General features: G+C 63.5%; 53 protein-coding genes and 1 pseudogene (1 of these 54 running past the window's edge). 29 read left to right on the forward strand and 25 right to left on the reverse strand.

Annotated elements, in window-relative coordinates; all coding sequences use genetic code 11:
• The first annotated feature begins 16 nt into the window (after positions 1 to 16).
• Positions 17 to 685, forward strand: a complete 669-nt coding sequence (locus BN1132_RS14050; RefSeq protein ID WP_084202944.1) for a chromophore lyase CpcT/CpeT — start codon at positions 17 to 19, stop codon at positions 683 to 685.
• Between the two features lie 47 nt (positions 686 to 732).
• Here the strand turns inward: BN1132_RS14050 and BN1132_RS20020 are convergent, their stop codons facing one another.
• From BN1132_RS20020 to BN1132_RS14080, 8 genes are all read right to left on the reverse strand, one after another.
• Complete coding sequence (locus tag BN1132_RS20020; protein ID WP_157005439.1) at positions 733 to 897, reverse strand: hypothetical protein; 165 nt, start codon at positions 895 to 897, stop codon at positions 733 to 735.
• 17 nt (positions 898 to 914) lie between these two features.
• Positions 915 to 1337, reverse strand: a complete 423-nt coding sequence (locus BN1132_RS14055) for a hypothetical protein (protein ID WP_042078344.1) — start codon at positions 1335 to 1337, stop codon at positions 915 to 917.
• A 328-nt stretch (positions 1338 to 1665) separates the two neighbouring features.
• The gene (locus tag BN1132_RS14060) at positions 1666 to 2307 is read right to left on the reverse strand and encodes a LysE family translocator (protein WP_042078345.1); all 642 of its coding nucleotides are present in this window, start codon (positions 2305 to 2307) and stop codon (positions 1666 to 1668) included.
• Between the two features lie 84 nt (positions 2308 to 2391).
• The gene (locus tag BN1132_RS14065) at positions 2392 to 3195 is read right to left on the reverse strand and encodes an AraC family transcriptional regulator (RefSeq protein WP_042078347.1); all 804 of its coding nucleotides are present in this window, start codon (positions 3193 to 3195) and stop codon (positions 2392 to 2394) included.
• 40 nt (positions 3196 to 3235) lie between these two features.
• On the reverse strand, positions 3236 to 4129 hold the full coding sequence (gene rarD, locus BN1132_RS14070) for an EamA family transporter RarD (protein WP_042078349.1): 894 nt from the start codon (positions 4127 to 4129) through the stop codon (positions 3236 to 3238).
• Between the two features lie 122 nt (positions 4130 to 4251).
• Positions 4252 to 4425 (reverse strand): hypothetical protein, encoded by a 174-nt coding sequence (locus BN1132_RS20125; protein ID WP_167335716.1) that lies wholly within the window; start codon positions 4423 to 4425, stop codon positions 4252 to 4254.
• Between the two features lie 124 nt (positions 4426 to 4549).
• Positions 4550 to 6046, reverse strand: coding sequence for an aldehyde dehydrogenase (locus BN1132_RS14075; protein ID WP_042078351.1), 1497 nt, complete (start codon positions 6044 to 6046; stop codon positions 4550 to 4552).
• Between the two features lie 184 nt (positions 6047 to 6230).
• Positions 6231 to 6773 (reverse strand): cupin domain-containing protein, encoded by a 543-nt coding sequence (locus BN1132_RS14080; RefSeq protein WP_010672493.1) that lies wholly within the window; start codon positions 6771 to 6773, stop codon positions 6231 to 6233.
• Positions 6774 to 6944: 171 nt separating this feature from the next.
• On the opposite strand from BN1132_RS14080, the gene aptA reads away from it, so the two are divergent.
• The 6 genes from aptA (at position 6945) to BN1132_RS14110 (ending at position 13440) form a co-directional block, all read left to right on the forward strand.
• On the forward strand, positions 6945 to 8273 hold the full coding sequence (gene aptA, locus BN1132_RS14085) for an omega-aminotransferase AptA (RefSeq protein ID WP_042078352.1): 1329 nt from the start codon (positions 6945 to 6947) through the stop codon (positions 8271 to 8273).
• 94 nt (positions 8274 to 8367) lie between these two features.
• On the forward strand, positions 8368 to 9864 hold the full coding sequence (locus BN1132_RS14090) for a CoA-acylating methylmalonate-semialdehyde dehydrogenase (protein WP_042078355.1): 1497 nt from the start codon (positions 8368 to 8370) through the stop codon (positions 9862 to 9864).
• A gap of 83 nt (positions 9865 to 9947) precedes the next feature.
• Positions 9948 to 10676, forward strand: a complete 729-nt coding sequence (locus tag BN1132_RS14095; RefSeq protein ID WP_042078356.1) for a glutamine amidotransferase-related protein — start codon at positions 9948 to 9950, stop codon at positions 10674 to 10676.
• A 153-nt stretch (positions 10677 to 10829) separates the two neighbouring features.
• Positions 10830 to 11801 carry a LysR substrate-binding domain-containing protein gene (locus BN1132_RS14100; protein WP_042078357.1) on the forward strand — a complete coding sequence of 324 codons (972 nt, stop codon included), beginning with the start codon at positions 10830 to 10832 and terminating at the stop codon, positions 11799 to 11801.
• A gap of 59 nt (positions 11802 to 11860) precedes the next feature.
• Complete coding sequence (locus BN1132_RS14105) at positions 11861 to 12700, forward strand: PfkB family carbohydrate kinase (RefSeq protein ID WP_042078359.1); 840 nt, start codon at positions 11861 to 11863, stop codon at positions 12698 to 12700.
• A gap of 287 nt (positions 12701 to 12987) precedes the next feature.
• Positions 12988 to 13440, forward strand: a complete 453-nt coding sequence (locus tag BN1132_RS14110) for an Rrf2 family transcriptional regulator (RefSeq protein ID WP_042078360.1) — start codon at positions 12988 to 12990, stop codon at positions 13438 to 13440.
• 64 nt (positions 13441 to 13504) lie between these two features.
• Here BN1132_RS14110 and BN1132_RS14115 read toward each other — a convergent pair whose 3' ends face one another.
• Positions 13505 to 14017: a ferredoxin-type protein NapF gene (locus BN1132_RS14115; protein WP_042078361.1), complete on the reverse strand. Its 513-nt coding sequence runs from the start codon at positions 14015 to 14017 to the stop codon at positions 13505 to 13507.
• Between the two features lie 137 nt (positions 14018 to 14154).
• Here BN1132_RS14115 and BN1132_RS14120 point away from each other — a divergent pair, with 137 nt between their 5' ends.
• Entirely contained in the window at positions 14155 to 14370 is a 216-nt protein-coding gene (locus BN1132_RS14120) for a hypothetical protein (protein WP_042078362.1), read from the forward strand.
• Between the two features lie 34 nt (positions 14371 to 14404).
• Positions 14405 to 15736, forward strand: coding sequence for a DNA recombination protein RmuC (rmuC, locus tag BN1132_RS14125; RefSeq protein ID WP_042078363.1), 1332 nt, complete (start codon positions 14405 to 14407; stop codon positions 15734 to 15736).
• A gap of 78 nt (positions 15737 to 15814) precedes the next feature.
• Here the strand turns inward: rmuC and BN1132_RS14130 are convergent, their stop codons facing one another.
• The 5 genes from BN1132_RS14130 to def form a co-directional block, all read right to left on the reverse strand.
• The gene (locus tag BN1132_RS14130) at positions 15815 to 17257 is read right to left on the reverse strand and encodes a TrkH family potassium uptake protein (RefSeq protein ID WP_042078364.1); all 1443 of its coding nucleotides are present in this window, start codon (positions 17255 to 17257) and stop codon (positions 15815 to 15817) included.
• Positions 17258 to 17350: 93 nt separating this feature from the next.
• The gene (gene trkA / locus BN1132_RS14135; RefSeq protein ID WP_042078365.1) at positions 17351 to 18727 is read right to left on the reverse strand and encodes a Trk system potassium transporter TrkA; all 1377 of its coding nucleotides are present in this window, start codon (positions 18725 to 18727) and stop codon (positions 17351 to 17353) included.
• A gap of 76 nt (positions 18728 to 18803) precedes the next feature.
• Positions 18804 to 20096: a 16S rRNA (cytosine(967)-C(5))-methyltransferase RsmB gene (gene rsmB / locus BN1132_RS14140; RefSeq protein WP_042078367.1), complete on the reverse strand. Its 1293-nt coding sequence runs from the start codon at positions 20094 to 20096 to the stop codon at positions 18804 to 18806.
• A gap of 60 nt (positions 20097 to 20156) precedes the next feature.
• Positions 20157 to 21101, reverse strand: a complete 945-nt coding sequence (fmt, locus tag BN1132_RS14145) for a methionyl-tRNA formyltransferase (RefSeq protein ID WP_042078369.1) — start codon at positions 21099 to 21101, stop codon at positions 20157 to 20159.
• A 12-nt stretch (positions 21102 to 21113) separates the two neighbouring features.
• Positions 21114 to 21626 carry a peptide deformylase gene (gene def, locus BN1132_RS14150; protein WP_042078370.1) on the reverse strand — a complete coding sequence of 171 codons (513 nt, stop codon included), beginning with the start codon at positions 21624 to 21626 and terminating at the stop codon, positions 21114 to 21116.
• Positions 21627 to 21734: 108 nt separating this feature from the next.
• Here def and BN1132_RS14155 point away from each other — a divergent pair, with 108 nt between their 5' ends.
• The 7 genes from BN1132_RS14155 to aroE all read left to right on the forward strand — a co-directional run bounded on the left by BN1132_RS14155 (position 21735) and on the right by aroE (position 27775).
• On the forward strand, positions 21735 to 22823 hold the full coding sequence (locus BN1132_RS14155) for a LysM peptidoglycan-binding domain-containing protein (RefSeq protein WP_042078372.1): 1089 nt from the start codon (positions 21735 to 21737) through the stop codon (positions 22821 to 22823).
• Between the two features lies 1 nt (position 22824).
• Positions 22825 to 23940 carry a DNA-processing protein DprA gene (gene dprA / locus BN1132_RS14160; protein WP_042078374.1) on the forward strand — a complete coding sequence of 372 codons (1116 nt, stop codon included), beginning with the start codon at positions 22825 to 22827 and terminating at the stop codon, positions 23938 to 23940.
• On the forward strand, positions 23933 to 24406 hold the full coding sequence (locus BN1132_RS14165) for a DUF494 family protein (protein ID WP_042078376.1): 474 nt from the start codon (positions 23933 to 23935) through the stop codon (positions 24404 to 24406). Before dprA ends, BN1132_RS14165 begins: the two co-directional genes overlap by 8 nt.
• Positions 24407 to 24461: 55 nt before the next feature.
• Complete coding sequence (locus BN1132_RS14170) at positions 24462 to 25019, forward strand: DNA topoisomerase family protein (RefSeq protein ID WP_042078377.1); 558 nt, start codon at positions 24462 to 24464, stop codon at positions 25017 to 25019.
• 264 nt (positions 25020 to 25283) lie between these two features.
• Positions 25284 to 25844, forward strand: coding sequence for an L-threonylcarbamoyladenylate synthase type 1 TsaC (locus tag BN1132_RS14175; protein ID WP_042078378.1), 561 nt, complete (start codon positions 25284 to 25286; stop codon positions 25842 to 25844).
• Between the two features lie 97 nt (positions 25845 to 25941).
• The gene (gene hemF / locus BN1132_RS14180) at positions 25942 to 26850 is read left to right on the forward strand and encodes an oxygen-dependent coproporphyrinogen oxidase (RefSeq protein ID WP_042078379.1); all 909 of its coding nucleotides are present in this window, start codon (positions 25942 to 25944) and stop codon (positions 26848 to 26850) included.
• 103 nt (positions 26851 to 26953) lie between these two features.
• A complete protein-coding gene (gene aroE, locus BN1132_RS14185) occupies positions 26954 to 27775 on the forward strand; it encodes a shikimate dehydrogenase (RefSeq protein WP_042078380.1) in 822 nt (273 codons plus the stop codon).
• A gap of 986 nt (positions 27776 to 28761) precedes the next feature.
• Here the strand turns inward: aroE and yihA are convergent.
• Positions 28762 to 29418: a ribosome biogenesis GTP-binding protein YihA/YsxC gene (gene yihA, locus BN1132_RS14190; protein WP_042078381.1), complete on the reverse strand. Its 657-nt coding sequence runs from the start codon at positions 29416 to 29418 to the stop codon at positions 28762 to 28764.
• Between the two features lie 143 nt (positions 29419 to 29561).
• Here yihA and BN1132_RS14195 point away from each other — a divergent pair, with 143 nt between their 5' ends.
• From BN1132_RS14195 to hemN, 4 genes are all read left to right on the forward strand, one after another.
• Positions 29562 to 30179, forward strand: coding sequence for a c-type cytochrome (locus BN1132_RS14195; RefSeq protein ID WP_042078382.1), 618 nt, complete (start codon positions 29562 to 29564; stop codon positions 30177 to 30179).
• 799 nt (positions 30180 to 30978) lie between these two features.
• Entirely contained in the window at positions 30979 to 31554 is a 576-nt protein-coding gene (yihI, locus tag BN1132_RS14200; protein ID WP_042078384.1) for a Der GTPase-activating protein YihI, read from the forward strand.
• 11 nt (positions 31555 to 31565) lie between these two features.
• Positions 31566 to 32006, forward strand: coding sequence for a DUF2489 domain-containing protein (locus tag BN1132_RS14205; RefSeq protein ID WP_042078385.1), 441 nt, complete (start codon positions 31566 to 31568; stop codon positions 32004 to 32006).
• A 28-nt stretch (positions 32007 to 32034) separates the two neighbouring features.
• Positions 32035 to 33408, forward strand: a complete 1374-nt coding sequence (gene hemN / locus BN1132_RS14210; protein WP_042078387.1) for an oxygen-independent coproporphyrinogen III oxidase — start codon at positions 32035 to 32037, stop codon at positions 33406 to 33408.
• A gap of 68 nt (positions 33409 to 33476) precedes the next feature.
• On the opposite strand, the gene add is transcribed toward hemN, so the two are convergent.
• The 5 genes from add to glnA form a co-directional block, all read right to left on the reverse strand.
• Positions 33477 to 34478: an adenosine deaminase gene (gene add / locus BN1132_RS14215; protein ID WP_042078388.1), complete on the reverse strand. Its 1002-nt coding sequence runs from the start codon at positions 34476 to 34478 to the stop codon at positions 33477 to 33479.
• A gap of 141 nt (positions 34479 to 34619) precedes the next feature.
• Positions 34620 to 36038, reverse strand: a complete 1419-nt coding sequence (glnG, locus tag BN1132_RS14220) for a nitrogen regulation protein NR(I) (RefSeq protein WP_042078390.1) — start codon at positions 36036 to 36038, stop codon at positions 34620 to 34622.
• 9 nt (positions 36039 to 36047) lie between these two features.
• The gene (gene glnL / locus BN1132_RS14225) at positions 36048 to 37103 is read right to left on the reverse strand and encodes a nitrogen regulation protein NR(II) (RefSeq protein WP_042078391.1); all 1056 of its coding nucleotides are present in this window, start codon (positions 37101 to 37103) and stop codon (positions 36048 to 36050) included.
• Positions 37104 to 37188: 85 nt separating this feature from the next.
• Positions 37189 to 37758 (reverse strand): DUF4124 domain-containing protein, encoded by a 570-nt coding sequence (locus tag BN1132_RS14230; RefSeq protein WP_042078392.1) that lies wholly within the window; start codon positions 37756 to 37758, stop codon positions 37189 to 37191.
• Positions 37759 to 37949: 191 nt separating this feature from the next.
• Positions 37950 to 39359, reverse strand: coding sequence for a glutamate--ammonia ligase (glnA, locus tag BN1132_RS14235; RefSeq protein ID WP_042078393.1), 1410 nt, complete (start codon positions 39357 to 39359; stop codon positions 37950 to 37952).
• Between the two features lie 350 nt (positions 39360 to 39709).
• On the opposite strand from glnA, the gene typA reads away from it, so the two are divergent.
• From typA to dtd, 3 genes are all read left to right on the forward strand, one after another.
• Positions 39710 to 41521, forward strand: coding sequence for a translational GTPase TypA (gene typA, locus BN1132_RS14240; RefSeq protein WP_042078394.1), 1812 nt, complete (start codon positions 39710 to 39712; stop codon positions 41519 to 41521).
• Positions 41522 to 41692: 171 nt separating this feature from the next.
• Positions 41693 to 42565, forward strand: coding sequence for a virulence factor BrkB family protein (locus BN1132_RS14245; RefSeq protein ID WP_042078396.1), 873 nt, complete (start codon positions 41693 to 41695; stop codon positions 42563 to 42565).
• Positions 42566 to 42640: 75 nt separating this feature from the next.
• Positions 42641 to 43078 (forward strand): D-aminoacyl-tRNA deacylase, encoded by a 438-nt coding sequence (gene dtd, locus BN1132_RS14250; protein ID WP_042078397.1) that lies wholly within the window; start codon positions 42641 to 42643, stop codon positions 43076 to 43078.
• A gap of 29 nt (positions 43079 to 43107) precedes the next feature.
• On the opposite strand, the gene BN1132_RS14255 is transcribed toward dtd, so the two are convergent.
• Entirely contained in the window at positions 43108 to 43764 is a 657-nt protein-coding gene (locus BN1132_RS14255; protein ID WP_042078436.1) for a spermidine synthase, read from the reverse strand.
• A 51-nt stretch (positions 43765 to 43815) separates the two neighbouring features.
• Between BN1132_RS14255 and BN1132_RS20460 the strand changes: the two are divergent.
• Both BN1132_RS20460 and BN1132_RS14265 read left to right on the forward strand, forming a co-directional pair.
• Positions 43816 to 43920, forward strand: a pseudogene (locus tag BN1132_RS20460) (GNAT family N-acetyltransferase); the annotation flags it as partial.
• Between the two features lie 261 nt (positions 43921 to 44181).
• On the forward strand, positions 44182 to 45090 hold the full coding sequence (locus tag BN1132_RS14265) for a bifunctional GNAT family N-acetyltransferase/hotdog fold thioesterase (protein WP_042078399.1): 909 nt from the start codon (positions 44182 to 44184) through the stop codon (positions 45088 to 45090).
• 46 nt (positions 45091 to 45136) lie between these two features.
• Here BN1132_RS14265 and BN1132_RS14270 read toward each other — a convergent pair whose 3' ends face one another.
• The 4 genes from BN1132_RS14270 to BN1132_RS14285 form a co-directional block, all read right to left on the reverse strand.
• Entirely contained in the window at positions 45137 to 47209 is a 2073-nt protein-coding gene (locus BN1132_RS14270; RefSeq protein ID WP_042078400.1) for an AsmA family protein, read from the reverse strand.
• Positions 47210 to 47379: 170 nt separating this feature from the next.
• Positions 47380 to 49449: an ATP-dependent DNA helicase RecG gene (recG, locus tag BN1132_RS14275; protein WP_042078401.1), complete on the reverse strand. Its 2070-nt coding sequence runs from the start codon at positions 49447 to 49449 to the stop codon at positions 47380 to 47382.
• A 156-nt stretch (positions 49450 to 49605) separates the two neighbouring features.
• Entirely contained in the window at positions 49606 to 50955 is a 1350-nt protein-coding gene (gene pssA, locus BN1132_RS14280; protein WP_042078402.1) for a CDP-diacylglycerol--serine O-phosphatidyltransferase, read from the reverse strand.
• Positions 50956 to 51107: 152 nt separating this feature from the next.
• The gene (locus tag BN1132_RS14285) at positions 51108 to 52469 is read right to left on the reverse strand and encodes a GntP family permease (RefSeq protein ID WP_244462948.1); all 1362 of its coding nucleotides are present in this window, start codon (positions 52467 to 52469) and stop codon (positions 51108 to 51110) included.
• A gap of 165 nt (positions 52470 to 52634) precedes the next feature.
• Between BN1132_RS14285 and BN1132_RS14290 the strand changes: the two genes are divergently transcribed.
• The 4 genes from BN1132_RS14290 to BN1132_RS14305 all read left to right on the forward strand — a co-directional run.
• Positions 52635 to 53144 (forward strand): gluconokinase, encoded by a 510-nt coding sequence (locus BN1132_RS14290; RefSeq protein ID WP_042078405.1) that lies wholly within the window; start codon positions 52635 to 52637, stop codon positions 53142 to 53144.
• A gap of 60 nt (positions 53145 to 53204) precedes the next feature.
• The gene (gene edd, locus BN1132_RS14295; RefSeq protein WP_042078406.1) at positions 53205 to 55001 is read left to right on the forward strand and encodes a phosphogluconate dehydratase; all 1797 of its coding nucleotides are present in this window, start codon (positions 53205 to 53207) and stop codon (positions 54999 to 55001) included.
• A 9-nt stretch (positions 55002 to 55010) separates the two neighbouring features.
• Entirely contained in the window at positions 55011 to 55652 is a 642-nt protein-coding gene (locus BN1132_RS14300) for a bifunctional 4-hydroxy-2-oxoglutarate aldolase/2-dehydro-3-deoxy-phosphogluconate aldolase (protein ID WP_042078407.1), read from the forward strand.
• A gap of 138 nt (positions 55653 to 55790) precedes the next feature.
• On the forward strand, positions 55791 to 56057 hold the beginning of the coding sequence (locus BN1132_RS14305) for a helix-turn-helix domain-containing protein (protein WP_084202952.1). Its footprint extends 426 nt past the window's final position; the window shows 267 of its 693 coding nt (coding positions 1-267); the start codon lies at positions 55791 to 55793; its stop codon lies beyond the right edge, outside the window.

Raw genomic sequence — 56057 nt, forward strand, 5'->3', positions numbered from 1 at the left:
GACTCGGAAGGATTCGATGACGAAGCTGATGGTGGTCCTGCTTGGCCTGTTTTATGGCTGCCTGGGCTGGGCGGCCCCCGCCCCCCTCTTGGCCACCCCGGCCAGTCCCCCCACCACACAGGTCAGGATGGAGCCGCTGCTCTCCTGGTTTGCCGGCGAATTTTCCAGTCAGGAACAGGCCAGTCATGACGCGAGGTTCACCAGCGCCGAGCTGCGACTGGTGGAGATCTGGCCCGGTTATCAGGGCTTTCGCTGGGTCTATGCCGAGCAGTTCCTGACCGAGCGGGCGGAGCGTCCGTTCCGCCAGCGCATCTACCGTTTCTCCCCGATGCCCGATGGCCGCATCCTGATGGCGGAACTGACCATGCCGAGGGCCACGGATTTCGCCGGTGCCTGGCGTCAGCCCGAGCTGCTCGACTCCCTCACCCCGCAACAGCTCTCCCTGCGCGAGGGGTGCGAGATCTGGCTGACCCGCCAGCCAGGGGGAGACTACAGGGGGCACACCCAGGTCGGTCACTGTGCCACCGACTTTGGCGGCGCCACCACCCTGGTGCAGTACCTCTGGATCGGGCCGGACAGCGTCAGGCTGCTGGACCGGGCCTATGACAACGGCGCCCGCCAGCGCTGGGGCAGCCCGGGGGAGGGTTATGTCTATCTGCGCAAGGGGGCGCAGCGCGGGGAGTGACGGGGCCGACTGGCCCCTTTTTCTTGTCCATCCGACCCAGGCCCGGCCTAGTCGATCATGGTGCCGATACCGGCGCCGATCAGCATGCCAGAGGTGGTATTGCCGCTGAGACTGCCAACACCGGCGCCAATCATGCCGCCAGCGACGGTGGAGCAACCCGCCAGCCCAGAGAGAGCGAGGGCGAGTAGTATGGGGGCAAGGGCTCTCTTCATCAGTTCCTCCGATGGGCTCAGCGGCCCTGTTGCAGCCTGGGTTTGGCCACTTGATCCCACATCACCACGATGACAGGGGTATCGAGCCTGTCCGGGTTGGCGCCATACCAGCGATCGATACGGGCGGCCACCTCCCCGAGAGAGACATCGGCGAGCCCGACACGGGCCCGGCGCGAGAAGGTCTGCTGATCCGCAGGCACGTGGCGATCATCCCAGTCGACGGCCACCGAGAGCAGGTTGGCCATGCCGAACAGGAAGGCCTGCCGCATCTGGGGCGTGGCCCGCTGCCAGTCGTTGCCGTTGGCAAATTGCTGGGCAGTGACCGCGGTGGCGGGTGAGGGGGGCGCCGTCTTGGCCTGGGCCGGGAGCGGCGCCACGACCGCGATCTGAATGGCGGTCAGGATGGCGAGCGAGGCCATCAGGGGGTGAGCAAGCTTCATGGGGACTCTCTCCGGTCAGCGCCCTGGCCGTCGTCACGGGTCGAGAATGGTGCCGCCAGGCGCACTACCAGTATGGGCTCATCCCCGGTGGGTCGCCTCCCGGTGTCACGATGAGGCTGTCGATGGGCAGCGTGCCCTCAACCCCGTCAGAGCCTGAACTGCGGCCGCAGGCGGATACCTATCCGGCTACCGCAAAGGGCCATCAACCTCCAGACCCGGCCTTGCAGGGCCACCACGGTGGAGTGGCGCAGGGCAACGAGGATCACCAGTACGGTGAAGTGGGGAGGGTTGCCGCCGCCGAAATTGCCGGTGCGCCGTGTTTTATGCCTCAGGCATGGACGCTCGCCCCGGCGGCCAGTTCGACAAGAATGGAGAGGCTGACAGCACCGAACAGCAGGCCGGTGACCAGGTTGAGGGGGCGCTGGATGCGGCCGAGCAGGCGCTGGGCCCGGGCGGTGGAGAGGCTCCAGGCCAGGGCGCCGAACCAGAGGAGGGAGAGCAGGAACAGCTCCAGGATCAGCAGGCCCCGGGTCAGGCCGTCTACCTGGGGCGTCACCATGGCCGCCAGCAGTCCCATGAAGAACAGCAGCGCCTTGGGGTTGAGCAGATTGGTGGCCAGCCCCCGTCTCACCCCCTTGCGCCAGCCCTGTCGCTCGTTGCCTGCCTGCAGCGCCAGATCTCCCGCCCCCTGCCAGGCCGCCTTCAGCGCCCCCCAGCCGAGCCACACCAGATAGAGGGCCCCCACCAGTTTCACCGCGAGGAACAGCCAGGGCTGGCTTGCGATCAGCAGGCTGATGCCGGTCAGGCTCAGGGTGGCGTGGAGCAGGATGGCGAGCGCGATGCCGAGCGCCGCCCCGAGGGCGGTGGGGCGATGCAGGCTGGTGCGCAGGATGAGTGCGAAATCCGGGCCCGGGCTCGCCAGGGCGACGAGATGGACGAGCCCCAGGGTCAGAAACAGGCTGGTAAACATAAAGACCTCGGATAGCGGTATGGAGGTGACAGCATGGGGCAGGACGGGGGTCGCCGGATTGTAAAAGATTGCAGGCGTGACTCCTCAGGTCGGCTGCATCTGCTGGCGATACTCCGCCGGGGTGAGCCCGAAGGCCTGGCGAAAACCGTGGTGGAAGTGGCTCTGATCGAAGAAGCCGACCGTCAGCGCCACCTCGCTCACCGGCAGGCCGCCACCGAGCAGGCGCTTGCCCTGTTCCAGACGCAGTCGCTTGAGCCAGGCGTAGGGGGTCATGCCGGTCTTCTTCTTGAACTGGCGCAGGAAGGCGAAGCGATCTAGCCCGAACAGGGCGGCGAGATCCTCCAGGCTGTGGCGCTCGTCCAGCCGGGCCAGCAGATGGTCGCGCAGGTATCTGAGCTGGGGATCCGCCAGGGCGTGGCGCTCGGGGGCTAGCCGGAACAGTTCGCCGAGCAGGGCTAGCAGCTGGCTCTCCGCCAGCAGACCGTCCGGCTTTGGTTGATCCAGATACATGTGCAGCCGGGCAAAGCCCTGATAGAGGTCGGGGCGACTCTGCAACCCCTTGTCGAAGAAGGGCTCCGGGTGCTCCGGCAGCCAGCGGGCCAGCTGCTCCGGCGCGATGGCGAAGACCCGCACCTCGTACCCTTCCGGCAGCAGGCTGAGGCCGTCGTGCATCTCGTCCGGGTTGACGGTGGAGAGCTCGCCGCGCACCAGGTGGTGGCTGTTGCCCTTGTGGATGAACTTCTGGCCGCCCCGCTGCACCAGACCGATGTGGTAGTCCAGGTGCACGTGGCGGCCGTAGCTGAACTCCCTGTGGTGGGAGTGGGAGAGTTCGACCCCCGGCAGCAGCCGGGATTGCCAGTAGTGGATGCGGGATTGGGGTGCGCTCATGGCCTATTGATACCCCAAAACCCGATCCCTGGCTTGTAGATTATTGCGCCGGCTTCTGCCTGCCGTTGCGCAGCCCGTCCAGGCTGAACAGCACCAGGGCGCTCCAGATGCAGCCGAAGGTGATCATCTTGTCCAGCGCCAGCGCCTCCCCGTACAGGGTCACCGCCAGGATGAACATCAGGCTGGGGCCTATGTACTGGAAGAAGCCCAGGGTGGAGAGCTTGAGCCGGGTGGCCGCCGCAGTGAAGCAGAGCAGGGGCGCCGTGGTGACGGCACCGGCGGCGACGAGCAGCAGGTTCAGGTGCCAGTCGTTTTGCGTGAGGTGGCTGGTGGGGCTGTCGGCGATGCCCCACAGATAGAAGGCGGCCGGCGGCAGCATGATCAGGGTCTCGATGAGCAGGCCGGTCAGCGCGTCCAGGGCCAGCTTCTTGCGAATGAGGCCATAGATGGCGAAGCTCGAGGCCAGCACCAGGGCTATCCAGGGCAGGGAGCCGAAGGCGATGAGCTGGATGGCGACACCGATGACGGCGAGCCCGACCGCCCACCACTGCAACCGGCGCAGCTGCTCGCTCAGGAACAGCATGCCGAGCAGCACGTTGAACAGGGGGTTGATGTAGTAGCCCAGGCTCGCATCCAGCATGTGGCCGTTGTTGATGGCCCAGATGAACAGCAGCCAGTTGCCGCCGACGGTGACCGAGGTGAAGGCCAGGGTGAGCAGCACCCTCGGCTGGCGCAGCACCGCCTGCACCTTGTGCCACTGGCGGCCGAGCAGGACCAGCACCATCAGCAGGGCGCAGGACCAGATCATGCGGTGGGTCAGGATCTCGGCGGCCGGCACGGCGGAGAGCGTCTTGAAGTAGATGGGAGCCAGGCCCCAAAGGGTATAGGCGCCGAGGGCATAGAGGACGCCCTGGCGCTGGATCTGTTGTTGCATGCGGATAACCTTCACTGGAGAGCGGATGTAGGGAAACATCGCAAAAGTGCAGTGTAGCCATCCTTTTGGGGGGAAAGAAGTCAATAAATGGGTCTGAGGGGATTTTGACAGCAGAAACAGGGTCAGCGACCGCCCCCGCGGCGGATCTTGTCCACGTCCATCAACAGCCACAGCATCAGGGCGATGGCGGAGATCCAGGGCCCCCAGGTCACATAGGCTTCACCCTGACCCAGCACGAAGAACAGGAGCGGCAGTCCCACCACCAGAAACAGTACACTTCCCAGAAAAAACAGCATTTTTATCTTTAAATTGAACGGCTTGCTATTTGACGATTATATCGATTAGGGCCCGCGATGAAAGGGTAAAAATGAAAAAGGAGGATTTCTCCCCCTTTGTCGCCGGATCTCGTCATATTCGATGCTAATCGAGCTGGATCCAGGTGCTTTTCAGCTCGGTATACTTCTCCAGGGCATGCAGGGACTTGTCGCGGCCGTTGCCGGACTGCTTGAAGCCGCCGAACGGCATGGTCATGTCGCCCCCGTCCCAGTTGTTGACGAAGACGGTGCCGGCGCGCAGGGCGCGGGAGCCCTTGACCGCCTTGTTGAGATCCGCCGTCCAGATCGCGGCGGCCAGGCCGTAGTCGGTGTCGTTGCCAAGGGCGATGGCCTCGTCCAGGGTGTCGAAGCCGGTCACCGCCAGCACGGGGCCGAAGATCTCCTCGCGGAAGATCCGCATCTGGGGCGTCACCTCGTCAAAGATGGTGGGCTCGATGTAGTAGCCGCCGCTCTCGATCCGGGTGCGCTTGCCCCCCAGCAGCAGCCTGGCCCCCTCCTGCTGGCCTATGGTGATGTAGTTCAGCACCTGCTCCATCTGGATGCTGTCCACCATGGCGCCGATGCGGGTGGCGGGATCGAGGGGGTTGGACGAGATCCATTCGCGGGCGTGGGCCAGCAGCCGCTCCATGAACTGCGGCTTGATGCTGTTCTGCACCAGCAGGCGGGAGGCGGCGGTGCACACTTCCCCCTGGTTGTAGAAGATGGCGCCGACGGCGCTTCTGGCGGCGGCATCCAGATCCGGCGCGTCCGCCAGTATGATGTTGGGGCTCTTGCCGCCGCACTCCATAAAGGCGCGTTTCAGATTGGATTTCCCGGAGCACTGTACCAGGTGCTTGCCGATGCGGGTGGAGCCGGTGAAGGTGATGCAGTCCACGTCCATGTGCATGGCGAGCGCCTCGCCCACCGTATGGCCGAAGCCCGGCAGCACGTTGAAGACGCCGTCCGGGATGCCCGCCTCCTTCGCCAGACCCGCGATGCGCAGGGCGGTGAGGGGGGACTTCTCGGAGGGCTTGAGGATCACCGAGTTGCCGGTGGCGAGCGCCGGACCCAGCTTCCAGCAGGCCATCACCAGGGGGAAGTTCCAGGGGACGATGGCGGCCACGACGCCGAGGGGCTCGCGGGTCACCAGGGCCAGGGCGGACTCCTCCACCGGGGCGACCTGATCGTAGATCTTGTCGATGGCCTCGGCGTTCCAGGCGATGCAGTTGGCCGCGGCGGGGGCGTCATAGCCCATGGCGTCGCCGATGGGCTTGCCCATGTCCAGGGATTCCAGCAGTGCCAGCTCCACCTGGTTGAGCCGCATCAGCTCGGCGAAGCGCTGCATGATGAGCTTGCGCTGCTTGGGGGAGAGGCCGCACCAGCGCTTGTCGTCGAAGGCGGCGCGGGCGGCTTGCACCGCCAGCTCGGCGTCGGCGGCGTCGCAGGAGGCGACCCGAGTCAGCAGCTTGCCGTTGGCCGGGTTGATGCAGTCGAAGGTGGCGCCGTTGACGGCGTCCCGGTAGCTGCCGTCGATAAAGGCTTGCGAGGGCAGGGTCAGATGGGCGGCCTTGTGTTGCCACTGGGCCAGGGTCAGGTCACTCATGTTCACTCCTTGAACCGGCAGAAAGTCAGTCTCCGCGTATCAATATGCTAAACATCCTGCCGGTTGTAAATCCATCTTGTAACAATTCATTAAACACCTTGCTCCTCTGATCACCTCGGCGGCTCCCGGAAACTGGCCGGGGCGCCCAAGTCGGGATTGGCATAATCCCCTGGTCCGCCGAGTGTCAGAAGCTGGCGGGGGTGTTGGCGGAGATCAGCACGCACTCCTGATCCCCCACGTTGCGAAAACGGTGGGGGGTGCGGCTGTCGAAGTAGTAGCCGTCCCCCGGTGCCAGCAGGTGAACCTGCTCGCCCACGGTGACCTCCACCTGACCCCGGATGACGATGCCGCACTCTTCCCCTTCGTGACTCAGCATGTCGTCACCGGTGTCGGCGCCCGGGGGCAGTATCTCCTGCATCATGCCGATGGCGCGGTTGGCGCGGCTGTGACCCACCAGACGGTAACTGATGGGGTGGGTGCCGAGATCCGGCATGTCGTCCGCACGGAAGATCACCTCGGAATCCATCTCCGTCTCGTCGGTGAAGAAGCTGGCCAATGACATGGGGATGCCTTCCAGCACCTTGCGCAGAGAGGCCACCGAGGGGCTCACCTGATTTTTCTCGATCTGGGAGATAAAGCCGTTGGTCACACCGGAGCGTTTTGCCAGCTCGCGCTGGGAGAGAGCCGCCTTGGTGCGAACCGCCTTGAGGCGGTGACCGATATCCATCGATAGACACTCCTTGACTGTTTACTATTATTAAAATTGTGTTAAATATCTTATACCACCCCTGAGGGGTGACACCAAGCCGGGCGATAAAAGCCCTTTTTTATGGATTTAGGTGTTTAATTTAATAGGCATGAGCCGGGTGTTACTAAACGCCTTAAGGATGAGGTGACCATGAAACCTGTCAGCGACATCAATACCCCCGACATGTCCGCATTCTGGATGCCGTTCACCGCCAACCAGCAGTTCAAGGCGGCGCCGCGCATCCTGAAGTCGGCAGAGGGGATGTATTATCACTCAGAGGATGGCCGCAAGATACTGGATGGCACTGCCGGACTCTGGTGTTGCAACGCAGGCCATGGTCGGCGCGAGATCGCCGAGGCGGTCTCCCAGCAGATCTCCCACCTCGATTTTGCCCCCACGTTCCAGATGGGCCACCCCCTGCCGTTCGAGCTGGCCAACCAGCTGGTGGAGATCGCCCCCAAGGGATTCGGTCACGTCTTCTATACCAACTCCGGATCGGAGTCCGTGGACACCGCGCTCAAGATTGCCCTGGCCTGGCAGCGGGCCCGCGGTCAGGGGACCCGTACCCGGCTCATCGGCCGCGAGCGCGGCTACCACGGGGTGGGTTTTGGCGGCATCTCGGTGGGGGGCATTCCCGGCAACCGCAAGTGGTTCGGCTCCCTGCTGACCGGGGTGGATCATCTGCCCCACACCCTCAACATAGGGAAAAATGCGTTCACCAAGGGATTGCCAGCAGAAGACCTCACCCTGGCCGATGAACTGGAGAAGATCGTCTTCCTGCACGACGCCAGCAACATCGCGGCGGTCATCGTCGAGCCCATCGCCGGCAGCACCGGGGTCATCATGCCCCCCAAGGGCTATCTCAAGCGGCTGCGGGAGATCTGTACCAAACACGGCATCCTGCTGATTTTTGACGAGGTGATCACCGGTTTCGGCCGCCTCGGCTCCCCCTTCGCCGCCCAGGAGTTCGACGTCATCCCCGACATGATCACCTGCGCCAAGGGGCTCACCAACGGCGCCATCCCCATGGGGGCCGTGCTGGTGCAAAACCATATCTATGACGACATGATGGCGGCGGGCAAGGGGGCCATCGAGCTGTTCCACGGCTACACCTACTCGGGTCACCCGGTGGCGGCTGCTGCGGGTCTGGCGACCCTGGAGATCTACCGCAGCGAAAACCTGCTGACCCGGGGCGCCGATCTGGCGGGCTACTGGGAGGAGGCTGCCCATTCCCTCAAGGGCTGCAAGCACGTGAAGGATGTGCGCAACTACGGCCTGGTGGCGGGCATCGAGCTGGAATCCATGCCCGATGCGCCGGGCAAGCGGGCCTACGAGGTGTTCGTGCGCTGCTTCGAGAAGGGGGCGCTTATCCGGGTGACCGGCGACATCATCGCCCTGTCGCCCCCCCTCATCATAGAGCGCAGCCAGATCGACGATCTCTTCACCCTGCTGCAGGACGCCCTGCAGGCCCAGGACTGACCCCTTTATCACGCAGGATGGCGCCCGCCCCGGGCGCCATCTCCCTGTGCCGCCCCCGGCGCGGCGAGGGCGGATGACCCATCACGGAGGATTTATGAGTTACAGGATCGACAACTTCATCGACGGCGAGACGACCGAGAGTCGCAGCGAGCGTTTCGGCGCCATCTTCAATCCGGCCACCGGCCAGCAGCAGGGCTCCGTCGTTCTCAGCACCGCCGATGAGTGTGCCGAGGCGATTGCCTGCGCCGAGCGCGCCTTTGCAGACTGGTCCCAGACCCCGCCCCTGGTGCGGGCCCGGGTGCTGTTTCGCTTCAAGGAGCTGATGGAGCAGCACAGGGACGAGCTGGCCCAGCTCATCAGCCGCGAGCACGGCAAGGTCTTCTCCGATGCCCAGGGGGAGCTGACCCGGGGGCTGGAGGTGGTGGAGTTTGCCTGCGGCATTCCCCATCTGCTCAAGGGGGATCACTCCCTCAACGTGGGCCGCGGGGTCGACAGTCACTCCATGATGCAGCCGGTGGGGGTCTGCGCCGGCATCACGCCGTTCAACTTCCCGGCCATGGTGCCGCTCTGGATGTTCCCGGTGGCGCTGGCCTGCGGCAACAGCTTCATCCTCAAGCCGTCCGAGAAGGATCCGTCGCTGGCCCTGCGCATGGCCGAGCTGCTCAAGCAGGCGGGCCTGCCGGACGGGGTGCTGAACGTGGTCAACGGCGACAAGGAGGTGGTGGACGTGCTGCTGACCGACCCCCGGGTCGGCGCCGTGTCGTTTGTCGGCTCCACCCCCATCGCCCAGTACATCTATGCCACCGCCTCGGCCCACGGCAAGCGGGTGCAGGCCCTGGGCGGCGCCAAGAACCACATGGTGGTGATGCCGGATGCGAATCTGGATCAGGCGGTTTCCGCCCTGATGGGGGCCGCCTATGGTGCGGCCGGCGAGCGCTGCATGGCGATCTCGGTGGCCGTGGTGGTGGGGGAGCAGACCGCCGACGCCCTGGTCGCGAAACTCTCGCCCCTGGTGGCGGCCCTGCGGGTCGGCCCTGGCCTGGGCCAGAGTCCGGAGAACGAGATGGGGCCCCTCATCAGCCGGGAGCACCTGGCCAAGGTGCGCGGCTACGTGGATCAGGGGGTGGCCGAGGGGGCCGAGCTGGTGGTGGATGGTCGCGGTGTCAGCCATGGGGAAGGCTACTTTATCGGAGGCAGCCTGTTCGATCGGGTCGGCCCCGAGATGCGCATCTACCGGGAGGAGATCTTCGGCCCGGTGCTCGCCATCGTGCGGGCGCCGGACTACGAGACGGCGCTCAAGCTCATCAACGAACACGAGTACGGCAACGGCACCGCCATCTTCACCGGTGACGGCGATACCGCAAGGGACTTCACCACGCGGGTTCAGGTCGGTATGGTAGGGGTGAACGTACCCATTCCGGTGCCCATGGCGTTTCACAGCTTCGGTGGCTGGAAGCGGTCCATCTTCGGGCCGCTCAACATGCACGGGCCGGACGGGGTGCGTTTCTACACCCGGATGAAGACGGTGACCGCCCGCTGGCCCCAGAGCCTGCGCGCCGGCGCCGAGTTCTCCATGCCGACCATGAAGTGAGCCGCCGGCTCGCTGCCATGGCCTTATTCTCTTGCCCCCGCAGGCCGCCGGTCTGCGGGGGCGCTTCTGTCAAGGAGTAACAGATGCGACTGGGTATTCTCGATTGTGACCGGCTGGACCCCGATTTGGTGGGGGATTTTGGTCCCGTTTACTCCGAGATGTTTATCAAGGGTTTCCGGGCGCTGGCCCCCGAGCTGGAATTTCGGGTCTGGTCCGCCCTCGACGGCGATCTGCCCCCGGATCTGACCGAATGCGATGCCTGGCTCATCACCGGCTCGCGCCACGATGCCTACAGCGACATCCCCTGGATAGTGGCGCTGCGCGACTGGATCCGCCGGGCCCACGACGCCAATGTCAAGCTGGCCGGGGTCTGCTTCGGCCACCAGGTGATCGCCCAGGCCCTGGGAGGGGAGGTGATGAAGTCCACCAAGGGGTGGGGGCTGGGGGTGTCGGTCCATGCCATGCAGACGACGAAACCCTGGATGGCACCCGGGCTGGACACCATCCGGATCCTGGCAAGCCACCAGGATCAGGTGGAGCAGCTGCCGCCGGGGGCGACCCTGCTGGCGGGCAACGACTTCTGCCCGAACTTCATGTTCCTGCAGGGGGATCACATCGTTGCCATCCAGGGCCACCCTGAGTTTTCGGTGGAGTACAACCGGGCCCTGATCGAGCGGCGACGGGATAGATTGCCCGATGCGCACTACCAGAGCAGCCTCGCCTCCCTGGAGGGGGAGGTGGACTCCGCCACCATGATGCAGTGGCTGCTGCAGTTCCTCGGCATACTGCCGGTCGGGGCCGCACAAGGCTGAGCTCCGTTTGTCATATCCACCGCGCTGATGCTAGATTTTGTAGCAAAATGAAGGATCAAGCGGCGATATGCCCAGTTCGGATGATACACTGGCCGCCATCTTTGGCGGCCTTGTCCATGCACGACAGCCGCGCCAGCCTGTGAGGGTGCAACCTTGAAACTACAGCAGTTGAAGTATCTGATCGCGGTGCGGGACCACAATCTCAACGTCTCCGTCGCCTCCGATGCGCTCTATACCAGTCAGCCTGGGGTGAGCAAGCAGATCGGCTTGCTGGAGAGCGAGCTGGGGGTGCGCATCTTCGAGCGCCGCGGCAAGCACCTGCACCGCATCACCCCGGTGGGGGAGGAGATCATCAAGTGTGCCGAGGCCATGCTCAACATCGAGAGCAAGATCAAGGCCATCTCCCGGGAATACTTGGATCCGACCGTGGGGACCCTCAACATCCACACCACCCACACCATAGCGCGCTACCTGCTGCCGAAAAGCGTCACCTACTTCACCAAGAAGTACCCCAAGATCTCGTTCCACCTGCATCCCGTGATGTCGGCCACCAAGGAGCAGATCAGCAAGGGATACTCGGATTTTTCCATCGTGGCCCACGAGATAGGCTTCGACAAGGAGCTGATCGCGCTGCCCGCCTACCTCTGGACCCTCTCCCTGGTGGTGCCCCAGGATCACCCCCTGGCCAAGGTGAAGAAGCCGACCCTGGAGCAGCTCTGCCAGTACCCCATCCTGAGCTACGAGAGCGGCGCCACCGGGCGCCAGGTGCAGGACAGGGTGTTCCAGGCCGCCGGCCTCACCCCCAACTACTACATGACGGTGATGGATGCCGGCGTCATCAAGCGCTACGTGGAGCTGGGCTTCGGCATCGGCATCATCTCGTCGCTGGTGGCCAACGACCACGATGCCCCCGGCCTCGTGGCCATCAACCTGGAGCACCTGTTCGAGCCCTGCCCGGCCCAGATCTGCTTCAGCAAGAGCATCCTCCTGCAGAACTACATGTATGACTTCATCAGCTCCTTCTCCCCCCACCTCACCAAGGAGATGATCCAGAACGTGATGCAGCAGCCGACCCAGGCGCGCATCGACGAGCTGCTGGCCGGGGTGGAGCTGCCCGTCTACTGATCCCGCTTCCGTCTCTGTGCCGGCACCCCGGGTGCCGGCCTCCTCCCGCCGAGGTTCCCATGTCCCGCATCCTGCTGCTCGCCAATCTCAACTGTGATCACGTGCTTTCCCTGGCCGAACCCCTGGTGGCGGGGGCGCGGCTGCAATACGTGGATCAGGGCCGCAGGCTCGGCGGTGGCGCCGCCAACACCGGCATCGGCCTGGTGTGGGCGGGGCACGAGGTTATCATTGCCTCCCGGGTCGGGCTGGACGAGACCGGCGACTGGCTGCTGGAGCAGGCGGCCTCATACGGCCTGGATTGCAGCCATGTGGAACGCTTTGGCGGCGAGACCGGCGAGCTGCTGGTGCTGGTGGACGCCACCGGTGAGCGCACCATACTCCGGCGGCCACGCCGTCCGGATCTGCCCGGGGATCTGCCGACCGAGGGGGTGGACTGCCTCTACGTGAACTACCCCGGCACCGCCATCATCGGCTACATGCGCCAGATGCTCGCCAAGAGCTTCGTGGTGGCCCAGTATCCCAAGGGCGGGCAGGCCCGCCGCCCCTGTCACGTGCTGGTGGCCTCCCGCTCCGATCTCGCCGAGGTGGACGACCCCTGGCAGCATGCCCGCCAGCTTGCGGGGGAGCAGCTGGAATGGCTGGTGCTGACCGAAGGCAAGGCGGGGGCCCTGGCCATCCACGGCGAGGAGCGGGTCAGGGTGGCGGCGCGACCGGTCTCGGTGGTGGACACCACGGGGGCGGGGGATGCCTTCGCCGGCGGCCTCATTCACGGGCTGGCGCGGGGCATGGCGATGGGGGATGCGTTGCAGTGCGCGGTGGACTGGGGTGCCTTCGCGGTGGCCTCCGAGAGCTCCATCCCCTCCCAGGCCCTGAAAAACTGGCTGAAGCATCCCCACTGAGGGGCTGACGACCCCGGCCATCCGGGAGGGACCGGCCATCCCGAACAGGGCGACTTGGCCGCCAGAAATGGCCGAAACCCCGGGGTGAGCCTGCAAGTTTGCGATCAATCAAAGAAAGTGTCGATTTATGTACATCTTCGTCGACACCCGCCCGGGCTGCTCTTAACCTTGTCACTCCACGACTCGGTCAAAGAAGCAACACCTGTGCGGGTGCACGTGCAGTTCCCCCTCTTTGGCCACCGGCTGTCGTCCTGATTTCTGGCTTGTAGTAAGAGGCAAGTGCGACCATGCAACTCACACGATTTACCGACTATGCCCTGCGTACCCTGACCTTTCTGGCCATCCAGCCCGGTGATCGCCTGTCGACCATCACCGAGGTGGCGGACACCTTCGCCATCTCCCGCAACCACGTGGTCAAGATAGTGCATCAGCTCGGCATCAAGGGGTACATAGAGACGGTGCGTGGCAAGCATGGCGGCATCCGCCTCGGCCGTGCCGCCGTCTCCATCAACCTGCGGGACGTGGTGATGGACATGGAGCACGTGCTCTGCCCGGTGGACTGCAAGCGCGAGAACTGCCGCCTCTCCGGCGGTTGCCGCATCCAGGGCATTCTGCGCCGCGCCATGAATGCCTTCCTCGAGGTGCTGGGGGAGTACACCCTGGCGGATGCGGTGCGGGATCCCACCCGCCTGTGCCACCTGCTTGGCATCGAGCAGGAGAATATCCTGACCATGGCCTAGGGCCACGGCGGATCGGGGGCCTTCGGGCCCCCGAGTCTTTTCTGGGGCGGCGGTCCTGCGGGGATCAGTGCTGGGGGATCAGGGTGATGGCGCCGTGCAGGCAGGCGAGGCCGCAGGCGCCACAGCCGTCGCAGGCGGCCATGTTGACGCTCACCCCCTCGCTGCCGACCTTGATCGCCTGCTGGGGGCAGGCGTCCTCGCACAGCAGGCAGTAGAAGCCCTGACGGGCCTGGCAGCTCGCCTCTATCCGGACCCGGGTCTGCACCTGGCGGCCGAGGCGCAGGTCCAGCGCCCCCGTGGGGCAGGCCCTGGCACAGCTGCCACAGTAGCTGCACTGGCCGCAGGCGAGATCCAGCACTGGGGTGCCTGCGACTGGGGTGCCGGCATAGTCGGGCCGATCGGCGGGTTTGAGCAGGCCGTTGGGGCAGGCCTTGAAGCAGTCGCCACAGCGGTTGCAAAGGGTGAGGAACTGGGACTCTTCGATGGCCCAGGGCGGGCGGGCCTCATGGCAAACCACGTCCGGTTTGCGGGGGCCCCCCAATGCGTGTGCCAGCCAGCGACAGAAAAAATGAGTCATGCTCACCCCTATACCTATTAGGGGTTAATTTTATCGAGTTTTCGTTGGGCAAGCCAGAGAATAGCGTGGGGCAGGATCGCAAGCCGGGTTGCCCTTGTGTAAGCTAGGCGGGTCTTTTTGCGGGATTGAATGAACTCATGTGGCTATTTCTGTGGCGTGCTTCTCTGCTCTATGTCTTCCCCCTGCTGATGTGGGCCTACTGCCATCTCAAGGGTATCGAGTTCAGCGAACTCGATACCGGGGTCAACAGCCACAAGTGGGTGGTGCTGGCGGCCTACCTGCTCTACGTGCTGCTCTGGCTGTTGCTCAACCGCTATCTCGAACTCTTCCTGCGCCAGCGGGGGCGCCGATGATGCCCGCACTCGGCCTGCAGCCAGGGTACCGCCGATGAGCTCGCTGCAGACCTGGTGGCCGGCCGTGCTGGCGGCGCTGCTGGCCCTGTTGCTCGGCTGGCTGGCGGGGCGCCGCAGTGGCCGGGAAGAGGTCCTGCTGCTGGAGGAGCGCCATCAGATGCTGCAGGACAGGCTGGACGAATCCCAGGACGAGAAGATGCTGATCCAGCAGAAGCTGGACCAGCAGCAGACCCTGCTGCTCAAGCTCACCGCCCGCCTCAAGGAGGCCGAGGCGACCCTGCGCAGCGAGCGCCTCGCCAGCGCCGAGAAGCTGCAGCTGCAGCAGGAGGCGGAGGCGCGGCTGAGCCAGCAGTTCGAAAATCTGGCCAACCGTATCTTCGAGCAGAATGCCGGCAACTTCCGCGAACTGAACCAGAACAGCATGGATCTCCTGCTGACTCCGCTCAAGGAGCAGCTCGAGGGGTTCCGCCGCCAGGTGGGGGAGACCCACGCCCAGGAGACGGCCCAGCGCCACAACCTCAAGTTCGAGCTGGAGCGCCTCGCCGAGCTCAACGCCCGCATGACGGAAGAAGCCGCGGCCCTGACCCGCGCCCTCAAGGGGGACAGCAAGCAGCAGGGCAACTGGGGCGAGGTGGTGCTGGCTCGCATCCTCTCCGAGTGCGGCCTGCGGGAGGGCCACGAGTACCACACCCAGGTGAATATCGAGGTGGACAAGGGCAGGCGCTACCAGCCCGACGTCATCGTCCACCTGCCCCAGGAGAAGGACATCATCATCGACGCCAAGGTGTCCCTGACCGCCTACGAGCGCTGGTACAACGCGGGCGACGAGCTGGAGAGGGCGGTGGCGCTCAAGGAGCACGTTGCCTCGGTGCGCAACCACATCCGCGAGCTGGGGCGCAAGGATTACCAGCAGCTGCCCGGGGTGCGCACCCTGGACTATGTGCTGATGTTCGTGGCGGTGGAGCCTGCCTTCCTCACCGCCCTGGAGGCCGATCCCTCCCTGGTGCGCTACGGGCTGGATCACAACATCCTGCTGGTGAGCCCCACCAACCTGATGGTGGCGCTGCGCACCATAGAGAACCTGTGGCGCTACGAGCGGCAGAACCAGAACTCGCGCCAGATAGCGGAACGGGCCGGCCGTCTCTATGAGAAGCTGCGGCTGTTCGTGGAGGAGATGCAGCAGATGGGGGGCAGCCTGCACAAGGCGCAGGAGAGCTACGACAAGGCGATGGGCCGGCTGGTCAACGGTCGCGGCAACCTGATCGCCCAGGCGGAGCGCTTCCGCGAGCTGGGGGTGGAGGTCACCAAGCCCCTGCCGGAATCCCTGGTCGATCGGGCGCTACAGCGGGAAGAGTCGGCCGACTGAGGCGGTGTCTTATCCACCTCATGAAATGAGAAGGGCAGCCATTGGCTGCCCTTCTCACGTCTGTTGCGCGTCGCGGGTTCATTGCTTCCAGAACGAGGGGAAGAAGAGCACCGCCACCGTCAGGATCTCGAGCCGCCCCAGCAGCATGCCGAACGACAGTATCCACTTGGCCGAGTCCGGCAGGCTGGCGAAGTTGGTGCTGGGGCCGATGACAGGGCCCATGCCGGGGCCCACGTTGGCCACGGCGGTGATGGAGCCCGAGATAGCGGTCAGGGGATCCAGCCCGATGGCGGCGAGCAGGGCGGCGATGAGCAGTATGATGGCGAAGTAGACCAGCACGAAGGAGATCAGGGAGCGGATGATGGCGTCGTTGACCGGGCGGCCGTTGTACTTCTGGGGGAAGACGCCGGAGGGATGCATCAGCTGGCGCATCTGCTTCTTGAACAGGGCGAAGGCGACCTGCACCCGGAAGATCTTGAGACCGCCGGCGGTGGAACCCGAGCAGGCGCCGAGGGCCAGCAGAATCATGAAGAGGATGCTGGTGAGCGGCCCCCAGGTGCCGAAATCGCCGAGACCATAGCCGGTCGTGGTCAATACGGAGACGATGTTGAAGCTGCTGATCCGCAGCGCATCCATAAAGCCGTAAATATCCCTGGCCCACAGATAGAAGGTGACGACGACGGTCACCCAGACCACGAGCCAGAAGAAGCCCTGAACCTGGGCGTCCTTGAGCAGGCTATTGTCACGGCGGGAGAGGGCCTGCACGTAGAGCAGGAAGGGCAGGCCGCCGAGGAACATGAAGAGGGTGCCTATCCAGTGCGCCTCGTTGGAGAAGTGGGACATGGATTGGTCCGAGGTGGAGTAGCCGCCGGTGCTGAGCGTGGTCATGGCGTGGTTGACCGCCTCGAACAGGGTCATGCCGCTCACCCAGTAGGCGAGGAAGCAGAGCATGGAGAGCACCAGATAGACCACCACTATGTTGTTGGCCACCGTCTTGGCCCGCGGCGCGCTCTTGTCGGACCAGTCCGAACTCTCGGTCTGGAACAGCTTCATGCCGCCGACGTTGAGGTAGGGCAGTACCGCCACCGCCATCACGATGAAGCCCACCCCGCCCAGCCACTGCAGGATGGATCGCCACAGCAGTATGCTGTGGGCCATGCCGTCCAGCCCCGACAGCACGGTGGAGCCCGTGGTGGTGACCCCGGACATGGTCTCGAAGTAGGCGTCGGCAAAGTCGATGTGGGTGATGAAGACGAAGGGCAGCGCCCCGAAGACGCAGGCCACCACCCAGACCGAGGTGGTGAGCAGGAACATCTCCCGCACCCCGAGGTGAAACTCGGCCTTGCGCCCATGGTGCAGGCAGAGCAGGGCGGCGCCGTGGGTGATGAGCACGGATTTGAGAAACTCGACGAAGCCTTCCGAGCCGGTCAGCAGGGCCAGCAGGGTAGGCAGCCACATGAAGAGGGCCAGCTTGGAGAGCACCAGACCCAGAGTGAAGACGATGGGACGCAGCTTGATCATGCGAGATAACCTGGTCGTTGATTGAAAAAAGACCCGGGCCTTTCCTGCGGAAAGGGGCCGGGTCTGGATGCCGTTGCCTGAGACATGGCCGGCTTACAGGAAGAAGGGGCTGGGCTGGAACAGACGCTCCACTTCCGGGATGTATTTCTTGTCCACCAGGAACATGACCACGTGGTCATCCTGCTGGATCCGGGTGCGATCGTGAGCGATCAGCACCTCATCCCCCCGCACTATGGCGCCGATCGTGGTGCCCGGCGGCAGCTTGAGCTCGCCCACCGTCTTGCCGACCACCTTGGACGTGTTCTCGTCGCCATGGGCGATGGCCTCGATGGCCTCGGCCGCACCCCGGCGCAGGCTGTAGACGTTGGCGATGTCGGCCCGGCGCACATGGGTCAGCAGGGCCGAGATGGTGGCCTGCTGGGGCGAGATGGCGATGTCGATGGAGCCGCCCTGCACCAGATCCACGTAGGCGCCGCGCTGGATCAGCACCATGGTCTTCTTGGCGCCCATCTTCTTGGCGAGCAGGGCCGACATGATGTTGGCCTCGTCCTCGTTGGTCACCGCGATGAAGACGTCGATCTGGTCGATGTGCTCTTCGGCGAGCAGCTCCTGGTCCGCCGCATCGCCGCAGAAGACGATGGTGTGTTCCAGGTTCTCCGAGAGCTGCTCCGCCCGCTTCTGGTTGCGCTCGATAAGCTTCACGCTGTAGCGCTTCTCCAGCTGGCGGGCGAGACCGGCACCTATGTTGCCGCCCCCGACGATCATGATGCGGCGATAGGGGCTCTCGAGGCGCTGCAGCTCCGACATCACGGCGCGGATGTGGCCCGCCGCCGCCACGAAGAACACCTCGTCATCGGCCTCGATGATGGTGGTGCCCTGGGGACGGATGGAGCGGCCCTGACGGAAGATGGCGGCGACCCGGGTCTCGATGTTCGGCATGTGATCCCGCAGGGTGGAGAGTGCGTTGCCCACCAGGGGGCCGCCATAGTAGGCCTTGACCGCCACCAGACCCACCTTGCCGCCGGCGAAGTCCACCACCTGCAAGGCGCCCGGGTACTCGATGAGACGGCGCACATAGTCGGTGACCAGCTGTTCGGGGGCGATCAGGTGGTCCACCGGCACGGATTCCGGCAGGAACAGCCGATCCCGTTCCACCAGATAGGCGGGGGAGCGGATCCGCGCCACCTTGTTCGGGGTGTTGAACAGGGAGTAGGCCACCTGGCAGGCGACCATGTTGGTCTCGTCGCTGTTGGTGACGGCGACCAGCATGTCCGCATCCTGGGCGCCCGCCTCCCGCAGCACCCTGGGGTGAGCGCCGTGACCGTTCACCACCCGCAGGTCGAACTTGTCCTGCAGCTCCCGCAGTCGCTCGCTGTCGGTGTCGACTATGGTGATGTCGTTGTTCTCGCCGGCGAGGTTTTCCGCCAGGGTGCCACCCACCTGACCTGCGCCCAGAATGATGATTTTCATGAGGACATCTTACCCAAGGTTGTTGCTTCGAAATGAGGGCGGCTCGTTATCCGTATCCGCCGTGCCGATATGCGACCTACAGCTTGCTCAGCTTGGCATAGTAGAAGCCATCCATCTCCCCTTCGCCGGGCAGGAACTGGCGACCCGGACAGGCCGGGGTGTCCTCTGGATGCAGCGGCACCAGGCGGGCATCCGGAGTGTCGGCCAGGAAGGCGCGGATCTGCTCCCGGTTCTCCTCCGGCAGCACGGAGCAGGTGGCGTAGAGCAGGGTGCCACCGTTCTTGAGCTTGCCCCAGAGGGCATTGAGGATACGGCGCTGCAGTTCGGCCAGCTCGCGGATGTCCTGATCCCGGCGCAGCCACTTGATGTCGGGGTGACGGCGGATGACGCCGGTGGCGGAACAGGGGGCGTCCAGCAGGATGCGGTCGAACTGCCCCTCTGGCCACCACAGTTCCGGCGTGCTGGCGTCACCGTGGATCACCTGGGCACTGAGGCCGATGCGATCCAGGTTCTCCTGCACCCGCTTGAGGCGCTGCTCGTCGGCGTCGACCGCCACCACGCCGGCCAGGGCGGGCTGGCGTTCCAGCAGGTGGGCCGTCTTGCCGCCGGGGGCGGCGCAGGCATCCAGCACCCACTCGCCCGGCTGGGGGTCGAGCAGGCGGGCAGCCTGCTGGGCGGCACCGTCCTGCACCGAGCAGTCACCCTGCTCGAAACCTGGCAGCTTGGTGACGTCGCAGGGGCGTTCCAGCAGGATGCCATCCTCCCCCTCCTCGCCGGCGACGGCCGGTATGCCCGCCTCGCTCATGCGGGCCAGCATGGCCTCGCGGCTCTGGCGCTGGCCGTTGTTGCGGATCCACATGGGCGGGCGCTGGTTGTTGGCCTCCATGATGAACTCCCAGTCATCGGGATAGGCTTGGCGCAGCCGCTTGGTGAGCCACTCGGGGTGGCCAAGGCGGATGCTGGGGACGCGGTCGATGCGCACCAGAATGACCTCGGCGCTGCGCTGGAAGTTGCGCAGCACGCCGTTGATGAGGCCGCGCAGAGACGACCCCTTGAGCAGCTTGACGGCGTTGACGGTCTCGGCCACGGCGGCGTGGGCCGGAATGCGGGTGTAGATGAGCTGGTAGAGGCCGACCAGGATGAGGTAGTGGAAGATGCGGCTCTTGTTCTTGAGCGGCTTGTCCATCATCTCGCTCACCGCCGCGTCGAGACGGGGCAGCCAGCGCAGGGTGCCGTAACAGAGTTCTTGCAGGAGGGCGCGATCGCGCGGCGCGACCTTCTCCTGGGCAGCAGGCAGAACGGCGGAGAGGGATTGACCCTGATCCAGCACCTGTTGAATGACGAGAGCAGCCTGTGCGCGTGTTTTCATAGCGTTACCTTAGATGCACGAGTCGGGGCCTGGGCCCCGCCTGTGTCAATTCAATCCAGATCAAATCAGTTGGGTGCCGGGTTCGAACCAGTCGCGGCGAGAGTTGAGCAGATCCGAGACGGACATGGCCTTCTTACCCGGAGGCTGCAGGGTCAGCAGGCGTAGTACGCCCTGGCCGGTGGCAACCTCGATCCCCTGCTTGTCGGCCTTGAGCAGGGTACCGGCTGCCTGGCCGTGTGCCTGGGGAACGACCTCGGCCTGCCACACCTTGACGGTCTGGCCGGCGACCTCGAACCAGCTGATGGGCCAGGGGTTGAAGGCGCGGATGCAGCGCTCAATGGCGGCAGCCTCCATGGACCAGTCGATGCGCGCCTCCTCCTTGGAGAGCTTCTCGGCGTAGTTGGCCAGGGCGTCGTCCTGTGGCTCCGCGACGGTGTCGCCGGCGGCCATGGCGTCCAGGGTGTCGACCAGTGCCTGCGGGCCCAGCCCGGCCAGCTTGTCGTACAGGCTGGCAGAAGTCTCGTCGGCCGCGATGGGGCAGCTTACCTTGCGGATCATGGCGCCGGTATCCAGCCCCACGTCCATCTGCATGATGGTGACGCCGGTTTCGGCATCCCCTGCCCAGATGGAGCGCTGGATGGGAGCGGCACCGCGCCAGCGCGGCAGCAGGGAGCCGTGCACGTTGATGCAGCCCAGACGCGGGGTGTCGAGCACGGCCTTGGGCAGGATCAGGCCATAGGCCACCACCACCATCAGGTCGGCGCCGAGGGCAGCCAGTTCGGCCTGCGCCGCTTCATTGCGCAGGGAGGCGGGCTGATAGACCGGAAGACTGTGGGCCAGTGCCAGCTCCTTGACCGGGCTGGCGGTGAGCTTCTGGCCGCGGCCGGCAGGCTTGTCGGGCTGGGTGTAAACGGCGACGACTTCGTGGCCGGAAGACAACAACGCCGCCAGGTGACGGGCGGCGAAGTCGGGGGTACCGGCAAAAATCAGTTTCAGCTTGTTCAATGGAGCGGATCCTCAGAGGACTTTGCGATCTTCACGGGCCATCTTTTCCAGCTTCTGACGAATGCGCTGGCGCTTGAGCGGGGACAAGTAATCCACAAACAGCTTGCCGACCAGATGATCCATCTCATGCTGTATGCAGATGGCGAGCAGATCGTCCGCTTCCAGCTCGAAGGTGTTGCCGTGGCGATCCTGTGCCCTGACCTTGACCCATTCGGCGCGTGGCACCAGGGCCCGATTGCCGGGCACGGAGAGGCAACCCTCCTCGATGCCGGTGCTGCCGGACTGCTCCAGGATCTCCGGGTTGATCAACACCAGCTGATCTTCACGGTTTTCGGAGACATCGATGACGATGATGCGCTGATGAATGTCGACCTGGGTCGCGGCCAGGCCTATGCCTTCCTCCGCGTACATGGTTTCGAACATATCATCTACAATGTGTTGTAACTCGGGTGTAAAGGCCTCGACAGGGGCCGCGACTGTGCGCAGACGCTCATCGGGGAAACGCAATACATCTAGAATGGCCATAATTTTTTCTTTAGTTTCATATAAACGCAGTCAATATTGACGTAATTCTAGTCATTTACGCCGACAAAAAACAGCAACACTTTGCGTGCAGAAGTAACAGGGAGTGTTATGTATCTGAAGCAAATCGTCGTCGCCTGCCTGGCGACAGCCCTGGCCGGTGGTGCCATGGCACAGCAGTTGACGCTGAAATCCGGCTATCCCGAGAGCTATGTGGTACAGAAGGGCGATACCCTCTGGGATATATCGGGTCAGTATCTGGCCGAACCCTGGCTCTGGCCGCGCCTCTGGAACATCAATCCCCAGATTGCCAACCCGCACTGGATTTACCCCGGTGACGTGCTGCACCTCAGCTGGGTCAATGGTGAACCACGACTCGGCAAGGCCAGCCAGGGTGGCAAACAGGTGATCCGCCTCTCGCCCAAGAACCGCTATGAGAACAAGGCCAATCCGATCCCGACCCTGCCACTCAGCGAGATAGCCCCTTTCCTGCAGACCGATCACATTCTGGCCAACAGCCAGCAGAGCAAGGATCTGCCCTATGTGCTTGGCAACAACGACAAGCACATCGGCATGCTGGAAGGAGGCATCCTCTATGTGAAGGGGGCGCTGGATCCGGGCAAGAGTTATGGCATCTATCGCCCCGGGCTGGTGTACAAGGACAGGCACACCGGCGAGCAGCTCGGTCAGGAGGCGATCTTTGTCGGCACTGTGCGGGCGGAGGAACGTCTTGCCAATGACAGTACCAGGGTCACCCTCACCCACAACCGCCGTGAAGTCTATCAGGGCGACAAGGTGATGCCGCTGCCCTCCCAGGAGAGCCTGTCCGCCGTCTTCATGCCAAAGGCGGCACCCGCCATTTCGCCCGGGTATGTGATCGAGTTGCCGAGCAAGGTACACGGTGGCGGCAAGTTTGACGTCGTGCTCATCAACAAGGGGCAGCGCGATCAGGTGACGCCAGGCGATGTGCTCGAGATCCAGCGTCCTGGGGCCGAGATGGTGGACAAGAATGGCAAGGTGTCGTATCGGGAATATGCATCTGTCTATGACAAGGCCTTTTACTCCGCGGGCAAGTCTTCCCTGCCTGCCGAGGCCGTTGCCAGGGTCATGCTGTTCAAGGTGTACGACAAGCTGAGCTATGGCTTGATCCTGCAGAGTCAGGACTTGGTCGGCTCTGGTTATCAGGTCAGCAACTTCTGACGTGCCACTCCCACTCGAACGGCTGTCGCGGTGGTTGACGCTGGAGGCCGTGGCCGGTATCGGCCCGGTGACCGCCGCCCGCCTGCTGGCCCATTTTGGTGGGGACATTACAGCTCTGTTTGACTCAGACGACGGCACCCTGCGATCCCTTGGTCTGCAGAGCGCCCAAATCCAGCAGATGAGATGGCCCCTGCCGCTTGTGGATCAGGGGCTGAGCTGGGCCACCAAGCCCGGCAATCACCTCCTCTGTCTCGATGACCCCGCCTATCCTGCCCTGCTCAAAGAGATCCCCGCCGCCCCGCTATTGCTCTACTGTCGCGGGGATATCGCCTCCCTCTCCCTGCCACAGCTGGCGATGGTGGGCACACGCCACCCCACCTATGCCGGCAAGGACAATGCGGCACGCCTATGTGCCGAACTGGTGGGTTGCGGCCTGGCGATCACCTCGGGTTTGGCGCTGGGCATCGATGGCATCTGTCACCAGCAGGCGCTGGCATCGGGTGGGGTGACCCTGGCGGTGCTGGGGGCCGGCCTGGATTGTCTTTACCCCAAGCGCCACCACGGGCTGGCGATGCAGATCCTTGAGCAGGGCGGTTTGCTCGTGTCCGAGCTGGCGCCTGACCAGGGGCCGCTGGCCGAGCATTTCCCCCGTCGCAATCGCATCATCAGCGGCCTGTCGCTGGGTACCTTGGTGGTGGAGGCGGCCGAGCAAAGCGGCTCGCTCATCACGGCCCGCTACGCCCTTGAACAGGGGCGAGAGGTCTTTGCCGTGCCGGGTGCTCCGCAAAATATGCAGGCGGCGGGATGCAACCGTCTGCTCCAGCAGGGTGCCAAGCTGGTCCTGAATGCCGCGGATGTTCTTGAGGAGCTGCCGGCTCTCCTGCCGTCCATGGGGTCGATGGGACCTTCTTCCGAGCCATTGCATAATAGCGAATTGCCTTATGCCGATTTGTTGGATAACGTAGGTTACGAAGCCACGAGCGTGGATGCCGTTGCCGAACGGGCCCAGCTTCCTGTCGATGTCGTATTGGGCAGGTTGGTCGAACTGGAGCTGCTCGGTGCAGTGATGGCGGTAGCCGGTGGATACGTCAGAACGAGGAGGGCGAATCATGTTTGATGTATTGATGTACCTTTTCGAGACCTACATCCACAGCGATGCAGATGTGATGGTCGAGCAGGATGAACTCACCGACGAACTGAGCCGGGCCGGTTTCAATCAGGACGAAATCGAGAAGGCGCTCGACTGGCTGGAGCGGCTGGCCAATCTGCACGACAGCGAACGGGAGGTATATGTCACCTCCAGTGCACAGGGCTCGATGCGGATCTACGCCCCGCAAGAGCTGGCACGCCTCAGCACCGAATGCCGCGGTTTCCTGCTGTTCCTGGAACAGGCGCAAGTGTTGAACGCCGAAACCCGCGAAATCTGCATCGAGCGGTTGCTTGAGCTGGACAAGCCGGACATCGAGCTGGATGATCTCAAGTGGGTCGTCATGATGGTGCTGTTCAACGTGCCGGGCAGCGAGAACGCCTACCAGCAGATGGAAGAGCTGGTGTTTGACGAGTCAGACGGTGTCATTCACTGACAGCCCTGTGCCGCGCTGGTAGAATTCAGGCCATCTGGATTTCAAGGCGCGGCCCATGTCAAAGATCGACCATCACCTCTTCTCTGCCCACGAACATGCATTCGAGCGCGAGCCGTGCCCGCAGTGTGGTGCCGAGCTGGTGATCCGTCAGGGCAAGCATGGCCCCTTCCTGGGTTGCTCGGCCTACCCTTCCTGCGACTACATCCGCTCCCTGACCCCCTCAGGTCGCGACATCGAGAAAGTGCTTGATGGCTCGGCCTGCCCGGATTGCGGCCATCCGCTGGCCATCAAGAAGGGGCGATACGGCCTGTTTGTGGGGTGCACCCAGTACCCTGCCTGCCAGCACATCGAATCCCTGCAGGAGAGTGACGACACCCAGATCCTCTGTCCCGAATGTGGCAAGGGTCATCTGGTGAGCCGCACCTCTCGCTACGGCAAGCAATTCTACTCCTGTGACGCCTATCCTCACTGCAAGTATGTGGTGAACGACAAGCCCGTTCCCATGCCTTGTCCCGAGTGTGGCTGGGGCATCATGGTGGAGAAGAAGGTGAGGGGCAGCCTGCGCTGGATCTGCCCGCAAAAGAAATGCTGCCATCAGATGGAGCGGGTATAATCCAGCCGCCATGACCCGGGGGCTGACGAAGGAACCGGTCCGGTTCGCTTCCGCATCACCTTGAGTTGGTCACGTCGGCGGGCTCGGCTTCCGATGTGCGTGCTTTACCCTGTTAAAACGAGGGCAAGCCACCCGACTCCCGGGGCGTCTGATGATGTGTCATGGTACCGCATGTGCTGCAGAGATGATGGCCCAGGGCCGTCATGCCGGTTCAACCAACAATCCAGTGATGAGAGGCGACAGCGCGGCTGTTGCATGTTTTCTATGCCAAACGAACTTGAACAAGCCGTCACCGCCCTTCAAGGAGAAGGGGTGATCGCCTACGCCACCGAGGCCGTGTTTGGCCTGGGATGTGACCCTGATTCCGAGGCTGCGGTGCAGCGCCTGCTGGCCATCAAGCAGCGACCGGTGGAGAAGGGGCTGATCCTGATCGCAGCCGAATTGACGCAGTTGCAGGATTACATCGATCTGGGCCTGCTCAGCGATGAGCAGCTGGCGCGGGTTGAAGCAAGCTGGCCTGGTCCCTTCACCTGGATCATGCCAGCCCGTCCGACGACGCCATCCTGGCTGACCGGTCAGTTCGATACCCTGGCGGTACGCGTCACGGCTCATCCCCAGGTGCAGGCCCTGTGCCGCGCCTTCGGCAAGCCGCTGGTCTCTACCAGTGCCAATCTGACTGGTGAGGAGCCCGCCCGCCGGGTCAGCGACATAGGTGAACTGCTGGCAAGCCAGCTGGCCTATATCCTGCCCGGCGAGGTGGGGGGCCAGGCCAATCCGTCCGAGATCAAGGATGCTCGCACCGGCGCCATCATTCGCCCTTCCTGACCGGTGGCAAGATTTCCATTGGCAGTCTGAGCCTTGAGTTCATGACATCACGATAAGACGGACAGGGCGCTCGCACGCCCGCCTGACCGGAGACAAGATGAGCAAACCGGATGTGGCCCAGGTCAAGGCCTTCCTGCAGCAGTTGCAGGACGAGATCTGCCGTGGCCTGGAGCAGTCTGATGGCGCCGGGCGCTTTGAGGAGGACATATGGCGCCGTGAGGGCGGCGGTGGTGGTCGTACTCGCGTGCTGCGCCACGGTGCCGTGATAGAGCAGGGGGGAGTCAACTTCTCCCACGTTTACGGTGACGCTATGCCGGCGTCGGCCACGGCACACCGCCCCGAACTGGCCGGCCGCAGGTTCGAAGCCATGGGGGTATCGCTGGTGATCCACCCGCACAACCCCTATGTGCCGACCAGCCATGCCAATGTCCGCTTCTTCATCGCAGAGAAAGAGGGCGAAGAGCCCATCTGGTGGTTTGGCGGCGGTTTCGATCTGACGCCCTTCTATCCATTTGCCGAGGATGTGCTGCACTGGCATCAGGTATCCCATGACCTGTGCCAGCCCTTTGGCGAGGGTATCTACCCCGAATTCAAATCCTGGTGCGATCGCTACTTCTTCCTCAAGCATCGCAACGAGACGCGCGGGGTGGGCGGCCTCTTCTTCGACGATCTGAACCGCTGGCCGTTCGATGAGTGCTTTGCCTTCATACGGGCGGTCGGACAGGGGTATCTCGATGCCTATCTGCCCATAGTCGAGCGGCGCAAGGCTCTGCCCTATGGCGAGCGGGAGCGGGAGTTCCAGCTCTACCGCCGCGGCCGCTATGTGGAGTTCAACCTGGTGTATGACAGGGGAACCCTGTTCGGCCTGCAAACCGGGGGGCGTACCGAGTCTATCCTGATGTCGATGCCCCCGCTGGCGCGCTGGGAGTATGATTGGCAGCCGGAGCCAGGGAGTCCGGAGGCGCAGCTTTATACCCATTACCTCGCACCGCGGACCTGGTTGTGACCAGAGGGGCCATCAGGGGCCCTCTTTGCTGGCCGATATTCGGCTTGTTCCCGCATGAGAAAAACCGTTAAATCGGGAGATTGCCCTCTGATGGAATTCTCCGATGGATCGTTATCTGGTTTTTGGCCACCCGGTGCGCCACAGCAAGTCCCCTTTCATTCACACCCTGTTCGCCAGACAGACCCAGCAGGCACTGGAGTATGGGCTGGCCGAACCGGCCGTCGATGAGTTTGCCACGGCCCTGCGCCACTTCTTTGCCCAGGGAGGCAAGGGGTGCAACGTGACGGTTCCCTTCAAGGAGCAGGCATTCGCCCTGGTCGACCGGTTGAGCCCAAGGGCCCAGCGGGCGGGGGCCGTCAACACCATCAAGCTGACCGATGACGGTGTGCTGCTCGGAGATAACACCGACGGTGCCGGGTTGGTGGCCGATCTCAAGTCCCATGGTGTGGCGTTGGACGGGCGCCGGATCCTGCTGCTGGGAGCGGGCGGCGCCGCCCGCGGTGCGCTGGCCCCCCTGCTGGCCGAAAAGCCGGGCGAACTGGTCATCGTCAACCGCACCCATGCCAAGGCAGAGCAATTGGCGGCTGAATTTCATGATCTGGGGCCAGTCAGTGCCCAGCCCTATGAGCAGTTGGCGGGCCGGTTCGACCTCATCATCAACTCGACCTCTGCCAGCCTGCAGGGGGAGTTGCCGCCCCTGGCTCCCGCTCTCATTCACGCCGATATTGCCATCTACGACATGATGTATGGTGCGACGGACACGGCCTTTATCGATTGGGCCAAACGTCAGGGGGCGCGTCAGACCATGGACGGGCTCGGCATGCTGGTGGAGCAGGCTGCCGAAGCCTTCACCGTGTGGCGTGGCATCCGGCCCGGCACCAAGCAGGTATTGAGAGAGCTGAAGCGCAACCTGGGGGTGCTGTAAGCCGGTTTGCCGGGGCGTTGGGACCGTTCTCGAAGCAACCGGGTCTGGCTGGCAGAGGGGCCCGGCACAGTAGATGCGCAAGAAGGGACTCGCCTGTAGCGAAATGGGGCTCCCATACGGAGCATCTTTAAGCAAAAGACCAGATTGTTTTCACAGAATAAAGCCATTATTAACAATGCTTTATGTCTTCCATCAGCTACTTGTCGTGCCTTTTTCAAGTTTTTTCTCAAAGCAGCGGAACTAGTTCGCAATGGTGCTGACTAATTAGATAGTTGAGGAAGTGCTAGCTAGTCACCTTTATAACTCCCCGGTATTCATACTGGGGATTTTTTTATCTGCATGAAAAATATATAGATTTTCCTCAGTTACTTTCCGTGAAACTAAATTACATAAATTACTTTCACTTTCTGCTGCTTTGCTGTACAGTTGTCGGCGTAGGGTACAGAGGTAAGATGTTCTATCTTTCAGACCTTTTATTTCACGTAATTGAATGTGGCTGAATAGCAGCCCCGATGAGTCATCGTCGGGGCGTTTTTTTATGCGTTTTGATTAGAGTAAATGCTTTAGTTTGTGTGGCCTTTTGTTAGAATGAGGGTGTTTCTTGAGGAAAACCAATCGTCTTTGTTCTCGAGAACTCGCTTTTTCCCAATTTTTTGAACGCATTTCTTCAGGCCGGTCCGCTGCTGCGAGACTGGCCTCATTTTTATCCCTTCAAGATATGATTCGGTAATAAAGTTTCAGTTTCGTTTGTGACAATCCTATTGTCAGCTTGCTGCGACTGAAAGAATGAAAACGGTGTCAAGGATGAGAAAAGTTAATTCACTACGCGTCTTAACTGTCAATGTGATTGATTTTGAGTGATTTTATTGTCATTGGATGCAGCATGGGAGGAAAGGCGGGAGAGACTGGTCTGGGCGGGGTGACACTGAAAGTCTTTCAATCAGCGGAGGGGGAACTCCGCTCATTGCAGCAAGAGGAGGCGCTGTTTACTCCTCGGCCTGATGGTCCTCGTCTGCCTCTGCCGGAGAGGTATCGGCATTGGACTGGTACCAGCCACTCAATGTCTGAGCCAGCTTCTCGACGCCGATATTGGTCAGGGAGGAGAAGGCCTCAACCTGGATCTGCGGACCCAGTTCAGCCACCGCCTGGCGGACCTTGATCACCTGATTGTTGCGGGGACCCGGGCTCAGCTTGTCGGCCTTGGTCAGCAGCAGCATCACCGGCAGCTCACGGTGCGAACTCCACTCCAGCATGTTCATGTCGGTCTCTTTGAGCGGGTGGCGAATGTCCATCAGGATGACCAGCCCCTTCAAGGACTCCCGGCGTTGCAGATATTCCGCCAGGGATTTTTGCCACTTGAGCTTCATTTCCAGCGGGACTTGCGCATAACCGTAGCCTGGCAGGTCGACCAGACGCTTGCCCGGTTCGAGTTCAAACAGGTTGATCAGCTGGGTGCGACCCGGTGTCTTACTGGTCCGCGCCAGGTTCTTGTGCTTGGTCAAGGTATTCAATGCAGAGGATTTGCCCGCGTTGGAACGCCCGGCAAACGCAATCTCGACACCCCCATCATGTGGCAGGTGGCGGATGTCGGGTGCGCTGGTCACAAAATGCACCTTATTGAAATTCAGAGTTTGTGTATCCAACGTAAATTCCCCATAGAGAGAGAGGGTTATAGAGTTACTTTTTTGTGAAATCGTGTAAAATGGCGTCGCTTAAACGCGTTTATTTTAACATGCCTTCGGCGGCATGGGATCTGGAAGCCTAATAACGAGAAAGTTGGAACGCCATGAAGAACCTAGTCATTACACTTGCTCTGATGGTTGGCGTAACTGGGATGGCACAAGCCAAGGGCGATGCCGCTGCGGGACAAACCAAGGCTGCCGTCTGTGCGGCCTGTCATGGACCGGACGGCAACAGCCCAGTCGACATGTATCCCAAGATTGCTGGTCAGCACGCATCATATATCAAAAAACAATTAGTTGAACTGAAGGCTGCCGCTTCCGGCCAAACTGGCCGGATTGCGCCTGTCATGGGCCCCATGGCGCTGCCGCTGTCCGATCAGGACATGGACGACCTGGCCGCCTACTTCTCCAGCCAGAAGGTCAGCCCGATCGCCGTGCCCGACGAGGTGGTCGCCGCAGGCAAGGCACTCTATATGGGCGGGGACATGAGCCGCGGTCTGGCCGCCTGCACTGCCTGTCATGGGCCGCGCGGTTCCGGCGTCGAGCAGGCCAAGTACCCCAGCCTGTCGGGGCAGCATCCGGCCTATATCAAGGCTCAGCTGGTCGCTTTCCGCTCGGCGAACCGCGACAATGACCCCAACGGCATGATGCGCGATGTGGCCAAGAAGCTGACGGATCAGGATATCGAGGCGCTCTCCAAATATGTGGCAGGGCTGCACTGATAATATTCGGAGTCTATCATCTTGAAAAAGCAGGGAACCACAGGGTTCCCTGTTCTTTTTCTGACTTTTTTCTCACTTCATCAAAGTCGCTAACATTGTTGTAAGAGATCTTCCATTTCCATGGTTGGAAGAGGCTGAAAAAATCTTGTGATTTGACTGCGTTATACCTATTTATCAGGTAGTTAATCGTAAAAGTGCCACTTATCTTTATTTGGAAGAGTCTATGGTAGATTGAACCATCAGGTGAAGTTGTTACATTGTGCACATGGATTGAACGGGCGGACGGGATGCAACCTGCCGCCGGTGCGACAGGATGTCGACTCAGGGCATGCAGGTGATGAGCGAGGCATGCAAAGACCAGGATGGTGACCGCCAGGGATGAGCGGGGTTGCGGGAAGCAGCCACCCCAGTGGGAGGCAGGATGCCACCAGTACGGGTTAGACAAGCACACGCACATTCAGGATCGGCCAATAAGGGTCAGGAAGACCCAACGACAGGATGCGCAGCGGTACGCCCAGGGACAAGGCGGTGAGACTCCAGGGATCGGGACTCGCATGACAGGAACAAGGCAGCTTCGGCTGCCTTTTTTCTATTGGGTCATTAACCCGCCAAGGCATTCTGTGTCAAAATACCAGCAACATGCCCAGAGGATGCCGATCCTGCGGTGTTCAGCGACCCAAGATGGTCGAATTGGTGCGGGATCCCACTCTTGTTCCAGATTTACTGTTCCCCGCCTCAGCATTCTCCCCGGACGACACGCTCCGGGGGTTTTCAATCCAGATATTTGTCGGAGTCATTCATGTCGGCCAAACAACCCACCCGCAAGCCTACCGGCAAGCGCAAAGAATCAGATGCCAGTGCCCAGGAAGGTCGTGAGCGCAAGCGCGCCGCCAAGCGCAAGGGCTTGAAGGCGGGCTCCCGCCAGCAGGTCGAACAGGCAGGCAAGAAGAGTGGCACCAAGCAAGCCAAGGATCCGCGCATCGGTTCCCGCAAGCCCGTCGCCCTCATCGTGGATGAGAAGAGCAGCAAGCCGGTGGCGCCCAAGGCTGTCAAAGAGAAGAAGCTGGTGATGACGCCCGAGCAGGAACTGGCCTCCATCGAGAACGATGATCGCCTGAATGACCTGCTGGATCGTCTCGATGCCGGTGAAACCCTGGACGCGTCCGAGCAGGCCTGGGTCGACCAGCGTGTCGATCGTTATCAGGCGCTGATGGACGAGCTCGGCATCATAGACACCGACGAAGATGAAGACGGTGACTTCGACGACGTCGAGTATGAGGAATCGAGCGAGCCGGCCTCCGAGGAAGAGCTGTGGGAGCGCTTCACCCAGGTGGACTATCAGCCCGAGCCCAAACCCGAGCCGAAGAAAAAGTGATGAGTGGATGGATGCTGGCCGCCCTGTTGGGCGGCCTGATTTTGCTGGGGCTGGCTGTCTATGCCGGCACTCTGCTGGCCCGCCTCAAGCGCCAGCACGACGGTCAGCAGCAAGCCATTGCGGCGCGCAACGAGCGCATTCTCGAGAGCGTCAGGGTCATCGCCCACGCGGTGCGGGATGGCCAGTGCGACTACTCCGAGGGCGCCATCCGGCTGACCAACCTGCTGGATGCCTTGCAGATCAAGGAGGGACGCGCCTTTGCCAGCGAGTTCCCCGGTCTGTACGGCCTCTATGACAAGGTCAAGGAGATGCCGACCCACGAGGCGCGGCGCGCCCTCAAGCGCAATGAAGTGATGAAGATGGATCTCGAACGCAGCGGCTACGAGGCCGAGCTGGAGGCGCAGATCCTCCAGGATGTCGCCAGGCTGAAGGATTTCCGGTTAAGCCGCTGAACGGATAACAAAGAAAGGGGAAGCAAGCGTGCAAGCAGAACAGATTGTGTGGGATCAGGCCCTGATCGAGAAATATAACTACAGTGGCCCGCGATATACCTCCTATCCCACAGCCCTTGAGTTCAACGAGAGTTTCGGCTATCCGGACTTCGTCCAGGCCGCGGGGCAGTATCCGGCCCGCAATCTGTCCCTCTACGTGCATATCCCCTTCTGTCACAAGCTCTGCTACTACTGCGGTTGCAACAAGGTGATCACCCGTCACCAGCACAAGGCCGATCAGTACCTCGATTACCTCGAGCGTGAAATCAAGGCGCAGGCCCCCCTGTTCAAGCACCGTCTGGTGACCCAGCTGCACTGGGGGGGCGGTACCCCCACCTATCTGAATGAACCCCAGACTCGCCGCCTGATGGCCATGTTGCGGGAACATTTCCATTTCGCCGGGGAGGGGGAGATCAGCATAGAGGTGGATCCGCGCGAGATCGAACTCTCCATGCTGGACGTGTTGCGGGAGCTCGGTTTCAACCGCATCAGTCTCGGCGTGCAGGACTTCAACAAGGCGGTCCAGGTCGCGGTTAACCGCGAGCAGGACAACGACTTCATCCGCGCCATGCTGGAGCGGGCCCGCGAGCTGGGATTCCGTTCCACCAACCTGGATCTCATCTACGGCCTGCCGCACCAGAACCGGGAGAGCTTCCATCACACCCTGGAGGAGGTGCTCAAGACCGACCCGGCCCGCCTCTCCATCTTCAACTATGCCCACCTGCCGAGCCGCTTCGCCGCCCAGCACAAGCTGAAAGAGGCGGACATGCCGGCGCCCCGGGAGAAGCTGGCCATGCTGCAGGACACCATCGCCTTCCTCACCGGCCGGGGCTATCAGTTCATCGGCATGGACCACTTCGCCAAGCCGGACGACGAGCTGGCGGTGGCCCAGCGCGAGGGCAAGCTGCACCGCAACTTCCAGGGCTATACCACCCAGGGAGATTGCGATCTGCTTGGGCTGGGGGTCTCTTCCATCAGCATGATCGGCGATGCCTATTCCCAGAACCAGAAAGAGCTCAAGGCCTACTACGCCCAGGTGGAGACCCTTGGTCACGCCCAGTGGAAGGGGTGCTCCCTCAACCGGGATGACCTGATCCGCCGCGAGGTGATCAAGCGCCTCATCTGCGACTTCTCCCTGAACTTCGCCGCCGTCGAACAGGCCCACGGCCTGGTGTTCAAGGAGTACTTTGCCGAGGATCTCAAACTGCTGCAGACCTTCGTCGACGACGGTCTGGTGCGCATGACGGACGAGGGGCTGGAGGTGGTCTCCACCGGCCAGCTGCTGATCCGCAACATCTGCATGTGCTTCGACGTCTACCTGCGCAGCAAGGCGCGCCAGCAGCAGTTCTCCCGGGTGATCTAAGCCGGTCGATGTCGTTGGAAAATAAAAAAACCGCCTCTCGGCGGTTTTTTTATTGGGCGGGTCGGGATTTAGCGGCGGGCGGCGCGGGCGCTCAGCTCGGCCTTCTCGCCATCGCTCAGGAAGGCCAGGGTCAGGCCGTTCTGCTGGGCGGTGCGGATCTCGCCTGGCGTCATGCCGGCGGCCGGTGCGGCCACCTCGTACTCGTGGGGAAGGTCAATGCCTTCGACTGCGGGATCGTCGGTGTTGAGGCAGGCCAGCACACCGGCAGCCAGGAACTGGCGGATGGGGTGCTCGGCGAGGCTCGCCACCGTGGTGGTCTGCAGGTTGGAGGTGAGGCAGGACTCGATGCCGATGCGGTGCTCTGCCAGATAGGCCATCAGAGCCGGGTCCTGGATCGCCTTGACGCCGTGACCGATGCGCTCGGCACCGAGATCGCGAATGGCCTGCCACATGCTCTCCGGGCCGGCCGCCTCACCGGCGTGCACCGTCACGCGCATCCCCGCATCCCGCACCCGGCGGAAGTGGTCGGTGAAGAGTTCCCCCGGGAAGCCCAGCTCGTCGCCGGCCAGATCGATGGCAACCAGTTTGTCGCGCAGGGCCAGGCAGGCGTCCAGCTCGGTGCGGCACTGCTCGGTGCCGAAGGTGCGGCTCATGATGCCGATAAGGTTGGTCTTGATGCCGAAGTCGCGGCTGCCGGCGGCCACGCCGTCAACGATGGCTTCCACCACGCCCTGGGGGTGCAGCTTGTGGGTCATCGCCATATAGGCCGGGCTGAAGCGCAGCTCCGCATAGTCGATGCCGGCGCGCAACAGATCTTCCACGTTCTCGTAGGCCACCCGGCGGCAGGCGTCGTAGTCGGCCAGCACGGCCACGCCCCAGTCCAGTTTCTTCAGGAAGGCAACCAGACTCGGCTCGTTCTCGACGATCTGCACATGGGGGCGCAGGGCCTCCAGCTCATCGGCCGGCAGCTGGACGTTGTGCTGACGCCCCAGCTCGAGAATGGTCTGCGGGCGGATGTTGCCGTCCAGATGGCGATGCAGGTCGGTCAGGGGGAGGGATCTGTCAATCATGGGGCACCTTCTGCGAGTCGGGTTGGAAAGCCTGCCATTCTAGGCGGGACGCCTGAAAAAGATACCCCGTTTGCAGGCAAACGGGGTCGGATTGGTCAGGCTTTCCCTCAAGGCGTGATGGGAATCGTTTTTCCCGAAGGCTCAGGGAATGTCGAGCTCCTTGAGCTTGCGGGTCAGGGTATTGCGGCCCCAGCCGAGCAGGCGGGCGGCCTCCTGCTTGTGACCGTGGGTGTGATCCAGGGCCGTCTCCAGCATGATCCGTTCGAACTGGGGCATGGCATCCGCCAGGATGTCGGTCTCGCCCAGGGCCAGCTTGGCGGCCACCCAGTCCTGCAACTGCTGCTGCCAGCCGCCGGTCAGGGCAGGCTGACCCGGCTCCGCCGTGCTGGTGATGGGCGTCAGCAGCTCGGTGGGCAGGTCGCTCACCAGCACCTCCTGGCCCGAGGCCATCACCGTCAACCAGCGGCAGACGTTCTCCAGCTGGCGCACGTTGCCCGGCCAGGGCAGGCGGCTGATGTAGGCCTGGGTATCCGGGTGCAGACTCTTGGCTTCCACGTTCAGTTCCTTGGCGGCGCGCAGCAGGAAGTGCTGGGCGAGCTGGGGGATGTCTTCCCGCCGCTCCTTGAGGGCGGGGATATGGATGCGGATGACGTTGAGGCGGTGGAACAGGTCTTCCCGAAACTCGCCGTCGGCGACCCGTTTCTCCAGATTCTGGTGGGTGGCGGCGATGATCCGCACGTCCACCTGCACCGGCTGGTGGCCGCCGACCCGGTAGAACTGGCCGTCCGCCAGCACCCGCAGCAACCGGGTCTGCACGTCCAGCGGCATGTCGCCTATTTCGTCGAGAAACAGGGTGCCGCCGTCGGCCTGCTCGAAGCGGCCGTGGCGGATGTTGTTGGCGCCGGTGAAGGCCCCCTTCTCGTGGCCGAACAGCTCGGATTCGATGAGATCCTTGGGAATGGCCGCCATGTTGAGGGCGATGAAGTTCTTGTGGGCCCGGGGGCTGTGCTTGTGCAGGGCGTGGGCGACCAGCTCCTTGCCGGTGCCGCTCTGGCCGTTGATCAGCACCGAGATGCTGGAGCGCGACAGCCGGCCGATGGCGCGGAATACCTCCTGCATGGCGGGGGCTTCACCGATGATCTCGGGCGTGGTGGTGGCCTCCTGCTGGCGTGCCTTGCGCTTGGTGCGCTGCTCCTTGAGGTGGTTCTCGGCACGGCGCACCAGGCTGACCGCCTCGTCGATGTCGAACGGCTTGGGCAGGTATTCGAAGGCGCCGCGCTGGTAGGCGTTGACCGCGGAGTCGAGGTCCGAGTGCGCCGTCATGATGATGATGGGCAGATCGGCCTGGCGGCGGTGGATCTGCTCCAGCAGGCTCAGGCCGTCGATGCCCGGCATGCGGATGTCCGAGAGGATCACGTCCGGCGAACGCACCTCCAGGGAGCTCAGCAGGGCTTCGCCGTCGGCGAAGCTTTCGCATTCGAAGCCTTCGCTGCCAAGGGTGCGCTCCAGAACCCAGCGGATAGAACTGTCGTCATCGACGATCCACACTTTTGCTGTCATGAGGTTCCCTTACTTGCGAAGTGGTAGATAGATGGTGAATTCGGTATGGCCGGGCCAGCTGATGCAGTCGATGCGCCCCTTGTGCTGATCGATCAGATTCTGGGCGATGGAGAGGCCGAGGCCGGTCCCCCCCTCCTTGCCGGTGATCATGGGGTAGAAGAGGGTGTCGCGAATGGCGTCGGGAATGCCGGGGCCGTTGTCGATGATCTTGATCTCGGCCGCCAGGCGGTAGCGCTGGCCGTGGATGGTGATCTGGAAGGCGGTGCGGGTCTTGATGCGGATGAGCCCGGCCTGATCCCCGAGGGCCTCGGCGGCATTGCGCACTATGTTGAGAAACGCCTGCTGCAGCTGATCCGATTCCATCTCGAATTCGGGAATGCTGGGATCGTAGTCCCGTTCGATGCGGATCTGGGGCGGCAGCTCCAGATCCACCAGGCGGCGCACCTGTTCCAGCACGGAGTGGACGTTGTGCATCTGGTGACGCCCGGGCCGCTGGGGGCCGAGCAGGCGATCGACCAGCACCCGCAGGCGATCCGCCTGCTCGATGATGATGCCGGTGTATTCGCGCAGGGCCGGATCCGGCAGCTCCTTCTGCAGCAGCTGGGCCGCCCCGCGCAGGCCGCCGAGGGGATTCTTGATCTCGTGGGCCAGGCCGCGCACCAGCTCCTTCGCCGCCTGTTGCTGGGCGTGCTGCTGCAACTCCTGGCTGATCTTCTTCTGCTGATCGATCTTACGCAGCTCCACCACCATCAATCGCTGCTCGTGATCGGCCATGGGGCTGACGCTGATCTCCACCAGCCTGGGCTCCCCCTCCACCACCAGGGTGACTTCGCTGTCGGTGAAGCCCTGCCCCGAAATGAGGCACTGCTTGAAGCGCTGCAGGTCGAGGGAGATGTGCTCCAGCAGGTGGGGCAGCTCGATCCCGATGAGTCGCCGCTCACTGAGGGAAAGCAGCTGTTCTGCCGCCGGGTTGACGAATTGAATGCAGAGCCGCTCATCCATCAGGATGACGGCGGTCAGCAGGTTGTCCAAGAGTGTCTTGGCGTGATCCATGCGGGTTGGCACAGGTTTCTCCCTAAAACGGTGCTGCACACCTGATATGCACCAATATAGTGCATCAAGTTTACCCGCATCGGTGCGTCACATCACCCTAATCGGCCTTGGGGGTGGCCTTGGGAGCCTGATTCACGGTCGCTCTGTGCAGGTAAAAGGTGGCTGGTTTAGATTTAGCAAGGATCGTACCGTCTTTGGCGAGCAGCTCGAGACGCGCCTCGTAGGCACCGCGATCGAGGTTTTCCACCCGGATGGCCAGGCTGTTGTGGACTATGGGGACCGCCTTGCCGTTCAGCAGCAGGCGCACGTCGTATTGCGCCGGGGGTTGGGGAGAGACCTGACCCTGGAAGACGATGTTGCCGGTGTTGTCCCTCAGGGTGCTGCCCGGTTCGGGGGAGAGCAGCTCGATCTCCAGGGGGGCGGCTTCCAGGGCCTTCCTGGCGTCGACGCCGGTCAGGCTGTTGAAATCCTCGACCTGGACCGAGTGGGGGGAAGTGCCGATGAGGGGCGAGACCCGCATGTCCACTTCCTTCGCGTTCTTGCCAGGGGGAGGGGCATCGGTGTAGTGGGTCACCCCCTGGGGGTCGACCCAGGAGTAGACTCTGGCCGCCTGAGCGGTGCAGGCGGCCATCAGCAAGAGGCTCAGCATCCAGGGTGCAGTGTTCATCCATCTCTCCTTGACGGGGTTCACCTTAATCCTATCAGAGAAAAAACCATCGGGCCGACAGTCGGTTGTCTGATGACAGCCGTGCTGTCAGGTGGGGATGGCCCCGCCGGGGGACTGCGAGCATCCCGATGGTTTTCCGCCTCCTGAATGAAAAAACCCGCCAAATGGCGGGTTTGTCACTAGGATGCGGATTAGACGGAGTAGTACAGCTCGAACTCCAGCGGGTGCGGAGTCATGCGGACGCGGTCTACGTCGTGCTGCTTCAGCTCCAGGTAGGAGTTGATGAAGTCGTCGCTGAATACGCCACCACGGGTCAGGAACTCGCGGTCTGCGTCCAGGGCGGCCAGCGCCTCGTCCAGGGAACCGGCAACGGTCGGTACTTCGGCAGCCTCTTCCGGCGGCAGGTCGTACAGGTTCTTGTCCATGGCATCGCCCGGATGGATCTTGTTGATGATGCCGTCCAGGCCGGCCATCAGCTGAGCTGCGAAGGCCAGGTAGGGGTTGGCAGCCGGATCCGGGAAGCGTACTTCGATGCGGCGGGCTTTCGGGCTCGGCACAACCGGAATGCGGATGGACGCGGAGCGGTTGCGGGCGGAGTAGGCCAGCATGACCGGGGCTTCATAGCCCGGCACCAGACGCTTGTAGGAGTTGGTGGTCGGGTTGGCGAAGGCGTTGATGGCCTTGGCGTGCTTGATGATGCCGCCGATGTAGTGCAGTGCCATCTCGGACAGACCGCCGTACAGGTCGCCTGCGAACAGGTTGACGCCGTCTTTGGCCAGGGACTGGTGGCAGTGCATGCCGGAGCCGTTGTCACCGAACATGGGTTTCGGCATGAAGGTGACGGTCTTGTTGTAGGCGTGGGCCACGTTGTGGATCACGTACTTCAGAACCTGGACTTCGTCAGCCTTCAGGGTGAGGGTGTTGAAGCGGGTCGCGATCTCGTTCTGACCGGCGGTCGCCACTTCGTGGTGGTGAGCCTCGACGACCTGGCCCATCTCTTCCAGCACCAGACACATGGCGGCACGGATGTCCTGGGAGGAGTCAACCGGTGCAACCGGGAAGTAGCCGCCCTTGACGAAGGGACGGTGACCCTTGTTGCCGTGCTCGTATTCGGTACCCGAGTTCCAGGCAGCTTCTTCGGATTCGATCTTCACGAAGCTGTGGCCCATGGTGTTGGAGAAGGTGATGTTGTCGAACATGAAGAATTCCGGCTCCGGCCCGAACAGCACGGTGTCGGCGATGCCGCTGGACTTCAGGAAGTCTTCGGCGCGCTTGGCGATGGAGCGCGGGTCGCGGTCATAACCCTGCATGGTGGCAGGTTCCAGCACGTCACAGACGATGTTCAGGGTGGTCTCTTCGGTGAAGGGATCCAGCTTGGCGGAGGCCGCATCCGGCATCAGCACCATGTCAGACTCGTTGATGCCCTTCCAGCCGCCGATGGAGGAGCCATCGAACATCTTGCCGTCTTCGAAGAAGTCTTCGTCGACCTGGTGGGCAGGGATGGATACATGCTGCTCTTTACCCTTGGTGTCGGTAAAACGCAGATCAACAAACTTGACTTCGTGTTCCTGGATCAGGGCCAAAACGTTCTGGGCTGACATGCTAAGTAACCTCCGGTGTTAAAACTCTTTGGGTGAATGCGTCGTCGTATTCACATAAGCCAGTATCGTGCCAAGTTTGTGACAGCTTGATTTCAGGGCACTTGCACCGTTTCAGGCTGTCGGGACACCCGTTCTCAAGCCGGTTGCTGCATTAAAGTGGTGCAACCTTGGATCGTTTTGGTGCACCAGGATGGTGCGCCAGCGTATCCAGGCCATCTAAGCAGGCTTTTGACCCGGGGTCCATGATCCCGATCCCCTGTCGTGCGCGAATGTGTTGCAATTCTGCTAGGCAGATCACAAAGGCGAGAGTACAATTAGCGCCCAATTTTACCCGGTGATTTGAGGCGAGAATGTTAGAGAATTTACGCAATATTGCGATTATTGCGCACGTTGACCACGGCAAGACGACGCTGGTTGATAAGCTGCTGCAGCAATCCGGCACCCTGGATCGCACCAGCGAAGGTCAGGAACGGATCATGGACTCCAATGATCTGGAACGGGAACGTGGCATCACCATTCTCGCCAAGAACACCGCGATCCGCTGGAACGACTACCGCATCAACATCGTGGATACCCCGGGTCACGCCGACTTCGGTGGTGAAGTAGAGCGCGTGCTCTCCATGGTTGACTCCGTGCTGCTGCTGGTCGACGCCGTCGACGGCCCGATGCCGCAGACCCGCTTCGTGACCCAGAAGGCGTTCGCCCAGGGTCTGAAGCCCATCGTGGTCATCAACAAGATCGACCGTCCGGGTGCGCGTCCTGACTGGGTAATGGATCAGGTCTTCGATCTGTTCGACAACCTGGGTGCCACCGATGAGCAACTGGACTTCAAGGTTGTTTACGCCTCTGCACTGAACGGTTGGGCCACCCTGGATCAAGATGTCGAGTCCGACAACATGGAACCCCTGTTCCAGGCCATCGTCGACAACGTGGAAGCTCCTGCTGCTGACACCGACGGCGGTTTCCAGATGCAGATCTCCCAGCTGGACTACAACTCCTATGTTGGCGTCATCGGCATCGGCCGCATCACCCGTGGTCGCGTCAAGACCAACCAGCAGGTCACCGTGGTCGGTGCCGACGGCAAGACCCGCAACGGCAAGGTCGGTCAGGTGCTGGGTTACCTGGGCCTGTCCCGTACCGAAGTGGCCGACGCGCAAGCGGGCGACATCATCGCCATCACCGGCCTGGGCGAGCTGAAGATCTCCGACACCATCTGCGACAACGGTGCCGTCGAAGCGCTGCCGCCGCTCTCCGTTGACGAGCCGACCGTGAACATGACCTTCCAGGTCAACACCTCTCCGTTCGCCGGCAAAGAGGGCAAGTTCGTCACCTCCCGCAACATCCTGGAGCGTCTGAACCAGGAGCTGGTCCACAACGTGGCCCTGCGCGTGGAAGAGACCGACGATCCGGACAAGTTCCGCGTCTCCGGCCGTGGTGAGCTGCACCTCTCCATCCTGATCGAAAACATGCGTCGCGAAGGTTACGAGCTGGCGGTATCCCGTCCGGAAGTGATCCTGCGCACCGTGAATGGCGAACTGCAAGAACCGTTCGAAACCGTCACTGTCGACGTGGAAGAAGCGCACCAGGGTTCCGTCATGGAGCAACTGGGTCTGCGCAAGGGCGAAATGACCAACATGACCCCGGATGGCAAGGGTCGTGTCCGCCTCGACTTCATGATCCCGAGCCGTGGCCTGATCGGCTTCCAGACCGAGTTCATGACCCTGACCTCGGGTACCGGCCTGCTGTACCACACCTTCGACCACTACGGTCCGCACAAGGGTGGCAGTATCGGTGAGCGCCAGAACGGCGTGCTGATCTCCAACGCTACCGGCAAGGCCCTGACCTATGCCCTGTTCGGTCTGCAAGACCGCGGTCGTCTGTTCATCGGTCACGCGACCGAGGTGTACGAAGGCCAGGTGATCGGTATCCACTCCCGCTCCAACGATCTGACCGTGAACTGCCTGAAGGGCAAACAGCTGACCAACATGCGTGCCTCCGGCACCGACGAAGCCCAGGTGCTGACTCCGCCGATCCGCATGTCTCTGGAGCAGGCCCTGGAGTTCATCGACAACGACGAGCTGGTGGAAGTGACGCCGAAGAGCATCCGTATCCGCAAGAAGCTGCTGACCGAGCTGGATCGCAAGCGCGCCGGTCGTGCTTGATCCGCTGCATCAGCGATAGAAAGAGGCCTGCGGGCCTCTTTTTTTATGGCCAAAAGGCGGGAACGGGGCTGCCACCCCGCCCGGGCTGGACTTCCCCGGCCGGTGCTCGGGTGGTCAAATGGCCACCCTATCTGACACAATGTCTGCATGACGACGCTTACGAGAATCAAGATGCAGCAGCAGATCCGCGGCCGCCTGGCCCACTTCCTCTCCTTCTTGCGCCACGATGGTGCCCACTTCGCCCAGTTCGTCTGGGGCCGCTTCCAGCAGGACAGGCTGACGGTCACCGCGGGCTACCTGGCCTATGTCACCCTGCTCTCCCTGGTGCCCATGATCGCCGTGGTGTTCGGCATGATGTCGGCCTTTCCGGTGTTCCAGAGCCTGAAGCAGGGGATGGAGCAGTTCGTCTACCACAACTTCGTACCCACCGCCGGGGAGATGCTCAAGGAGTACATCGATGGCTTCGTGGCCAACGCCACCAACACCACGGCGGTCGGCATCGGCGCCCTGATCGTGGTGGCGCTCATGCTCATCTCGGCCATCGACAAGAACCTCAACTACATCTGGCGCTCGACCCGGAGCCGGCCCCTGGCCCAGGCGTTCGCCATGTACTGGATGATCCTGACCCTGGGCCCCGTGCTCATCGGTGCCAGCCTCGCCATCTCCTCCTATATCCTCTCCCTCAAGCTGTTCGCCGCGGACAGCCTGTTCGGCATCGGTTACCTGCTGCTGCGCAGCCTGCCGTTCCTCTTCTCCGTGCTCACCTTCCTGCTGATCTATACCGTGGTGCCGAACTGCCGGGTGCGGCTGACCCACGCCTTCATCGGCGCCCTGGTGGCGGCCTCCCTGTTCGAGCTGGCCAAACGTGGCTTCGCCATCTACATCACCAACTTCCCCTCCTACCAGGCCATCTATGGTGCCCTGGCAACCATCCCCATTCTGTTCGTCTGGGTGTATCTGAGCTGGCTGGTGGTGTTGCTGGGGGCCGAGACCACCGCCTGCCTCGGTGAATACGAGAAGCCGGGCGCAGAGGAGCTGGGCTGATCCCATCGCTTATTGCTAACATCTACGACCGCCTTCGGGCGGTCGTGCGTTTCTGACAAGACAAAGGAGTTGCGGGTGATTGCACTGATTCAGCGGGTCAGCGAGGCCAGCGTGACGGTAGAAGGAGAGGTGACCGGGGCCATAGGCCAGGGTCTGCTGGTGCTGCTCGGGGTGGAGCAGGGGGATGACGAGGCCAAGGCCGACAAGCTGCTGCACAAGGTGAGCGGTTATCGCATCTTTTCCGACGAGCAGGGCAAGATGAACCTCAACGTGGGACAGGTTGGGGGCAGCCTGCTGGTGGTCTCCCAGTTCACCCTGGCGGCGGACACCCAGAAGGGGATGAGGCCCAGCTTCTCCGGCGGGGCGCACCCGAGCGAGGCCGAGCGGCTCTACGACTACTTCGTGGCCCGGGCCAGGGAAGGGGGCGTACCGACCGAGACCGGCCGCTTCGCCGCCGACATGAAGGTGAGGCTGCTCAACGACGGGCCCGTGACCTTCTGGCTGCAGGTCTAGGGCCAATACTGACGGCTCGCAGACCGGCGTTACGCCTGCTGGCGGGTGGCGTGCAGGATGACGTTGCGATAGCCGGGCACCCCGTGGGCCGTGGTGGGGCCTATCCACTCCCGCGCCAGTTTCAGCGCCTGGTCCTGCTCCAGTCGGGTGCGCGGCAGCAGGTTGACGATGAGGGTGCCGCACAGGCGCTGGGCCAGCGCCCGATAGAGCGGGGTCTGGAACAGCAGCAGGGGGTTGCCGTCCTGGCTGAACAGGTCCAGCAGCACCAGATCGTACTGCTCCCGGCTTTCCAGCAGGAAGTGCAGTGCATCGGCATGGTGCAACCGTGGCGTGCCTCCCGTCGGGGGCAGGAAAAACTGCTGGAACAGGGTGAGGATCTCGTCGTCCAGATCCACGCAGTCATGGCGAGCCTCGGGCCAGCGTGCCGCCAGATGGCGGGTGAGATCCCCCCCGCCCAGCCCCAGCTCCAGGATCCAGCCTGCCCGCTCCGGCAGGCGTTCGGCGATGCTCCGCTGATGGGGCAGGCAGAGGTGCGATGGCTGGCTGAGGCTCATGGCGGATTGCACCACGCCGTCCAGTTCCAGCCAGCGATGGCGGGCATTTTCCAGGACACAGAGGCGACGTGCGGGTTTGACACTGAGGTGCAACAAGTGATCGGCTTGGTACGCTTGTAGATTGAAGTCCATGAATTTGCACGGCAAGATGGCTTTCGACCAGTGTAACTCAAGGATGTCGCTATGTACCGGGTGGTCACCCCCCAAACGCCAGCGGAGCTGGATGCCTATTATCAGTTGCGCGGGGAGGCATTGGTGCGCAAGCCCTTCAATCTGTCCGTCGGCGCACACTCAAGGATCGCCTTATGTATCGGGTAGTCACTCCTCAAACAGCAGCGGAGCTGGATGCCTATTGTCAGTTGCGCGGGGAGGCATTGGTGCGCAAGCCCTTCAATCTGTCCGTCGGCGCACACTCAAGGATCGCCTTATGTATCGGGTAGTCACTCCTCAAACAGCAGCCGAGCTGGATGCCTATTGTCAGTTGCGCGGGGAGGCATTGGTGCGCAAGCCCTTCAATCTGTCCGTCGGCGCACACTCAAGGATCGCCTTATGTACCGGGTAGTCACTCCTCAAACAGCAGCCGAGCTGGATGCCTATTACCAGTTGCGCTGGGAACTTCTGCGCAAGCCCTTCAACCTGCCCGTGGGCTCCGAGCGTGACGAATACGACAGCGTTGCCATTCACCGGCTGATGCTCACCGAGGATGGCACCCCCATCGCCGTGGGCCGGCTCTTCGTCGGTGGCGACGAGGCCCAGATCCGCTTCATGGCGCTGCGCCCCGAGTACCGCGGTCAGGGGCTGGGAGCCCGCATGGTGGAGGATCTAGAGCAGCTGGCCCGGGACGAGAAGGTGAAGCGGCTGGTGATGAACGCCCGCCAGGAGGCGGTGGAGTTCTATCGCAAGTGCGGATTTCTCGAGGTGGGGGAAGGCCCTGTCTCCTTCGGCCGCATTCCCCACCGCCAGATGATCAAGTCCCTGAGCCCGCTGCAGACCATCCAGTATCGCCCGGAGTGGTGCCAGGATCTCACCACCCGCTGGTCGCGGGGCATTCCCATCAGCGAGAAGATGGGGGTGCACATCACCCACTACGACGGCCAGACCTTCCACCTCAAGGCGAACCTGGCGGCCAACCTCAACGTTCACGACACCATGTTCGCCGGCAGCATCTACAGCCAGTGCGTGCTGGCGGGCTGGGGCCTCATCTGGTTGCAGCTCAAGGAAGCCGGCCTGGGGGGCGATACCGTGTTGGCCGAGGGCAACATCAAATACTACAGACCCGTGAGCGAGGAGCCTGAGGCCAGGGTGGCCCGGGAGGGGATGCCCGCCGTGCTCGAACCGCTGAGGAGCGGGGAGTCCGCCAAGTTCAGCCTGCGGGTCCAGCTGTTCAGCGGTCGCAAGCTGGCGGTGGAATTCGTCGGCCAGTACGTGGTGCTGCCCATCAAGCGCGGCGGGCGCTGATCCCGCGCGCGCTCTACCACAAGGCCTCATCGCGAGGCCTTGTTCGTTATTGGGATGCGGTGGTGGGGGCCGGTGCCTGCGGTCGCCAGAGCGGGCCGCTGCGCCCCTGTGCCGGGTAGCGCACGCCAGCCTCCCAGCCGCAGGCCTCCTGCCCGGTAGGGAACTGCCACTCCAGGCCGGGATCCGCGAGGGGGCCGCGCCAGCGGGCCAGCAGCTCGGCGCAGCGCCGCTTGTTCAGGACCCCGAGGTCCAGCTGCCACTGGTCGGCGGCGAGATCGACGCCTCCCTGCAGCGCCAGCAGGTGGGTGATGGTGGAGGCGCCGCCCCGCTCGATCCGCACCTTGCCCTGCTCCGCCCTGGCGTCCAGCCTGATGTGATAGAAGGGGGTGTCTCCGCGCTGCATCGCCTGCCACAGCGCCTGCGGCGTCAGGGCGGGGGGGGCCTGCTCCTTGAACCAGGCATCCAGCAGGGGGTCGATGCCGACCTTGTCCCAGAAGGGGTCCTTGCTCTCCAGGCTCAGGCTGCCCTGGAGAGTCCGGCGCCAGTTGGCCACCTCCTCGCCGGGTTGCCCGTTGAGGTCGGCCTGCAGCTGTGCCGCCAGATCCACCTTGCCCGCGAGCGACACAGGGGCGTGCAGCAGCTTGCCCCACAGCTCCAGATCCAGCTGCTTGCCCTGCAGTTGCAGGCGGCTCTCCTGGCCGGGCGCCTTGCCCCACTGGCCACTGAGGCTGAGGGAACCCTCGTCCGGCAGGCTGCTGGCCAGCTTGTTGAGCTGCCAGGCGCCGGGGGTCAGCTCACCATCCAGCTCGCCGTTGCGGGCGCTGAGGCCGCCCCACACCAGCTCGAACCACTTGCTCTCGACCCTGGCTCGCCCCAGCAGGGGAGCCGGCTGATTGCCCCGCAGGGCGAGGTCGTTCAGATAGAACTGCCAGCCGGTCAGGGAGAGGGGCAGGGCATCGTCGAAGGAGAGCACCTTGAGCCTGTCGAAGGCCAGCTTGCGCACGTCGATCTGCTGCGGCCGCCAGCCCTGCCAATCCTGCCACCAACCGTCCGGCAGGCTGATGTCCATGCCGCTCAGCGTCAGCTCCTTGAGCGTCAGCTTCTGCTGCTGGGGATCGAGGGCGAGATCCAGGCTGAACTCCCCCTCATAGGCCTTGCCCCTCAGCTCGGCATCGAGCTGTCGGGGCGAGAAGGCGAGCTTGCCCTCGATGGCTTCCAGCTGAAACAGGCCTCGCCCCAGATCCCCCAGGGTGCCGGCGAGATAGCCGCTCGTGCGACTGCCCGCCTGCCAGTCGAAGGCGGTGAGCTGGCCGTTGAAGTTGTTGAGGGAGAGCTCCTGCTCGATGGCATTGATGCTGACCTGGGCAAGCTGGCCCCTGTCCAGGGTGATGCGGTTCAGGGGGAACTCACCCGGCGGGATGTCACCGAGCTCGACTCGCATGGCGCTTGCCTTGAGATCGTGCAGTTGCAGGCTGCGCTCTGGCCAGTTCAGCACCATGCCGGTTTCGAGCAGGCCGTCGAACAGGTTGGCGCTCAGCCTGTCCGTGCTCAGCACCTGCCCCTCCAGTCGCCCCTTGAGGCTGAGACGGGCCAGGGTGAACCTGGACGTCTCCAGCTGGTTGATGCCCAGGGTCAGGTTGACCTGGGGCTGGCGTCTCGGATCGATCAGCTCCCAATCGCTCAGGGTGGCGCTCAGGCCGCGCAGGGTCAGGGCCTCGCTCTGCAGGTTCAGGTTGTCTATGGTGCTGTCGGCGATGGTGAGGGAGTGTACCGGCAGCGTCGGCAACTGGTTCGGGAGTGGCAGCTTGATGGCGGGACGGATGAGGTCCAGGTGGGCGATGCGCACGTCCCGGTTCAGCCAGTCGATGCTCTCCACCTCCAGATAGATCTTCTCCAGCTGCACCGCATCCCCGTAGCGCACCTGCTCCGCCAGCAGGGTGTAGGGGTGCAGGGGATTGAACACCAGCCGGCCTATGCTGACAGGCACGCCGGTCTGCCGGCTGAGCCAGTCGGCGATGGGCCCCTTGGCGCGTTCGGCGTCGAACAGGCCGAGACCGACCCAGACGAAGAGCAGCAGGAAGGCGAGGGTGTAGAGCAGGCCGCGCAGCCAGGAATTCATAAGCGCTTTCCTCCTGTATTGGTTGAGTGATCAGGCGTTGGCAGCGTGATCCCGCAGGTCAGGCATTGGAGTAGTGGTCTCGCAGGCCCAGCCAGCGGCGGATCAGCGGATCGACGTGCCCCAGGTGTCTATCCATCAGGCAATGTGACCATCTTCTGCATCGGCCTTGGTCAAGCATTGGAGTAGTGATCCCGCAGGCCCAGCCAGCGGCGGATCAAGGGCTCGACATGCGCCGGGTGCTTGTCCATCAGGAAGCGTGCCATCTTCTGCACCTGGGGGATGAGCGGCTGGTCGCGCACCAGGTCGGCGATCTTGAGGTCGGCGAGGCCGGTCTGGCGGGTACCCAGCAATTCCCCCGGACCGCGCAGCTCCAGATCCCGCTGGGCGATCAGGAAGCCGTCGTTGGTCTCCCGCAGCACCCCGAGCCGGCTCTGGGCCGTCTTGGAGAGCGGCGCGTGGTAGAGCAGCACGCAGTGGGAGGCCACGGACCCCCGCCCGACCCGGCCGCGCAGCTGATGCAGCTGGGCCAGCCCCAGCCGCTCCGGGTTCTCGATGATCATCAGGCTGGCATTGGGCACATCCACCCCCACCTCGATGACAGTGGTGGCGACCAGCAGTTGCAGTATGCCCGCCTTGAACTCCTCCATCACCCGCTGTTTCTCGACCGGCCGCATGCGGCCGTGCACCAGGCCGATGTGCAGACCGGGCAGCAGGGTTTGCAGCTCGGCGGCGGTGTCCTCGGCGGCCTGGCACTCCAGCACCTCGGACTCCTCGATCAGGGTGCAGACCCAGTAGGCCTGCTTGCCCTCCTCGCAGGCAAGCCTGACCCGTTCGATCACGTCTCCCCGGCGACTGTCCGGCAGGGCGACCGTGGTGATGGGGGTGCGCCCCGGCGGCAGCTCGTCGATGACCGAGGTGTCGAGGTCCGCATAGGCGGTCATCGCCAGGGTGCGGGGGATGGGGGTGGCGGTCATGATGAGCTGGTGGGGGTGGACGCCTTCACGCTCCCCCTTTTCCCGCAGGGCGAGGCGCTGGTGCACCCCGAACCTGTGCTGCTCGTCGATGATCACCAGGGCCAGGCGCTGGAACACCACCTGCTCCTGGAAGATGGCATGGGTGCCCACCACCATCTTGACGCTGCCATCGGCGATGGCCGCCAGCGCCTCCTCCCGCGCCTTGCCCTTCTGCTTGCCCGCCAGCCAGCCGACCTGGATGCCGAGCGGCTCCAGCCACCTGGCGAAGTTGATGGCGTGCTGCTCGGCCAGCAGCTCGGTCGGAGCCATCAGCCCCACCTGACAGCCGTTGCCGATGGCCTGCAGGGCGGCCAGTGCCGCCACCAGCGTCTTGCCGGAGCCCACATCCCCCTGCACCAGCCGCATCATGGGGTGGCTCTGCTGCAGATCCCGGCTGATTTCGGCCACCACCCGGCTCTGGGCACCGGTGGGGCTGAACGGCAGGGCGCCGAGCAGCTGCGCCACCAGGGCGGGGGCCGGCTTGAGGGCGCGGGCCAGCTGGGTCTGTGCCTGAGCGCGCACCTTGAGGACCGAGAGGTTGTGGGCCAGCAGCTCTTCCAGCACCAGCCGCTGTTGTGCCGGGTGCTGACCGCTCTCCAGCAGGGCCAGCGCCACCGAGGGAGGCGGGCGGTGCAGCAGTTTCAGGGCGGCGGCCAGATCGATCTGCTGGGGATAGAGGCCGGCGGGCAGCAGCTCTTCGACGCCATGGAGATCGAGCTGGGCCAGCGCCTGATCCGTGAGGCTGCGCAGGGTGAGCTGGCGCAGCCCCTCAGTGGTCGGGTAGACGGGGGTGAGGGCCTCTTCGGTCTGGCCGGCCTGCTCCTCGCCGAGCAGCTTGTACTCGGGGTGGGCCATCTCCAGTCCGTACTTGCCGGGACGGGCCTCGCCGAAGCAGCGGATCAACCGGCCGGGGGCCAGGCTGTTCTTCTGGGCGGCGGTGAAGTTGAAGAAGCGCAGGGTGAGGCTGCCGGTGCCGTCGCCGATGCGGCAGACCAGCATGCGGCGGCGCCCCATCACCAGCTGGGTGTCCTGGATCTCGCCCTCGACCGCGCCGTGCAGGCCGGGCGGCAGATCGCCGATGGGCCACACCTGGGTGCGGTCCTCGTAGCGCAGGGGGAGGTGGAACAGCAGATCCTGCACCGTGGCCAGCCCGAGTCGCTCGAGCTTCTCCTGCATCTTGCTGCCGACACCCTTGAGGCTGTCGAGGGAGATTTTATCCAATTTCATCAATTAGATGCCCGGAAACACTGTAAATATGTCCAGATGATAGGGGCTGTTGCGGCCCCGATGCAAGCCGCGTTGTCGCCGGGGATGGCCGAATGTGACAAGGGCCTGCCGAACATGGCAGGCCCTTGTCACGAACGGGGAAGCGCTGTGTTCGGGTCAGATGATGCGCTTGAGCAGCAGGTGCGCCTTGACCCTGTGGATCCGGGCCAGCAGCTTGCGCACCTGATCCGGGTAGTCCTTGATCTGCTCTATCTGGTCGAAGTGGCTGATGCGGCGGGTATGGGCCAGGATGCAGTCGCGCTCCTGCTGGAAGCGCTCGCGCAGGTGGTGGTGCTGGTCGTGCACCAGCAGGCCGTTCTCCAGATCCAGCGCCCAGGCACGGGGGTTGAGGTTGTTGCCGGTGAGCAGGGCCCACTCCTCGTCCACGAAGATCCCCTTGAGGTGATAGGAGTTCTTGTCGCAACACCAGAGCATGAGGTTGAGCCGGCCGTTGTCGATGTGGTGCTGGTTGCGCTCGGCAAACTTGCGCAGATTGGTCTCGTAGAGATAGGGCAGGCCGCCTATGGTGGAGAACTTCTCCTCCGGCGGGATGAAGAAGTCGTTGGCGGTCTTGTCGCCCACCACTATGGTCACCTTGCAGCCGCGTCTGAGCAGCCCTTCCACGTCCTTGTTCAACTCCTTGGGGGGGTTGAAGTAGGGGGTGCAGATGAAGATCTCCCGCTCGGTGGCCCGCACCAGATTGCGGATCATCCGGTTGAGCTGGTTGCCTCGCTTGCCCAGGCCCACCATGGGGGTCACGGCGACCTCCCGGGCGTTGGCAGGGATGCTCTCGAAGCGGTACTGGCTGGTGCGCAGGCGCTGCTTGAAGCGGCGGATCTGCCCCTTGAGCTGCTTGGCGCCGGGGATGCCGGTGCGATCCAGCCGCTGGACGGCCTCGCTGCCGAGGAAGACGTCATCCACGTAGTTGACCATGCTGCGAGTCAGCGCCGGGCTGTGGATCTGGTGATAGCGATCGAAGCGGTAGCGCTCCTGCTGGTGCAGGTAGATGTCGTTGAGGCTGGCGCCGGAGTAGAGCAGGGTGTCGTCGAAGATGAAGCCCTTGAGGTGCAGCACCCCGAGCAGTTCGCGGCCCTTGACCGGCACGCCGTAGATCTCGATCTGGTGTTCGTGGCGGGCGGCCATGGCCTGGTACATCAGGTGGTTGCCCCCCTGCTTGCCCTTGCCGATCAGGCCGCGCTGGGCGCGGTGGAAGTCGACGAACACCTTGATGTCGAGGGCGGGGTTGCGCTGCTTGGCGGCATAGAGGGCGGAGAGGATCTCCCGTCCCGCCTCGTCATCCTGCAGATAGAGCGCGATCAGGTAGATGCGCTGGGTCGCATGGGCGATGAGCGACAGGATCCGGCTCTTGAAGTCCTTGGCGCTGCTGAGCACCTGAAACTGATCCGCGGCGACCGCGATCTGGGGTAAGCGGGTCAGCAACTGTCGATAATGTGCCGATGAATGCATAGAGAAGCCTGAAATCACGGGATGAAGCGTTCCACTCGGGGCGAAGAATAGGCAATTCTAGCAATCTGTGGCGATGGGCCCAAGCAAGAATCCGTAAAAAGTCGGTGCAGAGTCACATCGGGGCCGACGGATGCGGCCCCGATGTGTTCCCGTTACAGGATGGCGCTGGCCGTGGCCACGATGAGGAAGGCGATGGTGCCGAGCAGCGTCTCCATCACGGTCCAGGTCTTGAGGGTGGTCTTCTCGTCCATGTTCAGGAAGCGGCTGACCAGCCAGAAACCGGAGTCGTTGAAGTGGGAGAGTACGGTCGCGCCCCCGGCGATGGCGATGACGATGAAGGTCAGATCCAGCTCGCTCAGGCCTGTAGTGGCGGCCACGGTCGGCGCCATCAGGGCGGCGGTGGTGGTCAGGGCCACGGTGGCGGAACCCTGGGCGACCCGCAGTGCGGCGGACACCAGGAAGGCCGCGAGGATCACCGGCATGCCGGTGTCGGAGAGCACGTCAGCCAGGGCGGCGCCGATGCCGCTCGCCCGCAGCACGCCGCCGAACATGCCGCCGGCACCGGTCACCAGGATGACGGCGCAGACCGGGGCCAGGGCGTCGTTGCAGAACTTCTCGAGCTGCACCTTGCCCTGGGTCTGGCGGAACAGCCAGAGGGCGTAGAGCACAGTGATGAGCAGGGCCACCGGGGTCTTGCCGACCATGCGCAGCACGTTGACCCAGTCGGCCCCCTTGTCGATGACGCCCATGACGCTCAGGGTGTTGAGGCCGGTATCCATGAAGATGAGCACCAGCGGCAGCAGCAGGATGGAGAGCACCTGGCCGAAGCTCGGCGCCTTGTCGGAGATCTGCTCGGCGCTGGCGGTGAAGCTCGGGGGCAGGGGCAGTTCAAACTTCTTGCCGGACCAGAGGCCGAACAGGTAGGCGCCCAGGTACCAGGTGGGCAGCGCGACCAGCAGGCCCACGACGGTGAGCAGGCCTATGTTGGCGCCCAGCAGTTCGCTGGCGGCCACCGGGCCCGGGTGGGGCGGCAGGAAGGCGTGCATCACCGCGAAGGCGCCGGCGGAGGGCAGGGCATACTTGAGGACGGAGCCGCCGAACTGCTTCGCCACGCTGAAGATGATGGGCAGCATGACGATGAGGCCGGCGTCGAAGAAGATCGGGAAGCCGAACAGCAGGGAGGCGATGCCGAGCGCGAAGGGGGCGCGGTGGGAGCCGAAGCGGTTGATCAGGGTATCGGCCAGTACCTTGGCGCCCCCCGTCATCTCCAGGATCCGGCCAATCATGGCGCCGAGGCCGACCAGCAGCGCGACCGAGGCCAGGGTGCCGCCGAAGCCGGTCAGCATGGTGGGGATCACCTGGTCATAGGTGACCCCGGTGGCCAGGGCCGTCAGCATGCTGACCAGGGTCAATGCCACGAAGGCATGTACCTTGAATCGCATGATCAGCACCAGCAGCATGACAATGGCCCCGGCAGCTACCGAGAGCAGATAGGTGACATCGGGTGTGTTCATTGCTCCGTCCATAAAGTTGTCCTCAAATGGTTCTAGTTGTTGTTCTGCACATTTCTGTGCTGCACTTCACATTGCGAAACGTTACCGGTAACATGTTACCGGTAACGTGGTAGCTTAGAACCCATCAAGCGAACGTTTTTTGAAAAGTGAGAGAGAGGTCAAATAATGGCGGGCAAGTGCATTATCGTGATGGGTGTGTGTGGCAGCGGCAAGTCCAGCATCGGCCTCAAGGTGGCCAATGCCCTGGGGGCCAAGTTCATCGACGGCGATGATCTGCACCCTCGCGCGAACATCCAGAAGATGGCGGCGGGCAACCCGCTCAACGACGAAGACAGGGCCCCCTGGCTGGAGCGGATCCGCGACGCGGCCTACAGCCTGGAGCGCAAGAACGAGCTCGGCGTCATCGTCTGCTCGGCCCTCAAGAAGCAGTACCGCGACCAGATCCGCGAGGGCAACGACTCGGTACACTTCCTGTTTCTGGATGGCAGCCAGTCCCTCATTCTCGAGCGGATGCGGGCACGGCAGGGCCACTTCATGCGCGAAGCCATGGTACAAAGCCAGTTTGATACCCTGGAGCGACCGGATGGCGAGCCCGGCGTGTTTCGCATCGATATCGACGGGACCTTCGAACAGGTGGTCGACCGTGCCGTCACCGCGCTGGCGCAGGCGCAATGAGCCATGTCGCGCGCCCGGTCACTGCCGAACGCGCCCGTATATAGAGTTGGAGAGAAAGCTATGACCCATCCCGTGATCACCCTGGTGACCGACCGCATCCGCGAGCGCAGCACCGCCCGCCGTGCCCGCTTCCTGGCCCGCATCCAGCGCCAGGCCGAGCAGGGCAAGACCCGCGCCTCCCTCTCCTGCGGCAACCTGGCCCACGCCGTGGCGGCCTCGAGCTGTGACGAGAAGGGGCGCATCCTCGACATGACCCGCGCCAACGTCGGCATCGTCAGCGCCTACAACGACATGCTGAGCGCCCATCAGCCCTATCAGGGCTACCCGGACATCATCAAGGGCGCGCTGGCCGAGCTCGGCCACAGCGCCCAGGTCGCCGGCGGCGTGCCCGCCATGTGCGACGGTGTGACCCAGGGCCAGCCGGGGATGGACATGTCCCTCTTCTCCCGGGATCTCATCGCCCAGGCCACCGCGGTCTCCCTCTCCCACAACACCTTCGACGCCACCCTGCTGCTCGGCATCTGCGACAAGATTGCCCCGGGCCAGATCATGGGTGCGCTTTCCCACGCCCACCTGCCCACCGCCTTCGTGCCGGCCGGCCCCATGGCGAGCGGCATCAGCAACGACGAGAAGGTGAAGGTGCGCCAGCAGTACGCCGCCGGTGAAGTGGGCCGCGACGCCCTGCTCAAGATGGAGTGCGGCGCCTACCACGCGGCGGGCACCTGTACCTTCTACGGCACCGCCAACACCAACCAGCTGGTGTTCGAAGCCATGGGCCTGATGCTGCCGGGCTCCGCCTTCGTGCACCCCCACAGCGAGCTGCGCCGCGCCCTCACCGAGGAGGCGGCCCGCCGCATCAGCGCCATGATCCCGGGCTCCCCGGCCTATCGCCCCCTGAGTGCGGTGATCGATGAACGCGCCCTGGTCAACGGCCTGGTGGCCCTGCTCGCCTCCGGTGGCAGCACCAACCACAGCATCCACATGGTGGCGCTGGCCCGCGCCGCCGGGCTGGAGCTGACCTGGGACGACCTGAGCGATCTCTCCGACGTGGTACCGCTCCTGGTGCGCATGTATCCGAACGGCCCGGCGGACGTCAACGCCTTCGAACAGGCGGGGGGCGTGCCCGGCCTGATGCGTCGTCTGGCCGAAGAGGGGCTGATCCACCTGGACGCCACCCCGGTCTTCGGCGAGATGCAGGACTACCTCAGCCGTCCGGCACTGGTGGATGGCAAGCTGGTGTGGCAGCCGGTGGGCGAGAGCGCGGATCCGAGCGTGCTCTCTCCCTCTGGCAGCGAGTTCCAGGCCACCGGCGGCACCAAGCTGCTGGCGGGCAACCTGGGCCGCGCCGTGGTCAAGGTCTCTGCGGTCGCGCCCGAGTATCGCGTCATCGAGGCGCCGGCGCGGGTCTTCTCCTCCCAGCACGCGGTGGAGGCGGCCTACAAGGCCGGTGAGCTGAACCAGGACGCCGTCATCGTGGTGCGCCACAACGGCCCGGCCGCCAACGGCATGCCGGAGCTGCACAAGCTGATGCCGGTGCTCGGCAACCTGCAGAAGGCGGGTCACAAGGTGGCCCTGGTCACCGACGGTCGCCTCTCCGGCGCCTCCGGCAAGATCCCGGCCGCCATCCACGTCACCCCGGAAGCGCTGCACGGCGGGGCCATCGGCCTGCTTGCCGATGGCGATCTGCTGCGGGTGGACGCGGTGACCGGCAGCCTCGACTGCCTGACCGATTTGAGTGGCCGTACCCAGGCCGAGATCGACCTCACCCTGGAACAAGAGGGGTGGGGCCGTGAACTGTTCAGCGTGATGCGTCGCGCGGTATCGAGCGCCGAGTGCGGCGCCACCATCTTTGACTAAGGAAGAGCTATGCAGAACTGGAAAGTGACCCCTGCCGAGGTGTTTGCCGCCTCCCCCCTGGTACCCGTGATGGTCATCAACGACCTGGATCAGGCCCTGCCCATGGCCAAGGCGCTGCTGGACGGTGGCATCTCGGTGTTCGAGATCACCCTGCGCACCCCGGTGGCGCTGGACGCCATCGCCCTCATCGCCAAGGCGATGCCGGATGCCATGGTCGGTGCCGGTACCGTGCTCAACTGCGCGCAGTTTGATGCCGCCGTGGCCGCCGGTGCCCGCTTCGTCATCTCCCCGGGCATGACCCCGGCCCTGCTGGCCCACGCGGCCAGGAGCACGGCGCCGCTGATCCCGGGTGTGGCCACCCCGTCCGAGGTGATGCAGGCGCTGGAAGCGGGCTACGACCACCTCAAATTCTTCCCGGCCGAGGCGAACGGCGGCACCAAGGCGCTCTCCGCCATCGCGGCGCCCCTGCCCCAGGTGAAGTTCTGCCCCACCGGCGGCATCGGCCCGAAAAACGTGGCCGACTATCTGGCGCTCAAGTGCGTGGCCACCGTCGGCGGCTCCTGGATGCTGCCGGCAGAGGCCGTCAAGAGCGGCAACTGGGACGAGGTGACCCGTCTCTCCCGGGAAGCGGTTGAATTGGTCAAGCGCTAAGCGAAAGCCGTGTAGATAAATCGGACAGGCCACCCTCGGGTGGCCTGTTGTTTTTACGCCCCGGGAGGGGGTGGGCCGTTTGCTTCCGGCCTGGCCCTGGCTTAAGGTCGGGGGCCGCCCCTCCACCCTGGAGCCTTCATGTCCTGCCTGCATCCATCCTACCCGCAAGGGCACTTCACCGCGCTGCACTGCCACCCCCGGGCCCAATACTGCTACCTGCACGACGGGGGCGGCATCATCACGGGGCACGGGGAGGGCGAGCTGCTGGTGGCGGGCCAGATCTGCTTCATTCCGGCGGGCTGGGAGCACGAGTTTCGCGTGCTGCGCCGATCCCGGCTCTCCCTCCTCTATGTGCCGACGTCGGCCCGCACCGCCTTCGGCCCCTTGCAGGCCAGCCCGCTGCTG

This window comes from Aeromonas sanarellii (assembly GCF_000820085.1).
Lineage (GTDB): Bacteria > Pseudomonadota > Gammaproteobacteria > Enterobacterales > Aeromonadaceae > Aeromonas > Aeromonas sanarellii.

What these genes read in the sequence shown, in the direction of transcription:
- BN1132_RS14050 (WP_084202944.1), top strand. Translation starts at nt 17, where the DNA reads ATGACGAAGCTGATGGTGGTCCTGCTTGGCCTGTTTTATGGCTGCCTG.
- BN1132_RS20020 (WP_157005439.1), bottom strand. Translation starts at nt 897, where the DNA reads ATGAAGAGAGCCCTTGCCCCCATACTACTCGCCCTCGCTCTCTCTGGG.
- BN1132_RS14055 (WP_042078344.1), bottom strand. Translation starts at nt 1,337, where the DNA reads ATGAAGCTTGCTCACCCCCTGATGGCCTCGCTCGCCATCCTGACCGCC.
- BN1132_RS14060 (WP_042078345.1), bottom strand. Translation starts at nt 2,307, where the DNA reads ATGTTTACCAGCCTGTTTCTGACCCTGGGGCTCGTCCATCTCGTCGCC.
- BN1132_RS14065 (WP_042078347.1), bottom strand. Translation starts at nt 3,195, where the DNA reads ATGAGCGCACCCCAATCCCGCATCCACTACTGGCAATCCCGGCTGCTG.
- rarD (WP_042078349.1), bottom strand. Translation starts at nt 4,129, where the DNA reads ATGCAACAACAGATCCAGCGCCAGGGCGTCCTCTATGCCCTCGGCGCC.
- BN1132_RS20125 (WP_167335716.1), bottom strand. Translation starts at nt 4,425, where the DNA reads ATGCTGTTTTTTCTGGGAAGTGTACTGTTTCTGGTGGTGGGACTGCCG.
- BN1132_RS14075 (WP_042078351.1), bottom strand. Translation starts at nt 6,046, where the DNA reads ATGAGTGACCTGACCCTGGCCCAGTGGCAACACAAGGCCGCCCATCTG.
- BN1132_RS14080 (WP_010672493.1), bottom strand. Translation starts at nt 6,773, where the DNA reads ATGGATATCGGTCACCGCCTCAAGGCGGTTCGCACCAAGGCGGCTCTC.
- aptA (WP_042078352.1), top strand. Translation starts at nt 6,945, where the DNA reads ATGAAACCTGTCAGCGACATCAATACCCCCGACATGTCCGCATTCTGG.
- BN1132_RS14090 (WP_042078355.1), top strand. Translation starts at nt 8,368, where the DNA reads ATGAGTTACAGGATCGACAACTTCATCGACGGCGAGACGACCGAGAGT.
- BN1132_RS14095 (WP_042078356.1), top strand. Translation starts at nt 9,948, where the DNA reads ATGCGACTGGGTATTCTCGATTGTGACCGGCTGGACCCCGATTTGGTG.
- BN1132_RS14105 (WP_042078359.1), top strand. Translation starts at nt 11,861, where the DNA reads ATGTCCCGCATCCTGCTGCTCGCCAATCTCAACTGTGATCACGTGCTT.
- BN1132_RS14110 (WP_042078360.1), top strand. Translation starts at nt 12,988, where the DNA reads ATGCAACTCACACGATTTACCGACTATGCCCTGCGTACCCTGACCTTT.
- BN1132_RS14115 (WP_042078361.1), bottom strand. Translation starts at nt 14,017, where the DNA reads ATGACTCATTTTTTCTGTCGCTGGCTGGCACACGCATTGGGGGGCCCC.
- BN1132_RS14120 (WP_042078362.1), top strand. Translation starts at nt 14,155, where the DNA reads ATGTGGCTATTTCTGTGGCGTGCTTCTCTGCTCTATGTCTTCCCCCTG.
- rmuC (WP_042078363.1), top strand. Translation starts at nt 14,405, where the DNA reads ATGAGCTCGCTGCAGACCTGGTGGCCGGCCGTGCTGGCGGCGCTGCTG.
- BN1132_RS14130 (WP_042078364.1), bottom strand. Translation starts at nt 17,257, where the DNA reads ATGATCAAGCTGCGTCCCATCGTCTTCACTCTGGGTCTGGTGCTCTCC.
- trkA (WP_042078365.1), bottom strand. Translation starts at nt 18,727, where the DNA reads ATGAAAATCATCATTCTGGGCGCAGGTCAGGTGGGTGGCACCCTGGCG.
- rsmB (WP_042078367.1), bottom strand. Translation starts at nt 20,096, where the DNA reads ATGAAAACACGCGCACAGGCTGCTCTCGTCATTCAACAGGTGCTGGAT.
- def (WP_042078370.1), bottom strand. Translation starts at nt 21,626, where the DNA reads ATGGCCATTCTAGATGTATTGCGTTTCCCCGATGAGCGTCTGCGCACA.
- BN1132_RS14155 (WP_042078372.1), top strand. Translation starts at nt 21,735, where the DNA reads ATGTATCTGAAGCAAATCGTCGTCGCCTGCCTGGCGACAGCCCTGGCC.
- BN1132_RS14165 (WP_042078376.1), top strand. Translation starts at nt 23,933, where the DNA reads ATGTTTGATGTATTGATGTACCTTTTCGAGACCTACATCCACAGCGAT.
- BN1132_RS14170 (WP_042078377.1), top strand. Translation starts at nt 24,462, where the DNA reads ATGTCAAAGATCGACCATCACCTCTTCTCTGCCCACGAACATGCATTC.
- BN1132_RS14175 (WP_042078378.1), top strand. Translation starts at nt 25,284, where the DNA reads ATGCCAAACGAACTTGAACAAGCCGTCACCGCCCTTCAAGGAGAAGGG.
- hemF (WP_042078379.1), top strand. Translation starts at nt 25,942, where the DNA reads ATGAGCAAACCGGATGTGGCCCAGGTCAAGGCCTTCCTGCAGCAGTTG.
- aroE (WP_042078380.1), top strand. Translation starts at nt 26,954, where the DNA reads ATGGATCGTTATCTGGTTTTTGGCCACCCGGTGCGCCACAGCAAGTCC.
- BN1132_RS14195 (WP_042078382.1), top strand. Translation starts at nt 29,562, where the DNA reads ATGAAGAACCTAGTCATTACACTTGCTCTGATGGTTGGCGTAACTGGG.
- yihI (WP_042078384.1), top strand. Translation starts at nt 30,979, where the DNA reads ATGTCGGCCAAACAACCCACCCGCAAGCCTACCGGCAAGCGCAAAGAA.
- BN1132_RS14205 (WP_042078385.1), top strand. Translation starts at nt 31,566, where the DNA reads ATGCTGGCCGCCCTGTTGGGCGGCCTGATTTTGCTGGGGCTGGCTGTC.
- add (WP_042078388.1), bottom strand. Translation starts at nt 34,478, where the DNA reads ATGATTGACAGATCCCTCCCCCTGACCGACCTGCATCGCCATCTGGAC.
- glnG (WP_042078390.1), bottom strand. Translation starts at nt 36,038, where the DNA reads ATGACAGCAAAAGTGTGGATCGTCGATGACGACAGTTCTATCCGCTGG.
- BN1132_RS14230 (WP_042078392.1), bottom strand. Translation starts at nt 37,758, where the DNA reads ATGAACACTGCACCCTGGATGCTGAGCCTCTTGCTGATGGCCGCCTGC.
- glnA (WP_042078393.1), bottom strand. Translation starts at nt 39,359, where the DNA reads ATGTCAGCCCAGAACGTTTTGGCCCTGATCCAGGAACACGAAGTCAAG.
- typA (WP_042078394.1), top strand. Translation starts at nt 39,710, where the DNA reads ATGTTAGAGAATTTACGCAATATTGCGATTATTGCGCACGTTGACCAC.
- BN1132_RS14245 (WP_042078396.1), top strand. Translation starts at nt 41,693, where the DNA reads ATGCAGCAGCAGATCCGCGGCCGCCTGGCCCACTTCCTCTCCTTCTTG.
- BN1132_RS14255 (WP_042078436.1), bottom strand. Translation starts at nt 43,764, where the DNA reads ATGGACTTCAATCTACAAGCGTACCAAGCCGATCACTTGTTGCACCTC.
- BN1132_RS14265 (WP_042078399.1), top strand. Translation starts at nt 44,182, where the DNA reads ATGTACCGGGTAGTCACTCCTCAAACAGCAGCCGAGCTGGATGCCTAT.
- BN1132_RS14270 (WP_042078400.1), bottom strand. Translation starts at nt 47,209, where the DNA reads ATGAATTCCTGGCTGCGCGGCCTGCTCTACACCCTCGCCTTCCTGCTG.
- recG (WP_042078401.1), bottom strand. Translation starts at nt 49,449, where the DNA reads ATGAAATTGGATAAAATCTCCCTCGACAGCCTCAAGGGTGTCGGCAGC.
- pssA (WP_042078402.1), bottom strand. Translation starts at nt 50,955, where the DNA reads ATGCATTCATCGGCACATTATCGACAGTTGCTGACCCGCTTACCCCAG.
- BN1132_RS14285 (WP_244462948.1), bottom strand. Translation starts at nt 52,469, where the DNA reads ATGAACACACCCGATGTCACCTATCTGCTCTCGGTAGCTGCCGGGGCC.
- BN1132_RS14290 (WP_042078405.1), top strand. Translation starts at nt 52,635, where the DNA reads ATGGCGGGCAAGTGCATTATCGTGATGGGTGTGTGTGGCAGCGGCAAG.
- edd (WP_042078406.1), top strand. Translation starts at nt 53,205, where the DNA reads ATGACCCATCCCGTGATCACCCTGGTGACCGACCGCATCCGCGAGCGC.
- BN1132_RS14300 (WP_042078407.1), top strand. Translation starts at nt 55,011, where the DNA reads ATGCAGAACTGGAAAGTGACCCCTGCCGAGGTGTTTGCCGCCTCCCCC.